The 55,427-nt window shown below is 40.0% G+C and carries 45 protein-coding genes and 1 pseudogene; 5 read left to right on the top strand and 41 right to left on the bottom strand.

Features of this window, described 5'->3' with window-relative positions:
* Positions 1-319: 319 nt before the first annotated feature.
* From B2V22_RS07470 to B2V22_RS07445, 6 genes are all read right to left on the bottom strand, one after another.
* Positions 320-970, bottom strand: coding sequence for a Crp/Fnr family transcriptional regulator (locus B2V22_RS07470; RefSeq protein ID WP_290491575.1), 651 nt, complete (start codon positions 968-970; stop codon positions 320-322).
* A 15-nt stretch (positions 971-985) separates the two neighbouring features.
* A complete protein-coding gene (locus tag B2V22_RS07465; RefSeq protein WP_290491573.1) occupies positions 986-1,978 on the bottom strand; it encodes an electron transfer flavoprotein subunit alpha/FixB family protein in 993 nt (330 codons plus the stop codon).
* 12 nt (positions 1,979-1,990) lie between these two features.
* Positions 1,991-2,785, bottom strand: coding sequence for an electron transfer flavoprotein subunit beta/FixA family protein (locus B2V22_RS07460; protein ID WP_290491571.1), 795 nt, complete (start codon positions 2,783-2,785; stop codon positions 1,991-1,993).
* On the bottom strand, positions 2,782-3,939 hold the full coding sequence (locus B2V22_RS07455) for an acyl-CoA dehydrogenase family protein (RefSeq protein ID WP_290491569.1): 1,158 nt from the start codon (positions 3,937-3,939) through the stop codon (positions 2,782-2,784). Before B2V22_RS07455 ends, B2V22_RS07460 begins: the two co-directional genes overlap by 4 nt.
* A 226-nt stretch (positions 3,940-4,165) precedes the next feature.
* Positions 4,166-4,897 (bottom strand): DUF3307 domain-containing protein, encoded by a 732-nt coding sequence (locus B2V22_RS07450; RefSeq protein ID WP_290491567.1) that lies wholly within the window; start codon positions 4,895-4,897, stop codon positions 4,166-4,168.
* Positions 4,881-5,546, bottom strand: a complete 666-nt coding sequence (locus B2V22_RS07445; protein WP_290491565.1) for a SatD family protein — start codon at positions 5,544-5,546, stop codon at positions 4,881-4,883. The genes B2V22_RS07450 and B2V22_RS07445 overlap by 17 nt, the downstream gene beginning before the upstream one ends.
* A gap of 349 nt (positions 5,547-5,895) precedes the next feature.
* On the opposite strand from B2V22_RS07445, the gene B2V22_RS07440 reads away from it, so the two are divergent.
* Both B2V22_RS07440 and B2V22_RS07435 read left to right on the top strand, forming a co-directional pair.
* Complete coding sequence (locus tag B2V22_RS07440; protein WP_290491576.1) at positions 5,896-6,444, top strand: dicarboxylate/amino acid:cation symporter; 549 nt, start codon at positions 5,896-5,898, stop codon at positions 6,442-6,444.
* Complete coding sequence (locus B2V22_RS07435; protein ID WP_290491564.1) at positions 6,441-7,373, top strand: ATP-grasp domain-containing protein; 933 nt, start codon at positions 6,441-6,443, stop codon at positions 7,371-7,373. The genes B2V22_RS07440 and B2V22_RS07435 overlap by 4 nt, the downstream gene beginning before the upstream one ends.
* Before the next feature lie 184 nt (positions 7,374-7,557).
* On the opposite strand, the gene B2V22_RS07430 is transcribed toward B2V22_RS07435, so the two are convergent.
* Positions 7,558-8,628 carry a tyrosine-type recombinase/integrase gene (locus B2V22_RS07430; RefSeq protein WP_290491563.1) on the bottom strand — a complete coding sequence of 357 codons (1,071 nt, stop codon included), beginning with the start codon at positions 8,626-8,628 and terminating at the stop codon, positions 7,558-7,560.
* A gap of 493 nt (positions 8,629-9,121) precedes the next feature.
* Here B2V22_RS07430 and B2V22_RS07425 point away from each other — a divergent pair, with 493 nt between their 5' ends.
* Positions 9,122-9,682, top strand: coding sequence for a GNAT family N-acetyltransferase (locus B2V22_RS07425; RefSeq protein ID WP_290491562.1), 561 nt, complete (start codon positions 9,122-9,124; stop codon positions 9,680-9,682).
* A 68-nt stretch (positions 9,683-9,750) separates the two neighbouring features.
* On the opposite strand, the gene B2V22_RS07420 is transcribed toward B2V22_RS07425, so the two are convergent.
* The 10 genes from B2V22_RS07420 to parE all read right to left on the bottom strand — a co-directional run bounded on the left by B2V22_RS07420 (position 9,751) and on the right by parE (position 25,059).
* Positions 9,751-10,455 carry an MIP/aquaporin family protein gene (locus B2V22_RS07420; RefSeq protein ID WP_290491560.1) on the bottom strand — a complete coding sequence of 235 codons (705 nt, stop codon included), beginning with the start codon at positions 10,453-10,455 and terminating at the stop codon, positions 9,751-9,753.
* Positions 10,456-10,529: 74 nt separating this feature from the next.
* On the bottom strand, positions 10,530-12,365 hold the full coding sequence (glpO, locus tag B2V22_RS07415) for a type 1 glycerol-3-phosphate oxidase (protein ID WP_290491558.1): 1,836 nt from the start codon (positions 12,363-12,365) through the stop codon (positions 10,530-10,532).
* 21 nt (positions 12,366-12,386) lie between these two features.
* On the bottom strand, positions 12,387-13,913 hold the full coding sequence (gene glpK, locus B2V22_RS07410) for a glycerol kinase GlpK (protein ID WP_003142641.1): 1,527 nt from the start codon (positions 13,911-13,913) through the stop codon (positions 12,387-12,389).
* Positions 13,914-14,153: 240 nt separating this feature from the next.
* A complete protein-coding gene (locus B2V22_RS07405) occupies positions 14,154-15,605 on the bottom strand; it encodes a TrkH family potassium uptake protein (RefSeq protein ID WP_290491554.1) in 1,452 nt (483 codons plus the stop codon).
* Entirely contained in the window at positions 15,602-16,981 is a 1,380-nt protein-coding gene (gene trkA, locus B2V22_RS07400; protein ID WP_290491552.1) for a Trk system potassium transporter TrkA, read from the bottom strand. Before trkA ends, B2V22_RS07405 begins: the two co-directional genes overlap by 4 nt.
* 102 nt (positions 16,982-17,083) lie before the next feature.
* Positions 17,084-18,013, bottom strand: a complete 930-nt coding sequence (locus B2V22_RS07395) for a manganese-dependent inorganic pyrophosphatase (RefSeq protein ID WP_290491550.1) — start codon at positions 18,011-18,013, stop codon at positions 17,084-17,086.
* 131 nt (positions 18,014-18,144) lie between these two features.
* Entirely contained in the window at positions 18,145-18,996 is an 852-nt protein-coding gene (locus B2V22_RS07390; protein WP_290491548.1) for an aldo/keto reductase, read from the bottom strand.
* A 120-nt stretch (positions 18,997-19,116) separates the two neighbouring features.
* Positions 19,117-20,298: an acetyl-CoA C-acetyltransferase gene (locus tag B2V22_RS07385; RefSeq protein WP_290491547.1), complete on the bottom strand. Its 1,182-nt coding sequence runs from the start codon at positions 20,296-20,298 to the stop codon at positions 19,117-19,119.
* A gap of 208 nt (positions 20,299-20,506) precedes the next feature.
* Entirely contained in the window at positions 20,507-22,969 is a 2,463-nt protein-coding gene (gene parC, locus B2V22_RS07380; protein ID WP_290491546.1) for a DNA topoisomerase IV subunit A, read from the bottom strand.
* Positions 22,969-25,059 (bottom strand): DNA topoisomerase IV subunit B, encoded by a 2,091-nt coding sequence (gene parE / locus B2V22_RS07375; RefSeq protein ID WP_396159482.1) that lies wholly within the window; start codon positions 25,057-25,059, stop codon positions 22,969-22,971. The genes parC and parE overlap by 1 nt, the downstream gene beginning before the upstream one ends.
* A 272-nt stretch (positions 25,060-25,331) precedes the next feature.
* On the opposite strand from parE, the gene plsY reads away from it, so the two are divergent.
* Positions 25,332-25,934, top strand: coding sequence for a glycerol-3-phosphate 1-O-acyltransferase PlsY (gene plsY / locus B2V22_RS07370; RefSeq protein WP_290491541.1), 603 nt, complete (start codon positions 25,332-25,334; stop codon positions 25,932-25,934).
* 53 nt (positions 25,935-25,987) lie between these two features.
* Here plsY and xerC read toward each other — a convergent pair whose 3' ends face one another.
* The 12 genes from xerC to B2V22_RS07310 form a co-directional block, all read right to left on the bottom strand.
* Positions 25,988-26,923, bottom strand: a complete 936-nt coding sequence (gene xerC / locus B2V22_RS07365) for a tyrosine recombinase XerC (protein WP_290491539.1) — start codon at positions 26,921-26,923, stop codon at positions 25,988-25,990.
* Between the two features lie 83 nt (positions 26,924-27,006).
* Positions 27,007-29,085 (bottom strand): type I DNA topoisomerase, encoded by a 2,079-nt coding sequence (gene topA / locus B2V22_RS07360; RefSeq protein ID WP_290491538.1) that lies wholly within the window; start codon positions 29,083-29,085, stop codon positions 27,007-27,009.
* Between the two features lie 196 nt (positions 29,086-29,281).
* Positions 29,282-30,202 carry a DNA-processing protein DprA gene (gene dprA, locus B2V22_RS07355; protein ID WP_290491537.1) on the bottom strand — a complete coding sequence of 307 codons (921 nt, stop codon included), beginning with the start codon at positions 30,200-30,202 and terminating at the stop codon, positions 29,282-29,284.
* A 67-nt stretch (positions 30,203-30,269) separates the two neighbouring features.
* Complete coding sequence (locus B2V22_RS07350; RefSeq protein ID WP_290491536.1) at positions 30,270-31,079, bottom strand: ribonuclease HII; 810 nt, start codon at positions 31,077-31,079, stop codon at positions 30,270-30,272.
* A complete protein-coding gene (gene ylqF / locus B2V22_RS07345; protein WP_290491534.1) occupies positions 31,080-31,955 on the bottom strand; it encodes a ribosome biogenesis GTPase YlqF in 876 nt (291 codons plus the stop codon). It lies immediately after the preceding gene.
* A gap of 86 nt (positions 31,956-32,041) precedes the next feature.
* Positions 32,042-32,602, bottom strand: a complete 561-nt coding sequence (gene lepB / locus B2V22_RS07340; RefSeq protein ID WP_290491532.1) for a signal peptidase I — start codon at positions 32,600-32,602, stop codon at positions 32,042-32,044.
* 94 nt (positions 32,603-32,696) lie between these two features.
* Positions 32,697-34,283 carry a S41 family peptidase gene (locus B2V22_RS07335; RefSeq protein WP_290491530.1) on the bottom strand — a complete coding sequence of 529 codons (1,587 nt, stop codon included), beginning with the start codon at positions 34,281-34,283 and terminating at the stop codon, positions 32,697-32,699.
* Positions 34,284-34,341: 58 nt separating this feature from the next.
* On the bottom strand, positions 34,342-34,575 hold the full coding sequence (locus B2V22_RS07330; RefSeq protein WP_003140866.1) for a YozE family protein: 234 nt from the start codon (positions 34,573-34,575) through the stop codon (positions 34,342-34,344).
* Between the two features lie 24 nt (positions 34,576-34,599).
* The gene (locus tag B2V22_RS07325) at positions 34,600-35,247 is read right to left on the bottom strand and encodes a YpmS family protein (RefSeq protein WP_290491527.1); all 648 of its coding nucleotides are present in this window, start codon (positions 35,245-35,247) and stop codon (positions 34,600-34,602) included.
* Between the two features lie 5 nt (positions 35,248-35,252).
* A complete protein-coding gene (locus B2V22_RS07320; protein WP_290491525.1) occupies positions 35,253-35,768 on the bottom strand; it encodes a dihydrofolate reductase in 516 nt (171 codons plus the stop codon).
* A gap of 55 nt (positions 35,769-35,823) precedes the next feature.
* Positions 35,824-36,777: a thymidylate synthase gene (locus tag B2V22_RS07315; protein ID WP_290491523.1), complete on the bottom strand. Its 954-nt coding sequence runs from the start codon at positions 36,775-36,777 to the stop codon at positions 35,824-35,826.
* 61 nt (positions 36,778-36,838) lie between these two features.
* Positions 36,839-38,752: an ABC-F family ATP-binding cassette domain-containing protein gene (locus tag B2V22_RS07310; RefSeq protein WP_290491521.1), complete on the bottom strand. Its 1,914-nt coding sequence runs from the start codon at positions 38,750-38,752 to the stop codon at positions 36,839-36,841.
* Between the two features lie 172 nt (positions 38,753-38,924).
* Here B2V22_RS07310 and B2V22_RS07305 point away from each other — a divergent pair, with 172 nt between their 5' ends.
* Positions 38,925-39,284: a hypothetical protein gene (locus B2V22_RS07305; RefSeq protein ID WP_290491519.1), complete on the top strand. Its 360-nt coding sequence runs from the start codon at positions 38,925-38,927 to the stop codon at positions 39,282-39,284.
* Between the two features lie 226 nt (positions 39,285-39,510).
* Here the strand turns inward: B2V22_RS07305 and ftsH are convergent, their stop codons facing one another.
* The 12 genes and pseudogenes from ftsH to truB all read right to left on the bottom strand — a co-directional run bounded on the left by ftsH (position 39,511) and on the right by truB (position 55,196).
* On the bottom strand, positions 39,511-41,397 hold the full coding sequence (ftsH, locus tag B2V22_RS07300; protein WP_290491518.1) for an ATP-dependent zinc metalloprotease FtsH: 1,887 nt from the start codon (positions 41,395-41,397) through the stop codon (positions 39,511-39,513).
* 195 nt (positions 41,398-41,592) lie between these two features.
* The gene (dcd, locus tag B2V22_RS07295; protein ID WP_290491516.1) at positions 41,593-42,114 is read right to left on the bottom strand and encodes a dCTP deaminase; all 522 of its coding nucleotides are present in this window, start codon (positions 42,112-42,114) and stop codon (positions 41,593-41,595) included.
* Between the two features lie 340 nt (positions 42,115-42,454).
* On the bottom strand, positions 42,455-43,489 hold the full coding sequence (locus B2V22_RS07290; RefSeq protein WP_290491514.1) for a zinc-binding dehydrogenase: 1,035 nt from the start codon (positions 43,487-43,489) through the stop codon (positions 42,455-42,457).
* Between the two features lie 67 nt (positions 43,490-43,556).
* Positions 43,557-44,329, bottom strand: a pseudogene (locus B2V22_RS07285) (SDR family oxidoreductase).
* A 382-nt stretch (positions 44,330-44,711) separates the two neighbouring features.
* The gene (gene lepA, locus B2V22_RS07280; RefSeq protein WP_290491512.1) at positions 44,712-46,535 is read right to left on the bottom strand and encodes a translation elongation factor 4; all 1,824 of its coding nucleotides are present in this window, start codon (positions 46,533-46,535) and stop codon (positions 44,712-44,714) included.
* A 371-nt stretch (positions 46,536-46,906) separates the two neighbouring features.
* Positions 46,907-48,073, bottom strand: coding sequence for a molecular chaperone DnaJ (dnaJ, locus tag B2V22_RS07275; RefSeq protein ID WP_290491510.1), 1,167 nt, complete (start codon positions 48,071-48,073; stop codon positions 46,907-46,909).
* A 90-nt stretch (positions 48,074-48,163) separates the two neighbouring features.
* A complete protein-coding gene (dnaK, locus tag B2V22_RS07270) occupies positions 48,164-49,990 on the bottom strand; it encodes a molecular chaperone DnaK (RefSeq protein ID WP_290491508.1) in 1,827 nt (608 codons plus the stop codon).
* Between the two features lie 76 nt (positions 49,991-50,066).
* Positions 50,067-50,618 carry a nucleotide exchange factor GrpE gene (grpE, locus tag B2V22_RS07265; RefSeq protein WP_290491506.1) on the bottom strand — a complete coding sequence of 184 codons (552 nt, stop codon included), beginning with the start codon at positions 50,616-50,618 and terminating at the stop codon, positions 50,067-50,069.
* 12 nt (positions 50,619-50,630) lie between these two features.
* The gene (hrcA, locus tag B2V22_RS07260) at positions 50,631-51,683 is read right to left on the bottom strand and encodes a heat-inducible transcriptional repressor HrcA (RefSeq protein ID WP_290491504.1); all 1,053 of its coding nucleotides are present in this window, start codon (positions 51,681-51,683) and stop codon (positions 50,631-50,633) included.
* 249 nt (positions 51,684-51,932) lie between these two features.
* Positions 51,933-53,120 (bottom strand): M20 metallopeptidase family protein, encoded by a 1,188-nt coding sequence (locus tag B2V22_RS07255; protein WP_290491502.1) that lies wholly within the window; start codon positions 53,118-53,120, stop codon positions 51,933-51,935.
* A gap of 199 nt (positions 53,121-53,319) precedes the next feature.
* Complete coding sequence (gene ribF, locus B2V22_RS07250; RefSeq protein ID WP_290491500.1) at positions 53,320-54,267, bottom strand: riboflavin biosynthesis protein RibF; 948 nt, start codon at positions 54,265-54,267, stop codon at positions 53,320-53,322.
* Positions 54,268-54,284: 17 nt separating this feature from the next.
* Positions 54,285-55,196, bottom strand: coding sequence for a tRNA pseudouridine(55) synthase TruB (gene truB / locus B2V22_RS07245; RefSeq protein WP_290491498.1), 912 nt, complete (start codon positions 55,194-55,196; stop codon positions 54,285-54,287).
* Positions 55,197-55,427: the final 231 nt, after the last annotated feature.

The raw sequence follows: 55,427 nt of genomic DNA, 5'->3' as shown, positions 1-55,427 counted from the left end.
CAGTTTAACGGTAGGGTTTCACACAGCTCACTTACTCTTTTTTTATTTTGCCCAATTTTTAGCAACAATTGCCACTGTAGTTATGACTTTAAGTGCCTTATTAATAGCATCATTTGTAAGTTCAATTACGAAAAAATTTGGCACAAAAAAGCTGGATCATTCGCACTAATCGGTGCAGGCTTCATCTATGTCATTGTTCTCGTATTAAGAATTCAAAATGCATCTTGGTACGTTTTGCAAAAAGCATCGAACCTTTCCAACTAAAGTGAAGGTTCGATGCTTATAGACGTTTATGAAGTTAAATTCAACTCAATATTTCTCAACAAAAGACTTCAATCTGATGGTTATGCCGTTCTTTAATCTTGCCTTCATCAGCTAATTGATGCAGGGATCGGCTAAGTGTTTCAGATGACATGCCTAAAAATCCTGCTAAAAACCGCTTCGTTTCCTCGTGATAGAAGATTCGGTGGCCATTCACCAACTCGGCTTCCTTACAAATGAAATTGAATAACCGGTCTTTTGCGGTACAAGTAGATAATAACATGGATTGCTCTTCTGAAGCGTGTAGCCGCTGAGACAAGGCTTCAATCATCTTAAGGGATAATTGCGGGTAGTCCATCAGCAGTTGTTTAAATTGTTGATTTTCAATCAGGTAAATTTCACTTTTTACCATAGCTACGGCATGCGCCTTGCGGATACCTTCAAATAGGGCTAGTTCACCAGTAAATTCCATCTGTGCAATCATCCGGATGATTTGTTCGTTTCCCAACTCTGATAATCTAAAGATCTTTACTTTACCAGTTAATACAAAGAGAAAATAGTGGGCTTCTGTATTGGTTGCGTAGACCACTTCATTTCGTTTGTACAAGCGTTTAGTAAAATAAGGGACAATTTGTTCTAGCGTTTGACAATCCAGCTCTTTGAATAGGTCAAATTGTCTTAGATCATTGATTTTATCCTGGGCTAACATATTTTCACCTCATTGTTATTTACTTTCTACTTGTTTAGCTAAAGCTTTGGCAAAAGCAACCGCATCGCCGACATACCCGACATCTGATTCTTTAAAGATAGCGGCTTTAGGGTCCTTATTTACAGAAAATACAAATTTTGCCTGATTCATCCCGACAGTATATTGGATGGCGCCTGCAATCCCGAAATTCAAGAGTAATTGCGGTTGGATAGTGACCCCACTTTGACCAATTTGCTCGTCATGTGTGTACCAGCCGTTCTCTGCTAGGGGACGGGTAGCACCAACTTTTGCGCCAAGTAGGTCGGCTACTTTTTCAGTATAGACTAAATTGTCTTGCATCTTCATCCCGCGGCCAACAGCAACAACCTTATCTGCCTCAGTGATTTGATTCGTTTGTGGTTGACCTGGAATTCGTTCCAAGACTTGGTAGGTATAAGGCCGTTCTAAGGCAATCGTTAGGTCTATAATAGCACCTTGACGGGTATTGTCAAAGGGGAGAGTGTTAAAGACATTTGGCCGGACTGTGGCCATTTGTGGACGACGGGTTGGTGTTAGAATTGTACACATCAAGTTGTCCCCGTATGAGGGTTTAATCTGTAGCAACTGCCCCTTATCATTGATAGATAGGTCGAGGCAGTCTGCGGTTAAACCAGTTTGCAGGGCACCTTGTAGTCTTGGCGCTAAAGCTCTCCCTTTAAGAGTGGCTGCGAATAAAATAATATTTGGTTGGTAGTCGTCAGCTAATTGCTTGATAGCTGTTTTTGATAATACAGGGTCAAAGTCAGCGAATAAGTCATTTTTCACAACTAACACCTGGTCAGCGCCGTGGCCAATAAGACTTGCTGCGTGATTAGTTTGACTTGTTTCTAAGAGGATGGCTGTTACACTATCTTGGCTATTTTGACTCATTTCATGGGCTTTACCCAATAATTCTAGCGTTGAAGGGTGGATGGTTTCTTCTGAAATTTCAGCAACCACCCATATACCTGATGATTTTCCTTGATTCATGGACTTACCTCCTTAGATGATATGTTTGTCTGACAAAATGGCTAACAATGCTTCGGCCGCTTCCGTCGGCGACCCTTCAAGCATGGTCATTTGACGGACTGATTCTTCCGGCACAAAGCTTTCAGTCACAATAGTAGGGGACCCTTTGATACCGATTCTATCGAGGTCACAATGTAGGTCACCCTCGTTCCATACCGTAATCTCTTTTTGCATAGATTGTTTAATCAAAAGAGGCGATTGATACCGCGGTTTATTGATTTCATCACCAACACTCATAACTAAGGGGTAAGAAACACGGATGATTTCTTGGTCCACTTCCAAATACCTTTTGACATCAATGGTTTGATTAACTGAATCAAGGTCGACTATACCAGATGCGTTGGTGATTTGTGGTAGATCCAACTCTTCAGCAATTAATGGGCCAACTTGTCCCGTATCCGCATCAATTGCCTTTAAACCTGTCAAAATAAGATCCACGTTCCCAATCTTGCGTACAGCTTGAGCTAGAGTATAAGCAGTTGCTAAGGTATCTGACCCAGCAAAGGCACGTGAAGATAGTAGATAAGCCTCGTCACAACCCATGGCTAGGGCTTCATGCAAGCTCAATTTAAAAGAATCAGGGCCCATGCTGACAACAGATACTGTACCACCAAATTTTTCTTTTAACTGAACAGCAGTCTCAATGGCATGTTCATCAAAGGGGTTAATACGGCCGCGAACACCACTCCGAATAAGGTTATTCGTTTCTGGGTCAATTTTAACGTGGTTAGTGATAGGGATTTCTTTTATAAATACGACGATTTTCATAGCGTAAATTCCTCTCTAGATTCAAATAAGACTGAATTTGCGATGTCTAATTGGAGTTTTTCATACGCACCTTCAGCATATTGTAAGGCCTTAGCGTCACGCCATAAGTGCTCAACTGGATATTCTTTGGAGTAACCATAAGCCCCAAAAATCTGCATAGCGTGGTTAGCTGCTTTCAAGGCTTGGTCTGAGCCAAATAATTTAGCGGTTGTTGTCTCCATCTTATGGTCAACTTCTTGATCTCTTAACCAGGCAGCTTGGTAGATGATTAGTTTTGTTGCATGTAAACCCATGGCAATATCAGAGATTCTAAATTTAATCCCATCAAGGTGAGACATCTTACCACCAAATAGTTCACGCTCTTGAATATAGTTGATAGAAGCTTTCAAGGCGGCATCTTGAATACCAGCCGCTAGTGCACCCATTAAAAACCGGGCTGTATAGTGGGCATTGTGTCCAATTTCCATCCCTTGGTCAATAGGACCTAAGCGGTCAATATCCGGTACAAGGGCATCTGATAAGTAAATATCACCGACTGGACATCCGCGCATCCCCACAAAGTCTTCAACACGACCGTTTTCAAAACCAGGATTTTGATTATCTAAGATAAAGACAGTCCGGCTATGTTCAGTATCTTTTTCAGGACTGGTAATGGCTAAAATAAGGTACATAGAAGCGGCTTTAACTCCGTTGGTTAAGAAAGCCTTATTCCCGTTCAACAACCAACCATCTGGAGTCTGAACAGCTGTTGTTTGTTGGGTAGAAGCATCAGATCCACTAGCTGGCTCAGTTTGTCCAAAGGTAAATAACTCCCGATTAGCCCTAGGTAACCAACGGGCCTTGATCTCTTCACTACCATAAACGACAAGCTGGTCGATTGCTTTCCAGTGGGCTTCAAGGGTAAAGGCAGCACCGGGGTTAACTTTTGCTAGTTCAGCAATCACCATAGTCTGCGTTACAAAGTCGTAGCCAGCGCCACCATAAGCCTCAGGGACAGCAATCCCTACAATCCCAACATCCGCCATTTTATCTGTTAGGTCTTGTTGGTAGCCTTCCTTTTCAATCTCTTCGTATCTTGGGGCAATTTCTTTTTCCGCAAACTTTTGAATCATCTTACGGAGTAGTTCTTGTTCATCAGTGAATTTAAAATCCATTTATTTTCACCACTTTCAGTATATTGTGTACTATTTCACCACCCAAGTATACGCTAGTCAGATTGTCGTTTTCCTTGACTAATATCAAACTTTTGACGAAAAAAGATTAAAATTAAAGTGCTTACATAGGTTTGTAGAACCGCAAATATATCTTATAAGTTTAAGTGAAGAGCGTCACAAAAAAATCTAACTTAACAATCGCCTAAATCGCTAAGTTAGATGTCTCTTAAAATATAAAAAAGTATGATACGACGACAAATAGAATGGAAAATAAGGTACCGATTAAATAGTATTCGGCGAATCCTTGGTTCTCCTCAATCAGTTTAAAGCGGGCAATAGACTTTGCAGTATAGATTAAGCCGATGGAAGATAGGGCATTTAATGACAGGAATATAGCTGATAAAATTCGTTCTAAATTCCCAATCATAGCGCCTGCACCAGGAACAGTGACTATTTCAGTTTGGTCAACTTTATCGTCGGTGTAATTTTGATATTGATTGAAAAGCACTTTAAAGGTAACGTTCGCGGGTTTGGTTATTAATACCGTCAGTAAGGTCCATTTCAAGACCAATGTAGGTAAGGATACGGAGACGTCACGGGATGCCGGAAAAACAACCTGACTTAAGACGACAATCAATGAAATGTGTAGCAATTGATCAACCAGATAAATATAAGGAATCGGTTCTGCCTGGAATATCCACTTCCGCTGTAGGGTCACCTTCAGTAAATCAATTATGATATGTCCTAGCCATACAGCTGAAAATAAGAGAATCATATCCGACTGCCAAGTGAGTATCCATGATATAAACAAAAGTAATCCATGGATAGCTAGGTGTCTAGCAAGAGCGGCGTGACTCTTTCTCTTGGCTTCTGACAGTTTCTCACTTTGAAAATGGTAATCACCTAGAAAGTGAGCAATTAATAATACGAGTGTGATGGCATTATGAATCAGTATCATCGACCTCCTGAATGAAACGTGCCAGCTGTTCTTTTCCAGCTAGATAGATTTTAATATTGGCTGAATTTAGTCGTTTACTTAAAGCTGAGGGAGATAATTCTAATTTTTTAGCAAGTGCTTTTTGATTAAACGATTGCTGGTAAATCCCCGTCTCTAAAAGTCCATTGAAGACATATAGCTGGGTTTTAGTCCAACTTGACCGGATAGTATCCGTCAGTAAGAGCAGGGTATTGATGGTGTCGTCTTTTCTCTCTAGACCAAAAAAGGCTTGACGTAAATTACCGCTGTAATCGTGTTGCTTGACTGATTCAATGGCGCTTCTAGCGTGCCAGTATGCGGGGCCATCTGCGCCTATACTGACTTCAGGATCAATCTCTGTGGCTATTGACCCGTAACCAATCCCAAAGCGAATGGGGTGGGGAATGAGTCGTTGGATGTCATCTATCATTTGAAACACTTGGTAATGAGGTTTAATCAACACTTGAAATTCATCACCTAAGGTTATCGTTAATTTTGACGCGATGATGTCACCGTAGTTTTGGTTAATTGTAGCAAAACTTTCTAATAAGTTTTCTTGTAAGTTTTCTCGGTCAGCTGATTTTTTTGAATCAATTAAGTCACCGATAATCGCTATATAGTTCTTAGACATGAGGCACCTCCTTGATGTCCATTATAACGGAAATTACCTTTAATTGCCACTATAACGGAAATTAAAATGGTTAAAAATATCCCTTATTTAGGAAATTTATAAAAATTGCCCTTATTTCCGGCATACTTCGCAATGTATAGACTACATCACGCCTGTTCGAAAATTGATGTGTTTCATTTTTAGACCACTAATGACCGATATTCGATCATTTATCATAAAATCCTGAGTGCTATACTACGAGACAAGCTATTAGAGACCTATTGTTAACAAATGAAAGCAAATCTTGATAAATGATTGGAGGAATATGTATGTTAAAAAAAACTAAGCATACCTAACAGCCGCCTTAGTAATCTATCCCATCATTGCTTACAGTTTTGGCGTATCCTATATTTCATTATTTAAATCCATCTCTGACTTGAGTTTTATCGCATTCATTACAGGCGGTTCAAGTGTTGTATTACCATCACTTATCGACTGTTTAGAAGAAAATAAAGTACCAAAAGTAATCTCATCAGGCGTAACGTGCCTAGGCTACACACTAAATCTAGGCGGTGCAGCTATCTATGTATCTTTAGCCATTTCCTTTATAATGAACATATATGATGCTTCATTAACGATTTCTGATTTTGTCGTTTTAGTAGTATTTCTTACTTTTATTACCAAAATAAACGCTACAGTACCATCAGGGGCCATTGTCGTGCTTCTTGCTACTGCGAATCAATGGATACCATCTGAAGCAGTTGCCTTACTGGTATCCATTGACTTCTTCGCTAATGCAAGTAGAACAGCCTTAAATGTGGTTGGAAATGCTTTAGCAGCGACTATTATTGCCAAAACAGAAGACGCACAATTGCCAGAATTCACTAAAATTAAAAAGAAAGAAGGCGCAACAATTTGACCGATAAGAAAGTATATATCATCCACGAAAACGATGATTGGACAAAACATTTAACTAAACGACTTGACCAACTGTCTATTCCTTATGACACTTGGTTTCTAGACACAGGGATAGTGGATATTCAAGAGACACCACCAGCAGGCGTTTTCTATAATCGGATTTCTGCTTCGTCACACACAAGAGACCACCGCTATGCACCTGAATTAACTAGTCAAGTTTTACCATGGTTAGAAAGCCATCAGGCCACTGTAGTAAACGGTAGTCGCGCAATTGAACTTGAAGTTAGCAAGATTAAGCAGTATTTAGCCTTACAAAAAGCAGATATCCAAACGCCTAAAACGATTGCTGCAGTTGGTAAAAAAGAAGTTATCCATGCTGCTAAAAAACTCGATACTTTCCCATTTATAATTAAACACAACCGGGCAGGTAAAGGACTTGGGGTAAACCTATTTGAGCGAATTGAAGACCTAGAAGACTATGTTAATAGTGATTTCTTTGAAGATTCAGTTGATGGGATTAGTTTACTTCAAGCCTACGTTAAACCAGTAAACGGTAGGGTGTACCGGTCAGAATTTATTGGTGGTAAATTTCATTATGTTGTCAGCATCGATTCTTCAGACGGTTTTGAATTGTGCCCGGCAGATAACTGCCAGATTCCAATTGAGGGGCAGGTCCAATCTACACCAGATAAATTCCAAATCGTTGACGGGGTATTAAGCAAAGAAGAAATTCATAAGATTGAAAACTTTTTAAAAGCTGAAAATATCCAAGTAGCAGCAGTGGAATTTATTGTAACGGCAGATGGACAGAAGTGGGCCTATGACGTTAACACCAATACAAATTACAATGCAGACGCTGAAGGGGTTGCACAAAAATTTGGCATGTTAGCACTAGCTGAATATCTTGGTGACTTATTAGCGAAAATATAAAAAAGAGATAGCAAATGTATTTACTGTCTATGTCTGCTAATTACCCTTAGCGGACATAGAAGGGAGTTTAAATAGCAAACAAATACCCTAGCTTTATCTGCGAAAGCAAACAGTTATTTATTCAACATTTCTAGTAACCGCCCCCAAATCCATGGTTGAGAGAGGGGGCCTTTGTCATTTATAATCAGGGTATTTGCAAATTATTATCTTTGCTTTTATCTTCTAAATCTTTGATAATTCTTGATTGGTCAATAAGATCTTCAATCAACTGACTAGAAGTATTCAAGTCTTCATTTAAATCTTGGGCGTAGATTTCCGTGGTTCGGACACTAGAATGCCGTAGCATCTTTTGCGTTTCCCTTAAGTTACCGCCGTTAATTAAACTTAAGGTTGCAGCGGTATGTCTCAGTGAATGTGGCGTAATTTTAGATGAATGAATCCCAACAGCTTCATAAGCATTCGCGATCACCCTAGAAATTGACCGAGCTGACATACGACCACTTTTATTACGATTACCGTGCGAAGCGAATAAAGGCGCTAAGTCAGTATTAATCATGATACCTTGGTCCTCACGGAAGCGTGTATAATCTCGCACAACTTCCTTGGTTTTACGGGGAATAATGACGAATTCATCTTTCTCACGGCGACCTTTACCTTGTACATAAATAACTGTGTTCAAACCACGTCGTTGAACGTCTTCAAAATTGGCTCTACTGAGTTCAATGGTCCTTAACCCAGTAGTGACAGCAAGTAATATAAGTGCATAATTACGTTTACCAATTAGCGTATCCGTGGTTGATTTAAGGTAATCTAGCAACTTTTCAACGTCCTCAATATCAAGTGCATCCTTTGCGTGGCCGTGTGGTATCGGGATATTATTATTAGCTCTAGCCACAATATTCTCATATAGATTTTCTCGTTCTAACCATTTAAAGAACTGGTTGAGCATGTTACGGTATGACTTAATGGTCCGGTCTTTGTAGCGAAACTGGTCCAATGCACGACGTTGCTCCTCAGAGACGTCATCATAGTCTATATCGTTGATTAGGATATACGTCTTACTCGGCTGATTGATTAAATCGTCAAAATAGCGTTCAATATCATGATAAGTTGGATGCGTGATCGCTTGTTTCTCCATATAAATAAAAAATGGTTTGATGTTCTTCAAATAGCTTTCCTTAGTGCTAGATTGCTTCTGTGATAGATAGTCGGCATATAGTTCGTAGAAAGATTCCTTATCAAAGTAATTGTCCATATGTAAAACTCCTTCAAATACTAAAATCAATTATACCAAACATACGTTCTTAATGATAGATTGGTATTTGAGAATAAATGAAGAAGCTGACTGGATTTGCTGAAATTTATTATAATAAGTCGATAAATCAATTAGCTGGAGAAACTTAACGATATAAAGTTTAGTCATTGAAGTGAGGAGCACACCAAATAAATATCTTAGTGAGAAAGATTATGGTAAATCTAAAACAGTCTTTGACAGTAATCCATATAAATGATACAGAAATGCGTCAAAAACCGTCTGTGTATCCATGAGTATCCCTATATATAGTTGTCTATATCTATTAGTTTACATAACATATATTATTTAAAGCAATGTGCATTTTAAATACCAAATCTCTATGTCCAATTTATGATGCCCTCTACCTATCATTCGTTGACAATATTTTGTATTAGCCTCTTTTAATTCCTAGTGATATGATGGTATTAAACTAAAAAGTTAGGAAGATTTTTTTATGACAGACCCTTTATCTTATACTGAAACGACTATAGATACTATAGAAAATGACCAAGTGATTATCCGTCCTGCTGAACTTGCTGATGCTGCTCAGTTAACGGCTATTTACAATTATTACATTCAAAATACCACCATTTCTTTTAGAATCGCCCTAACTGACGCTTCCTTAAAGGAAGAACAAATTACTGAACGTATTGGCATCAACCCCTTTCTAGTGGCTGATTATGACGGCCAAGTCATCGGTTTTGCTTACACCTCTGACGCTGGTGCCTATGAAGGCTATCGACCTTCTAAAGAGATTTCTATCTATCTAGATGCCAACGTTAAGGCTAAAGGCATTGGTAGTCGCTTATATCAAGCGCTAGAACAAGAAATCATCGACAATTACCCTCATATCTACAAACTCGTTTCACAAGTCACAGGAACCAACGAAACATCGTTAAAATTCCACAAAAAACATGGCTTTGAACAATTCGGTGTCTGTAAGAACATGGGTTACAAATTCGACCAGTGGCTAGACGTTGTCTACCTGGAAAAAGACATTCGCCCTCTTGTTTAAAATGTAAAAATAACCAAACAAAAAATCCAGAACAAACGTTCTGGATTTTTTCAATACTTGAAATTTTATTATAATACCAAGTTATATACTAAGGCTGCAATGATTGCACCAATGATAGGACCTACAATTGGAACCCAAGCGTAGCCCCAGTTTGAACTCCCCTTGCCTGAGATTGGTAAGAAGGCATGGGCAATACGAGGACCTAAGTCACGAGCTGGGTTGATGGCATATCCTGTAGGACCACCTAGTGAAAGACCAACTGAACCTACTATGATACCAACAATCATCGGGTTTAAACCGTCTGAAATTTGGTTTGCACCTAAAGCCATAACCCCAACAACTAATACAGCAGTACCAATAATTTCAGTCATTAAATTCCAAACTGGACTATCAACCTGTGGGCCTGTCGCAAAAGTTCCTAGAATTGAACCTTCCTCTTTAGTCGCTTCAAATTGCTCATGGTAAGCTAACCAAACTGTCACAGCACCTAAAATCGCCCCAATCATTTGACCAGCAATGTAAGGGATCACTTCAGCCCAAGCAAATGAACCGTTTACAGCGAAAGCTATAGTAACCGCTGGGTTTAAGTGGGCATCTGACAAGAAACCAGAGGCATATACACCAATAGTTACAGCTAAAGCCCAACCCATCGTGATAACAATCCATCCACCTTCTTTGGCATTTGATTTACTTAAGTTTACTCCAGCAACAACGCCACACCCTAATAAGACCAGTAAAAAAGTTCCAATTAATTCACCAATAAATCCATTCATATAAAAACCTCCCATGATTTTATTTATCATCTAATATTGGAGGTGCGACGAAAGCCGTACCTCCGAACAATGATTTATTTTAAGTATTGTAATTCTGCTTTGGCAATTTCTTCTTCTAAAGTTTTGTTCTGTTGATCAGCTGTAGCTTGGTCTAAACCAAAGTGGTCGACGATTGTTTGGCTTACAGCATCTTTTACTTCAAGCATCTTGTCGTGTTGGAATAACATTAATGTTGTACGACGTGCGAAGAAGTCTAATGGTGTGTATACTCCTTCTTCTTCTAATGCATAGATTAAGCTGACTGCAATATCCACTGGATAGTCATATTTAGCTGCATATTCCTTAGCTACTGGTAAGTAGGCTACTACACGATTCATGTTTGATCCGTATAATTTAGCCAATTTTAATGATTGACCGTAAGTTAAACCGCGGGCAACACCAACATTAGCAAATTTTTCCATAGCTGTTTCGTAGCTGTTTGGATCAAACTGACCACCAGACACTGGGTAAGTCGATGACTGTACTAAATCATAGTTTTTACCAGTAAGGTCCGTTACAGCAGGGATTACTTTTTCCATTGCCCCTTTAGCCATCTTACGGTAGTCAGTGATTTTACCACCAGCTAGAGTAAATAAACCTGAGTCAGAAACAGATAAGTCTGAACCACGTGACACGCTTGATGGGTTTCCATCACCACGTTCAGAAGTATTAGAACCTAAATCTTGTAATTTATCTTCAACCGCGCTACGTTCAACTTTATTTTGGCTGTAGTCATCGAATAACGTCACTAATTCGTCAAATGTACGTTCTGATAAACGACCAGCGTCACCACCATTGTAGTCAGAGGCGTTATTTGAATCGATTAAAGGTCGTAAACCTGCCCATGAAGCTTCAATATCATTGATCGATAAGTTGGCATTCGGGAAGCGGTGGTTAACAACACGTAATAGGTAATTAACGTCTTCTTGAGTCACTGTTGGGTGCTCAAAGTCACCTGTGTAGTCAGTATCTGTTGTACCGAAGTAGGTTTTATTTTCACGAGGTAAAACAAAGACCATACGGCCGTCTTGTTCGCCTGTGTCAAAGTAAATTGGTTGTGATACTGTCAATTTAGATTTATCTACGACAAAATGCACACCTTTTGTTGGACGCATTTGTGCTGGTTTCTCATCAGACCCATCTAATTGACGGATTGTATCTGACCAAGGACCAGTCGTGTTGATCACAACATGGGATTTCACTGTAAATGTTTCACCAGATAGTAAATCTTCAACTTTGACAGCAACTATTTTGTCATTTTCATATTCGAAACCAACAACCTTTGCGTGGCTTAATAAATCAGCGCCATCATCATTTGCTTGTTTGATATTTTCAATCACTAAACGTGAGTCATTGTTGTTGAAATCTAGGTATTTACCACCACCGATTAAACCTTCAGCCATTAAGTCTGGTTGACGGCTCAATACTTCATCTTTAGACAACATTTCGTTGGCGTATTGTGAATCTTTTACACCAGCTAGTGAGTCATAGATATCCATAGCGATTTGTAAGCGTAATGGATTGAAAGTCACTTTTGGTTCGTCATATAAAGGCATTAACATTGGATCTGGTTGCGGGATATGTGGTGCAATGTTATGTACAGTTGCACGCTCAGTTACTGTATCTGAAACCACTTCTAGGTCGAAGTTTTTCAAGTAACGGATACCACCGTGTACTAATTTAGTTGAACGACTTGAAGTTCCTTCAGAGAAGTCTTGCATGTCCACTAAGGCCGTTTTTAGGCCTGATGCAGCGGCTTGAATCGCTACACCTGCACCTGTGATACCGCCTCCAATAATGAATAAATCATATTGGTTTTCTTTTAATTGTTCGACTGTTTCTTTTCTATACTTAAATGATAATTTAGACATTTAAACTATACCTCCTATGTATTAGTCGTTTGCTTCTTCTTTAAAGTATTGTGAGTAAGCACGTGTTGCACGGACTGCGTTAGTCCAACCCGCATATAAATCTTCTTTATGTGAATTGTTCATCTTAGGTTCGAAAGTTTGTCCTGGTTGAGTAAACGATTTCAATTCATCAATGTCTTTCCAGTAACCAACAGCTAAACCAGCTAGATAAGCAGCACCTAAGGCTGTTGTCTCAAGGTTAGCAGCACGAGCAATCTCAATACCAGTAATGTCTGATTGGAACTGCATCAAGTAACCATTCATCGCTGCGCCACCATCAACTTTTAGTAATGGAATATCGATACCAGTATCCTTATTCATTGTATCAGTAATGTCGCGAACTTGGTATGCAATTGATTGTAAAGTCGCTTTTACAAAGTCAGCTTTTGTTGTCCCGCGTGTGATACCAAAGGCACCACCACGTGCATCAGAATCCCAGTATGGTGCACCTAAACCAGTAAAGGCTGGAACTAAGTATACCTCATCTTCATTTGTAGATTGGTTAGCTAAAGCTTCAGTTTCAGAAGCGTTATCAATTAACTCTAAACCATCGCGGATCCATTGAATAGCTGAACCAGCCACGAATACAGACCCTTCTAAGGCGTAAGTTACCTTGTCACCAATCACGAAACCTACTGTTGTTAAAAGGTTATTTTGAGATAATTTTAACTCACTACCAGCATTCATGACAATGAAGGCACCAGTACCGTAAGTTGATTTCACTGTACCCTCTTCAGTTGCTAATTGACCAAATAATGCCCCTTGTTGGTCCCCTACCATACCAGAAATTGGTACTTCGTAGCCATAGAAATGGAAGCCAACAGTATGTCCGTAAACCTCTGAGTTTGAGCGAATTTCTGGCATCATGGCTTTTGGAATGTCTAACATAGCTAACATTTCATCGTCCCACTCCAACTTTTCAATGTTCATTAGCATCGTACGAGAAGCATTTGAGTAGTCAGTAGCGTGAACTTCTCCATTAGTTAATTTCCAAAGCAACCAAGTATCGATCGTACCAAATAGCAATTCACCTTTTTCAGCACGCTCTTGGGCACCTTCAACGTGGTCTAAAATCCAACGAATCTTAGTAGCAGAGAAATAAGCGTCAACCACTAGACCAGTATGTTGTTGAATTTTGTCTTTTAACCCTTGCTCAATTAAGTTATCACTAATTGGCGCGGACTGACGAGACTGCCAAACAATTGCATTATATATTGGTCGACCGGTATCCTTTTCCCATACAACTGTGGTTTCACGTTGATTAGTGATACCAATACCAGCGATTTGATCAGGACGTAAACCACCATCAATAAATGCACCAGCGATTACTGCCTGTACTGAGTTCCAAATTTCAATCGCATTGTGTTCTACCCAACCAGATTTAGGGAAAATTTGCTCAAACTCTTTCTGACTTGAAGCAATAGGTTCGGCCTTATGGTTGTAGATTACTGCACGTGATGAAGTTGTCCCTTGGTCAATCGCCATGATATATTTTTCTTGTTCACTCATTATAATTCCTCCTACTTAATAAAAAATTGCTAAATAAGCGCTTTCATTACAAAGTGAGTATACGCTATGTAAATAAAAAATGCTAGAGATTGGTCAACAAAAATACAAATGTGCATTGCAAAATATTGGCGCCAAGTCCCAGAAGTGGCGATAAACCTATAAAAAAAAGGGTATGCGCTTTCGTAGCACAATTCCCTATTTCTAATCAGATTAAAACAAAATTGTATATACAAGTAGTGGTTAGAATTTTCGCCAAGTTGATCTGGATAATAATATGATCACTGGATAAATTTCTAGACGACCGATAATCATCCCTACTGACATGACGATTTTTGAAAAATCAGACAAGGACGCATAATCTTGTGACGGCCCTAGTAAATCAAGGGAGCCACCGATATTTGAAATAGTAGCGATGGTCGCTGAGAATGCGGATGAAAAATTCTGTGCATCAAATGACAGGACCACCAGGATTAAAACGAATACGGCTAGATAGGTCATCAGATAGTAAACAATTCCGTAGTGGACATTTTTCTCGATACGTTTGCCGTTATAGGTCATAGGAATCACCCTATTTGGTGCAAGTAAATGCTGGATTTCACGTTTAATAGACCGCAAATAAATGCCTATACGGATAACTTTAAGACCGGACGCTGTAGACCCTGACATGCCACCGACAAACATCAACAATAGAATGGTGGTATGGGCAGCTGTCGGCCATTGCAAGATATCTACGGTGGTATAAGCAGTAGTTGACATGATGGACACGATATTAAAGAGCACATCGTGTATCATACGGAAGAAGTTATCGTAATAAGGGATTAAGGCAAAGGAAATAATGGCTAAGGCCCCTAAAATGATATAAATATACCATTTCAACTCTTCGTCTTTAAGGATTTCCTTCCAACGCCTTTCGTAAGCAAGGTAGAAGAAGTTGAAATTTAAACCAAAGGTAAACATGGCGACCAACAAAATCGTTTCAACAGCCCTTGAATCGTAATGAGCGATGGAGCTAGGATAGATGTTAAAGCCCCCTGTTCCGGCCGTACCCATAGACAGTAGCATGGATTCAAACCATGGTACACCGGCCATCCAAAGTAAGACCGCGAATACGACCGTTAGAAATAGATAAATAAAGTATAAGATATAAATCGATGAAGAGACCCTAGATTCAAGCTTACCTGTCGTTGGTCCCGGTAACTCCGCTCGCATGACGTATACCCCTTTTGCTCCCATATTTGGTACGATATAAAGGAGGAAGATCAACATCCCCATACCACCTACCAGTAAGGTAAAGGAACGCCAGAACATCAAGGACTCGGGTAATACGTCAAGTGTGTCGACCAGGACGCTAGCCCCAGTGGTGGTAAAACCGGATACAGCTTCAAATAAGGCATCGACGTAGGAATTAACTGCGCCTGATAAATAGAATGGTAAGGCTCCAAACATGGAAATCAAAAACCAGGATAAAGAGACTAATACGAAACCCTCTCGAGCAAAGAATACGTCTTTCACTGGTTGTCTAAAGGACATGACTTTACCGACCACAAAAGTGATAATCATGGAAATGATGAAGGATAAGATGACCTTAACTCCGTTTTGGTAGATGACAGCTACTAATAGAGATGGCAGCATCAGTAGAGCCAAGACCATGAGTAACCGCCCAATTAAGTATTGGATGTAGGGCCAATTCATTCGCTATCTCTCCTATTTTTCTTCACCACGATGTCATTAAAGTTCCGAATTTTGTCCTCGGTATCGATAACTAGGACATGGTCGCCGGGAATAAAGGCATCATCCCCACTTGGAATGATCATTTCCTTGTCCCGGACAATTAAACCAATCATCAAACCTGGTTTAAAAACCATATCTTTGATTGGTGTGCCAAGAAGCTTACAATCTGGGCTCAATACGAATTCTAGGACGGCTGTTTTATTATCTGATAAACGCGCATAGTTTTCTAATTTGTCAGATTGACTAGATGCAATAGAGCGGACATGACGGGTTACCGCGTCTACAATGGCCTTTCTAGGTGATAAAATCACATCAAGTTTACTTTCATCAATCAAGCGGATTAATCCTGGTCGGTTGACCTTGGTAATGGTTTTACGAACGCCAGCATTTTTCCCGTATAAAGACACCATCAAGTTCTCCTCGTCTGAATTGGTTAAGGTCAGCAAGAGGTCAAAATTTTCAACTCGTTGTTCATTTAAGACATACTGGTCAGTCCCGTCATCATAAATAACTTCTGTATTAGTAAATTGGTTGGCCAATTCAGAAGCCCTATTCTTATCTAGCTCAATCAAACGGGTATGAATCCCCCTAGCATGTAAAACTGGAATCAGATAGTGGTTAATCCGGCTTCCCCCAACGATTAGGGCGGATCTATATCGTTTGACTTTCTTATGGCCGGTAGCAACGAAAAAGTCCTGCAAAGCTTCACTTTTGGTGAAAATCTCCACAAAGTCCCCTGCTAACAAGATTGAATTTCCGTTTGGAATAAGGGTCTCCCCGTTACGTTCAACTGCCACCACAATCACTTCTGGAATATTACGACGAATGTCTCGAATATATTGGTTGACGATCCGTGACTTCTCCATAATTCGTACTTTAATTAAATGCATTCGATTATGGTAAAAAGGCTCCACAAAGGTTGCTGAGGGGTAATCGATGACTTGAATAATGTCATTGGCTGCAGCCCTATCCTGGTTAATCAGGTAATCAATGCCAAGATTCGATTGGATAAAACCTTGTTGCACTGTAAAGGCCTGGTTACGAACGCGGACAATTAAAAACTCAGCCCCCAAAGTTTTGGCTATCATGGCAGAAATAATATTGACCTCATCATGAGGAGAAGCCGCAATAAAGACTTGGGCGTTTCGAACATCTGCTTCACGTTGTACTTCAACATCAACACCGTTACCCACTACCCCCTTGATATCCACCTCATCAATTAAATCATCAATAACCCGCGGATCGTTATCTATTAAGGTCAGGTTGTGACCTTCTTTAATTAACCCATGAAGGATGTCCTCTCCGAGTTTTCCCCCTCCTACAACGACAATGTCCATATGTCCTCCTAAAAACTGCGATAAAAGTTATGGTAAAAAGCAGAAAAGGCCCCCTAAACAGCTTGTTAGGAAGGCACTTCACATTTTTATCTAAATCATTCATTAAAATGTTGCTTGTAATGGTGGTACAACTTGTTTTTTACGTGATACAACGCCTGGTAAAGCAATTTGGTTGTCATTTACTTGACTACCATAAGCTTGTTCCACATGTTGCACAAAATCATCAGAACCTACCAATAAACCTTCTGAATCACTTGTTAAAATGTTTGTTACTACTAGTAAGAATGCGGCATATTCGTTTTCAGCTACTAAGTCTTTCATTGCTGTAATCACTTCGTCTTTACGTTTCAAGACATCGTCAACATCTACAACATTGATTTGACCAATTCGTACAGGTTTACCGTCCATTTCAAATGATTTAGCGTCGCCATCAGCAATTTCACTTGCAGATTTAGCGTCTACATTTGTACCTGATTTCAATAAAGCTAAACCGTAAGCTTCAACATCTACGCCAGCGATCTCAGCTAAAGCTAAGCCAACTTCTTTATCTTTTTCAGTTGTTGTTGGTGATTTGAATAGTAAAGTATCTGAGATGATAGCCGATAGCATTAAACCAGCGATTTCTTTAGGGATTTCAATACCTTTTTCTTGGAATAATTCGAAAATAATTGTTTGAGAACAACCGTATGGTTTAGCAATGAAAGTTAATGGTGCGGCACTTGTGAAATCACCAATTTTGTGGTGGTCAACAACTGAATGCACTTCAACTTCTGCTAAGTCAGCAACTGATTGTTGAGACTCGTTGTGGTCTACTAAAGCAACTGTATCTGTTTGCGTTCCAATAGATTCAATTACACGTGGTGCCTCTTGACCAAATTCATTCAAGGCATAGGCAGTTTCTTCGTTAACATGTCCTAAGGCAACCGCTTCTGCTTCAAGTCCTTGTTGGTTTAATAAGTAGGCATATGAGATAGCAGATGTAATGGCATCTGTATCTGGATTTTGATGTCCGAAAACTAAAATTTTATTCACGTTTATTGCTCCTTTTTGAATTCAATGATATTCACATTTTAACATAGATTAAATCGAAAAAAGGAACTTTTCGAAAAATCCGAAAAATTCCTTTTAAGTTGATTTTTGACTTTATTTCAAGTTATATTTGCCTAAAATTCTTGATACACCGCTGGATCTTGGTTGGCTGCGCGGCCATCTGGCTTATCTAGACGATCAAATACGGCCAAGTCTTCTTCATCCAGTTTGAAGTCAAAGAAGTTTAAGTTTTCAATTTGACGTGCTTTCTTGCTTGATTTAGGGATTGGCATAGCCCCTAGTTGGGTTTGCCAGCGTAAAATTGTTTGACCAGCAGACTTACCATATTTAGCAGCTACTGCCTTGATGTCTTCATTTTCTAAAACTGACTCATCAATTTTTTCATTTGCCCGAACAAAAGGTGACCAAGATTGAGTAATAATGCCCTTCTCCTCATGGTAAGCGCGTTGCGCTTTTTGTTGGAAGTAAGGGTGCATTTCTACTTGGTTAACAACCGGTAAGACACCAGTTTCACGCTCAATGCGGTCAATATGTTCTGGTAAGAAGTTGCTGACACCTAGATTTTTGATGTAGCCACGTCTTTGGGCTTCAATCAGTGCTTGCCAAGCTTCAACATAGTGGTCTTCTTTTGGATTTGGCCAGTGAATCAAGTAAAAGTCATAGTAGTCTAAGTTAGCCCGCATTAATGATTCTTGAATAGTCACTATGGCATCATCATATTTGTGGTAACGACCCGGTAATTTTGAAGCTACTTGAATCTCGTCTCTTGGAATACCAGATCGGCGAATAGCTTCACCTACTGTTGCTTCATTTTCATAGTTGTAGGCTGAATCTAGGTAACGGTAACCTACTTCTAAGGCTGACTGGATAGAATCTACCCCATCATATCCTTTAAGTTTATAGGTACCAAAGCCAATTTGTGGGGCTTGGGTTCCGTCATGCGCTGTATAAGTTGGTATTGTCATCGAAAAACTCCCTTCAAAATCAAAGTTCTACTCTTAGTTTACCATTAACTCATTTAAGACCAAATCATTTGCTTGTACGGGACTTTAAATATTGAAGCAAGGGCAAGCGCACCCTACTTGTTAAACTGCTTGTTTTACAATAACGGATACCCCTTGACCGCCACCTACACATAAGGTCGCTAAACCATAAACTGACTGACGTTTTTGCATTTCATGGATCAAGGTAACCAAAATACGGGCGCCTGAAGCACCAATCGGATGACCAAGGGCAATTGCACCACCATTCACGTTAACCTTGTCAGCTGGCAATTCTAGGCTTGTGGTTACACATAAAGCTTGAGATGCAAAGGCTTCATTAGCCTCAATTAAATCTAGTTCTTCTGCCGTAATATTGGCCTTTTCTAAGGCCTTGATTGTTGTTGGGATTGGGCCTGTCCCCATAATTGAAGGATCCACCCCGCCCGTTGCATAAGATGCAATGGATACCATGGGCTTAAGCCCTAGTTCATCGGCCTTACGCTTAGACATCAAGACAAGCATTGCTGCCCCATCGTTGATACCTGATGAGTTACCTGCTGTCACTGACCCCTCTTCTTTAAAGGCTGGTTGCAATTTACCTAAACGTTTTGCTGTAATACCCGAACGTGGCCCCTCATCTTCAGTCACTACTAGTGGGCCACTTTTTTGTTGGATGGTCACTGGGACGATTTCATCGGCAAAACGTTCAGCCTCTTTCGCTGCAACAGCCTTGATTTGGCTAGCGGCTGCAAATTCATCTTGTGCTTCACGGGAAATCCCGTATTGGTCTGCAATATTTTCTGCTGTAATCCCCATCGCTTCGTTTGAGAAGGCATCAGTTAGACCATCGTTTTGCATTGTGTCAATCATTTGACCGTTGCCCATACGCTGACCCCAACGAGCGGAATCAACCACGTAAGGTGCACGAGTCATATTTTCCGTACCACCTGCGACAACAATTTCAGCATCCCCAAGCATGATAGCTTGTGCGCCCATCATGACAGTACGCAATCCTGAACCACAAACCTGGTTAATGGTTACGGCAGTTGATTCGTTAGACAAACCTGATTTTAGGGCGACTTGGCGGGCAACGTTTTGGCCAAGTCCTGCACTTAATACATTCCCCAATATCACTTGCTCAACTTTTGTTGGGTCTAAATCAATTGAAGCGAGTGTTTCTTTTAATACTTCTACCCCTAAATCAACGGCTGAAATGCCTTTAAATTGGCCACCAAATTTTCCAATTGCAGAACGTTTCGCTGCAACAATGACTACTTCTTCCATAAAACTCTCCTTTATCATTTATTCATCTTCTAGAGTTAAATACGTGAATAAATGTTTATCTCTTTCATTATAGCGAAGACTGCTACTAATATCTAGTTATGAATACTAAGTTAAGTAATTATCGTTTTTTTCTCTAATCTTAGCCTATAACAAAACGTCTACCAAAACAATAAAATTTTGGCAGACGTACGGATTCTTAATTGAAAATTTATTTTTCAGGATTAAAAGACGTGAAGTCGATCAACGGCGTTACTAAACTAATTTGACCATGTTCTTTCTCGTCTACAAGCATAGATCCATTTGAGTAACGGTTTGCAATTGCCACGTCACCAGCTCTAAAGGTTTCCCGATGAGATTCGCTTGTAACAACTTCAAACATTTGATTAGTATCAATGACTTCAAAGGCAGCAACAAAACGATGTGGGTTTGATTTCAATTCTTTTAAGGCCACTAAACCACGCTTAGCACGACCAAGAACGTTAATTTCAGACCATTTCAATCGTTTCATATGCCCTCTTTGGGTCACCATCATCAATTGCGAGTTATCCTCTGGAACAGCTGCGTATGCCAATCCAACCACATAATCATCTTGTTTCAGGTTAATGGATTTAACCCCTTTAGCACGCGCACCAACAATTGAAATTTCATCAATACTGTATCTTAAGGTAAAACCAAAATGCGTCACTAAGATAACTTGAGCTTGGCTTTGGTCAGTTGTAACGTCAATACGGTAGACACCAATTACCTGGTCAGTGTCAGAAGATAAATTCATCGCTAAAGATGATTTGTTTTTATGACCGCGGAATTCTTTGAATTCTGACAAGGCCGTTTGTTTAATCATACCAGCAGCTGATGCAAGCAAGAGGTTATCTTTGCTATTTTCATCGTATCTAAAGACACCGATAATTGATTCATCACTTGCAAAGGCAATTCTTTGCGAAATATGCTCTCCTAAGTCTTTCCAACGGATGTCTTGTAATTCATAAACTGGTTGGAAGATGTAGTTCCCTTTATTGGTTATGAATACTAATTGATCCAAAGTAGACATTTTTTCAAGGAATTGGACATGATCCCCGTCCCGTAAACCAACTTCTTCAATACCAGAAGCTTTAAACGACCGCAGACTAGATCGTTTGATATAACCACCGCGGGTAACTACAACGACAACGTCTTCTTCAGGAATTAATAATTGTTTCTTCACGATGACTTCTTGGATTTCGTCTTGAATCTCAGTGCGACGTTCAGAAGCATAAGCTTTCTTAATCGCTTTGAGTTCAGACTTCATCCGGCCGTATAGGACTTTGTCGTCAGATAAGATCGCTTGGTAAGCAGCAATATCTTCGTTTAATTGCAGGCGTTCATTTTCCAAGGCAGTAACGTCTGTATTGGTTAAACGGTACAATTGTAGGCTTACGATGGCTTCTGCTTGGGCTTCTGAAAAATCAAAAGCTTCAATCAAGTTGTGTTTAGAGTCTGATTTATTCTTAGAATTTCTAATCGTCGCAATCACCTGGTCTAGAATAGACATGGCTTTGACCAATCCGTCTACGATATGTAAACGGCGTTGGGCCTTGTTTAAATCAAAGGTTGTCCGACGACGAATAATTTCATACCGGTGGCCGATATAAGCGTTTAAAGCTTCTCTAATCCCGACTAATTCAGGACGTTGGTCATTAATGGCCACCATGTTGAAGTTATAGTTAATTTGCAAATCAGAATTTTTGTAGAAGTAGTTTAGGATGGCCTCAGAACGCGCATCCTTTTTCAATTCAATCACGATTTGTAGGCCGTTACGGTCCGTTTCATCGCGGACTTCTTGAATACCGTCAATTGACCGGTTCAGTCGTAACTCATCCATCCGGCGCACTAGGTTAGCCTTATTCACTTCGTATGGAATTTCCGTGATCACGATTTTCTCTTTACCACTGCGGTCTGTTTCAATATGGTGTTTAGACCGAACAACGACTTTCCCGCGTCCAGAAGTATAAGCTTTCTTCAACTCTTCTTTCCCTTGGATAATAGCACCTGTTGGGAAATCTGGTCCGGGAACAAAGTCCATCAATTTATTGATTGTGGCATTTGGATGGTCGATTAAATAAGTTGTTGCATCAATAATTTCACCTAGATTATGAGGCGGAATTTCAGTGGCGTAACCTGCTGAAATACCAGTTGCCCCGTTAACCAATAGGTTTGGGAAACCTGCTGGTAAAACAGTTGGTTCTTCAGCCGTGTCATCAAAGTTTAGGATCATTTCGACCGTGTCTTTATCAAGATCACGCAATAATTCATCTGCAATCTTCGATAAACGGGCTTCTGTATACCGCATGGCAGCTGCAGAGTCACCGTCCATAGACCCGTTATTTCCGTGCATTTCTACTAAAACTTCACGATTCTTCCAGTCTTGAGACATCCGGACCATGGCTTCATAAACTGATGAATCACCATGTGGGTGGTAGTTACCAATTACATTACCGACTGTTTTGGCCGATTTACGGAAGTTTGAAGAAGAGGTATTCCCCTCTTGAAACATTGCGAACAAAATCCGGCGTTGTACTGGTTTTAATCCATCCCGAATATCAGGTAGCGCCCGGTCTTGGATGATGTATTTAGAATACCGTCCGAAACGGTCACCCATTACCTCTTCTAATGTTAATTTTTGAATTTCAACCATTAATAATCACCATCTTCATCAAATAAATTAATTTGCCCACCAGCCAAGTCATTTGCATCTTCGTTAGCAGTGACACTGGTTTGATTTTGGTTTTCTAAAATCTCGACAACTTCCTCCTTGTCGCCAGCATCATGATCTGAGGCATTTTCAAGTAGGGTATCTTCTTCATCCATGGTGAAGGCCACATTGTCTTCAATCCATTTCCGTCTGGGTTCAACCTTGTTCCCCATTAAAACAGATACCCGTTTTTCAGCTAGGGATAAATCGTCAATTGTTACCCGGACTAGGGTACGTGTTTCAGGATCCATAGTCGTTTCCCATAATTGGTCCGCATTCATCTCACCCAAACCTTTATACCGTTGTAAGGTGTAGCCTTTGCCGATTTTATCAGTCACAGCTTTTAACTCGTCATCCGTCCAAGCATATTCAGTGATCTCGTTTTTCCCTTTACCCTTAGATACCTTATACAATGGTGGCATAGCAAGATAGACTTTACCCGCCTCTACCAAAGGTTTCATATAGCGGAAGAAGAAGGTCAACAGTAGCACTTGGATATGGGCCCCATCGGTATCGGCATCGGTCATGATGATGACCTTATCATAATTGGCATCCTCAATTTCAAATTCAGCCCCAACACCTGCACCAATGGTATAGATGATGGTGTTCAACTCTTCATTTTTTAGAATATCTTGAATGCTGGCTTTTTCAGTATTTAATACCTTACCACGTAATGGCAATATAGCCTGGAATTTACGGTCCCGCCCTTGTTTAGCAGAACCACCGGCAGAATCCCCCTCCACTAGGAAAAGTTCATTCTTCTTGGCATTACGCCCTTGTGCAGGGGTTAATTTACCAGATAATAGGACTTCTTTACGTTTCCCCTTAGCGCCACGTGACGCTTCACGGGCTTTACGGGCTGCATCTCTGGCTTCACGGGCTTTTAGAGCTTTACGGACCAGCATTTGTGCTGTTTCCCCGTTTTCAATTAGGTAAACAGCTAAGTTTTCGGATACGATTTTATCAGAAGCTGAACGCGCTTGTGGTGTCCCTAATTTAGACTTGGTTTGCCCTTCAAACTGCAAGATTTCTTCAGGAACCCGTAGCGATAAGACCGCTGTATACCCTTCTCGTACGTCAGATCCTTCAAGGTTCTTTTCTTTAGTCTTCAACAAGTCCACCTTACGGGCATATTCATTGAAAGACTTAGTTAAACCTGTTCGCATCCCCGCTTCATGGGTCCCGCCGTCTGCAGTTCTTACATTATTGACGAATGATAAGACTGTTTCCGAATAGCCATCGTTATATTGGAAGGCCAATTCGATTTCAATCCCGTTTTCAACCCCTTGGAAGAAGACGACATCATGTAAAACGTCCTTGTCTTCATTTAAGTAATCGACAAAAGCCTTGATCCCTTCTGCATAATGAAAGGTTTCCTCAGTTTCGTTGATTTCATCAATAAAGTCGATACGTAAGTCTTTTAATAAAAAGGCTGATTCACGTAAATGTTCCCGAATAGTTGAGGGGTCAAATTTAATATTGCCAAAGATTTCAGCATCCGGATAAAATTGAATTTTAGTGCCGGTGTTTTTGCTTTTTATGGCTTTTGTTTTTGGTTTGCGTGGTTTACCACCATTGGTAAATTCTTGGTAGTATTCTTTGCTGTCCCGGTGAACTGTGGCAATAAATTTGCTGGACAAGGCATTTACTACGGATGAACCTACACCGTGTAGACCCCCTGAAGTTTTATAACCTGAACCACCGAATTTACCACCCGCATGAAGGACCGTTAAGATGACCTCAACAGTCGGTTTGCCACTAGTATGTTTACCAATTGGCATCCCACGTCCATTATCGGCAACAATTGCTGAACCATCTTTAGCAAGGGTTACTGTAATATGGTCAGCATACCCACTCAAGGCCTCGTCAATTGAGTTATCGACAATCTCATACACTAAATGGTGTAAACCACGTGCATCTGTTGACCCGATATACATACCAGGACGTTTTCTAACTGCTTCCAGGCCTTCTAATACCTGTATCGAACTTTCATCATAAGTTGATTTATTATTTTGGTTTGTTGGTTTGGCCAAATCGTTTACCCCACTTTCAATCTTTTTCATCATATATTAAAACCGCAGATTTGCCAAATAGAATCAATATTAATAAGCCCATTTATTTGCGGGCAACTCATACATTATAGCCTAAAAATATTCGAAAGATAGAAAATAATCTTAGGAAAATTTTGATTTTCATCACTTGCTAATTAGATTTGCAATATTTAAATTTATCTCATATAACTGTATTCTTTCCAATTAATGATATAATAAAAGGAGTCCATAGATTTATTGAAAGGAATTAAATCATGTTAACGATTCTATTACTAGTCGTCGCTTATCTATTGGGGTCTATTCCCTTTGGTTTAGTTGTCGGCAAACTCGTCTATAAAAAAGATATTCGCCAATTCGGCTCAGGAAATATTGGTACAACAAATGCCTTCCGAGCTTTTGGTACCACCGGAGGCGTCCTTGTTTTCATCTGTGATATGGTAAAGGGGGCTATCCCCGTCTTACTAGCCGTCTGGTTGAATCCTGGCTTACATCCCTTACTATTTGGTGGTATGGCCATCGTTGGTCATTCATTCCCACTATTCCTGAAATTTAATGGTGGTAAAGCAGTGGCAACTTCATTTGGTGTAGTTTTAGCCTATCATCCGGTATTTGCTTTGATTTCAATCGCATCATTCTTTGTATCCTTATTCATCACAAGTATGGTAAGCTTTTCTTCAATCTTTGCGGTGATTTTTGCAACGATTTTAAGCTTATTCTACCAAGACTTGGGCTTAACAATTGCGACTGTTTTAGTCTTAATTCTAGTTGTTGTCCGTCATACAGATAACATTAAACGGATTCGTCAAGGGACAGAATCAAAAGTGCCCTTTGGTTTAAACAAAGCCAAGAAAAAATAAATGAATCAAAATCGATAAAATAAAGAGCGATCCCAGATTAGCACTTCAACAAGCTAATCTTTGGGACGCTCTTTTTTCTGTTTGGCATGGGGATGAAACTGTAGATAGTTATCCCGTAATTTTTCTTTTGATAAATGGGTGTAAATTTGTGTAGTGGATAAGGAAGCATGGCCTAGTAGTTCTTGAACAGTTCTTATATCCGCCCCATTGTTGAGTAAATGAGTGGCAAATGAATGTCGCAATTTATGGGGATGGATGGACAAGGTGGTGGCTGACTTTTTGACCATTTGGTCTAAAATGTAAGCAATCCCCTGGCTAGTCAACTGTTCACCCTTATAATTCACAAATACGAACGCATGTTCTGCGCCCTCAAAATGGCCCTTAGCTATGAGTTGGCTTCTACCATTTTCCAGGTAATCTACTAAGGCATCGTGGCAAAATGACCCAATTGGTACATACCGGTCTTTGTTGCCTTTCCCACGCAAGAGGACCATGTCGGCTGTTAGGTCTACTTGATTGATGGCTAAGTCTCTAACTTCAGAAACCCGGGCTCCTGTTCCATACAAGAATTCTAACAAGGCGCGGTTTCTAAGGGCAATTGGATCGTTTCCTTGGACCGAATCAAATAATGACTGAACTTCTGATTCGTAGAAAAAATCAGGCAATTTAAGTCCTGTTTTAGCAGTTTTCACATAATTAAAAGGATTTTCCCTGACTAATTCACGGTCAAGCAGTAAATTGTAGGCAGAACGCAAACTGGATAGGTGGCGGGAAATAGATTTCCTTGACAGACCGTCCCGCTGCAGATTACCTAGGTAGATCCGAATATCCCTGTAAGCCACTTGATCTATTTGGTCTATACCCGCATCCTTCATAAATGCTTGAAAGTTGTCTAAATCAGCCATGTAGGCCTTGATGGTTTCTGGTGAATATTGTCTTTCATGGGTTAAATAGTCGCTGAATAAACTTTTAAAGTCATCTGTTGGCATTAAAAAACACCCTCTCTATTAGTGGCTAAAATATACCACAACGATAAGGATGTTTTCAAATTTTGACATTATTTTTAGAGGGCTTATGCTTCTACTGCTTCACCTTTTTGCACGTCTTCTTCGTAGTCACCGTTTGGACAAACGATTTGTTTACCACCACGGATTTTCTTCTCAACCAAGTAATGGTCACATTTTGGACATGCACGACCGATTGGTTTGTTCCAGTCAGTAAAGTCACAGTCTGGGTATCTAGAGCAACCGTAAAAGATACGATTTTTCTTCGATTTACGTTCAACTACTTGACCTTCATGGCATTTCGGACAAGTTACACCTATCTCTTTCACAATAGCTTCGGTGTGGCGACAGTCTGGGAAGTTGGCGCAGGCATAAAATTTACCGAAACGACCCATTTTAATGACCATTTCACCGCCATCAACTGGACATTTAAAGCCAGCTGGTTCATCTTTGATTTCAATTTTTTCCATTTCCACTTCCGCTTTTTCAAGCTCTTTATGGAATGGTTTAAAGAAGGCATCAATCACTTCAACCCATTCTTTTTGGTCTGTTTCAATTTCATCTAATTCTTTTTCAAGATCAGCTGTAAATGACGTATCCACGATTTCTGGGAAGAATTCAGTGATCATCTTATCGACAATTTCACCTAGTTCAGTTGGTTCAAATCGTTTGGCTTCTAATTTTACATAGTAGCGCTTAATCAGTGTTTCGATGGTTGGTGAGTATGTTGATGGACGGCCAACGCCATCTTCTTCTAGTTTCTTGATTAAAGAAGCCTCTGTATAGCGAGCTGGTGGTTGGGTGAAGTGTTGACTTGGTTCTAAGTCTTTAGACTTCACTGTTTCACCGTTAACTAATTCTGGTAAGATATTGTCTTTGTTGTTGGCTTCTGTATAAACTTTTTGGTAACCTTCAAACTTAATTTTAGAACCATTTGCTCTAAAAGTCGCTTGGTTTTGTACCAAATCAGCAGATACAGTGTCATAGATGGCTGGTGCCATTAGACTAGCCATAAAACGAGACCAAATCAATGAGTACAAACGGAATTGATCACGAGACAAGTAATCTTTAATAGCATCCGGTGTCCGGTCAGCTGATGAAGGACGAATCGCTTCATGGGCATCTTGTGACCCTTGGGCTTGCTTACTTGCTGCTTGGTAACCTAAGTATTCCTTACCATAAGTATTGGTAATATATGATTTTGCACCGGCTTTGGCTGAATCAGAGATACGAGTTGAATCGGTACGCATATAAGTAATCAAACCTACTGGTGCTCCGCTGCCTAGTTTGATCCCTTCATATAGTTGTTGGGCCACCATCATGGTTTTACGGGTCCGGAAGTTTAATTTTTTCGCCGCTTCTTGTTGCATAGACGAAGTGGTAAAAGGTTTTTGCGGGTTACGCTTACGTTCTTTTTCCGTCACGTTTTCAACGGTGAAGTCTTGCGTTTTAATTTCCGCCATAAAAGCTTTAACGTCCGCTTCGTTTTTCAAATTAAGTTTTTTACCCTTGAACTTTGAAGCATTAGCTTTAAAGGTCTTACGATCTTTAATAAATGACCCTTCAATTGTCCAGTACTCTTCAGGTTTGAAAGCACGGATTTCATTTTCCCGGTTGATAATCATATGTAAAGCAACGGATTGTACCCGACCAGCAGATAACCCTTTCTTTACTTTCTTCCATAGCATCGGGGATAAATTGTAACCTACTAAACGGTCTAACACACGGCGTGCTTGTTGAGCGTCTACAAGGTCCATATTAATTGGACGTGGGTTTGCGATTGCCTCTTTAACAGCTTCTTTGGTTACCTCATTATAGGTTACACGGATTGGGTCTTCAGGGTTTAAGCCTAAGATGTGGGCTAAATGGAAGGCAATTGCTTCCCCTTCACGGTCCGGGTCACTCGCAAGAAAGACTTTTTCAGCTTTCTTTGCATCTTTACGTAACTCTTTAATTAAAGGCCCTTTACCACGGATGTTAATATAGTCCGGTTCATAGTCATTCTCAATATCAATACCCATACGCGATTTTGGTAAATCACGTAAATGACCTTTGCTGGCTACAACTCTATAATTTCTACCTAAGTACTTATCTATAGTTTTGGCTTTCGTCGGAGATTCTACGATTACTAAATATTTATATGCCAACGACAAGCTCCTTTCTGATATCCATTTCTAAATCGCTTTACATATTATGCTAGAATAATAGCATTTGTCAAATATGAAAATTAATTGCTACAAATGAATATATAACCTAAAGTTAAAATAAGCAAGCAATATATGCCCATTTAATTATAGTAGAAAGTTATTCGTTGGCAAATTTACAGGCAAAATTTAAATTTTTCTATATACTGAAAAATAAGTCGCGCAGGATTTCTGAAGCCTGTAATGCCGGCGTTGCGCCGTAGTATATTAATTGGTTGGTCCCTGCAGAAAAAGGGTTCGAAATCGGACCTGGCACTGCAAAAACCAGCCTATTTTCTTGTAAGGCATAATTAGCCGTGATTAATGATCCAGATTTTTCAGCTGCCTCAATGACCATAGTTGCTTGACTGAGTCCTGCAATAGCTAGATTTCGGTAAGGGAAATGCCAGCGTTGAATTTTAGCGTGGTTGGGTAGTGGTGAAACGAGCAAATGATTTTGGGCAATTGCTGCCTGCAACTTTAAGTGGTCACTTGGGTATGAAGTCAACAAGCCTGTGCCAATAACGGCAATAGTATCACCATGTGCCATTGCACGTTTGTGGGTATAGGCGTCCACCCCTTTAGCTAAGCCAGAAACAATCACCACTGCTTCACTTAATTCAGGGATCAGTTGGTCAATAGCTGACTTACCGTAAGTAGTCATTTGTCTAGACCCCACAACAGCCATAGCAGGTTTTTGAAAAAAAGCTAGATTCCCCTGGCAAAATAAAACTAAATTAGGTTGGTAGGTTTGCAGTAAGGCTTTTGGATATGTTTGCGTATCGAGGATGGTCACCGGTTGAATATGATAACGTTTATACAATTTTCTAAAATAAGCAAGTGAGTACTTTTGCTTAAACCGTCCCCAAGCCTTTAATTTCTGTGTATCTTGAAGACCTTGTATATGCCTGTCTAAGTCTTTGACACTAGTCACTTGGGCTTGAATCATATCGGCCAATTCCCGGTAGGTAAATATACCAGATTCAAAGGCATAGACTAACATCGATTCCGTCATAGCTAAGACATCTTCCTCATTTTTAAGCATCATATCAATATACGGATTTTCAATTTCAAATAACAAAAAACCACCCCTTTACATGTATATACGTAGGAGGTGGTTGAATTTGACTAATTAGCATGATTTATTTTTACAAATAATTTTTCACCGGCGCAAACGTCTTGCGGTGAATGGGACTTGGACCGTATTTTTTTAAACCATCTAAATGTTGTTTAGTCCCGTACCCAGCATTGGCTTCAAAACCGTATCCTGGATATAGGTCTGCATATTCTGCCATCAAGTTATCCCGGTATTCTTTGGCATAAATGGACGCTGCTGCAATGGCATAAACCGTCGCATCGCCCTTAATAATAGCTTCTTGAGGCGCCTTCTTGTAGTCATTCAAATGGACCGCGTCGATTAAGACATAATCAGGTGCCGGATGCAATTGGTCTAAAGCAGATATCATAGCTTGCTTTGTGGCAATTAAAATATTTGTTTGGTCTATTTCTTCAGCTGTTTGGATCCCAATCGTTTTTGCGATGGCATATTTTTCAATATCTGCCACCAAGGCTTGGCGTTTTGCATGGGATAACTGTTTAGAATCATTAAAATATACCGGTGGCATGTCACTAGGCAAAATAACAGCACTAGTGACAACCGGACCTGCTAAGGGACCACGTCCAACTTCATCCACCCCAGCAATCAATTGATAGCCTTGCTGACGTAGTTCGTTTTCTCGCGTTTTTAGCTGTTCAATCTGGTCAAAAATCGCTCGCTGCTTAAGTAAGGCCTTGTCATAGCGTAACAAGGCATTTTGCACCCCTTTACGGCTATCTTCTCGTAAAGCTTGTACGTAGACTGGGTCAACCTCATTTGAGGCCAAGTAGGTTTGAATTTGGCCGATTTTTAAATTGCCTAAGTCAGCTAAGTCAAAGGCTGTCTTTTTCTCGTCAGTCATTTAATCACTTACCTCAATATTTTCTGAAATTTGGTATTCTTCAATCCGGTCTAGGGTCATGCGGCCCAGTTTACCGTCTCGATAGTCACGGATAATCTTGTCTGAAGCCCGGTCGTAGTCTTCTAACATGCCCATTCGCTTGGTTAAGGCCATCAATAGGTCGGGATACGGCGGGGGGGGGGCTTCAGCCTCGATTGGGTAGTAGTTGCTGATAGCATCCGGGTAATAATGTAGGAAGAATTCTAGGGCGAATAAAGCGACGTCATCCTTATAGAAATGGGTGTCTTTAATCCCACCAGTTAGGGCCAGTTTGTCGGCTACTTCCTGGTCTTCAAATTTCGGCCATAAGATACCTGGTGTGTCCAATAGTTCAAAATCTTTATCGATTTTAATCCATTGCTGTCCTTTTGTAACGCCTGGTTTATTCCCTACTTGGGCTTTCTTTTGCTTGGTAAACTGGTTGATAAAGGTTGATTTACCAACGTTTGGAATCCCAATAACCATTACCCGGATCGATTTGTGTAGAATCCCTTTGTTGCGCCACTTGTCTTGGATATCTTGGGTAAAGTCTTTTAAAGCTTGGCGGAAAATTTTCATGTCACCTAGTTTTTTAGAATCTAAAGCGATAGCTAATTTGTTTTCGCCACTAAGGGCTTTGACCCATTCTTTGGTTTGTTGGGGGTCGGCCAAATCTTGTTTATTTAAAACAATCATGTGGCGTTTATTTTTAATGATTTCGTCTAACATGGGGTTCATACTGGCTGTTGGAATACGGGCGTCCCTAATTTCAAGGACGATATCCACTGCACTAAGTTGACTTTGAACCTCTTTTTTTGCCTTAGCCATATGGCCAGGATACCATTGAATATGTGCCATGGTTAAGCTCCTTTCATTTAAAAAAGTTGGCTAAGTGCGCCAACTTTTTAATGCATATTTGTGACTGTTTTTATACCTATCTATTACTATTGTACACTACCGAAGTCGGAAAATGGCCAATACCTAAAGTGGGTTGTGCCTTCCACGCTATCAGCATCAATAAAACCGAAGTAACGGGAGTCATGGGATACTTCCCGGTTGTCTCCTAATACGAAGTACTTGCCTTCTGGAACAGTTGTTTCGCCGGTAATTTCTTCAAGGGTAAAGTCGTTGGTAAAAGTTGTATCATCTGGGAATCGCTCAAAGTAGTCTTCTTTGATAGAATCTAAATAAGGTTCGTCAATCGCTTCGCCATTGATATATAAAACATCATCTTTGTATTCAATTGTGTCTCCCGGTACCCCGATAATCCGTTTCACATACTCGTCGCCTGAGCCGTCTGGCGCTGGGAAAACGACAATATCAGACTGGTCAATTTCTTCTGTTAAACTTAGGACAAACCGGTCCCCATCTATCATCGTGTTGGCCATTGAATCGCCGTCAACTCTAAATGGATAGAAGAAATATGTTCTAACCACCCAGAAGATAACAAGCGCGATCACAACTGAAATCACAACTGAAAATACTTCATCAAAAAACTTTTTCATAAGGTCAATCCTTTTCACTGGGTTCTAATACCCATTCTTTTAGTATATTCATTTGTACCTATAGCACCCTACCATTTTAGCGCTTTTGTTTTTATTATTCCAGAACTTCTACTGCTTTATCTAGTTGGGTGTCATTAGAAGCGATTAATGATTGGATAGCCGAAATCATGGCACTCGCTGTTTCCGTATCAATCACACCTGTTTCAGGGAGTCCTTGGTCCGCTTGTAAAGCTAGCACAGCACTGGTTGTATCCTCTGCAAAAACAGCATCCGCTTCGCTATCTTGGTAACCTAAGGACACTAGAATCGCTTCGATATTTTTAATCGCTTCTGAAGCATCGCCCTCTTGGTAGGTTTGACTCGTATCAATTAAAGTTAAAGAAGCATAATCCGGTAAGTTGGCTTCAACATCCGGCGTTACACCTGTTTCATTGATCCAAGTACCATTTGGTGTCAACCATTTGGCAATCGTAATTTTCAGTTCAGAATCAGATTCAAGGGAGAATACATTTTGCACAGTCCCCTTACCAAAGGTTTGGCTACCAACAACTGGTATACCTGCAGACTCTTGTAGGGCTGCAGCTAAAATTTCTGAAGCTGAAGCAGACCCTTCATTTACTAATAAGACCACATCTTCATCAACTTGGAAGTCCCCGTAATCAGCGTCTGATGCTTCATATACATAAGGATCTGCATCTTTTTCTTGAACTTGCATGATGGTATCTCCATCATTTAAGAACATATTGGCGATTTGTAAGGCAGAAGTTAATAAACCTCCTGGGTTGCCGCGAACGTCTAAGACAAATTTCTTCGCCCCTTGTGATCTTAAGTCCTCAATAGCTGCAACCAATTCATCGTAAGTTGGGGTTGAAAAACTCGTAATTTGAACATAACCAGTGCTTTCTTGCCCTTCTAACATTTCGTAATAAACGGTTTGAATTGGCACAGTATCTCTTGTGACAGTCACGTCAAAAGTATCTTCACCACGTTGGATCGTTAAAACGACATCACTGCCCGCTTCACCGCGGATTAAAGCGACCGCTTCGGTTGCGGTATAGCCTTGGATAGACTCTCCGTCTACGGCTGTGATGATATCATTGGCCATTAAGCCGGCTTCTTCAGCAGGAGACCCCTTAATTGGGCTGACAATTTGAATGTAGTCGTCTTTTTCCAAGATTTCAGCCCCTATACCTTCAAATGACCCTTCGATGGTTTCATCCAATTGTTGGGCTGATTGGTCGGTTAAATACTGAGAATATGGGTCTTCTAGCACTTCTGTCATTCCAGATATAGCCCCGTCAACCACCGCATCTCGATCCACATCATCCACGTAGTCGCCCACAATGGTAGTGAAGGCAGCTTGAATTTTCTGGATTTCACTAGTGGTTAGAGTCGTACTTGAGGACCCTGTAATAACACTTTGACCAGGTAAACGGCCAGTTAAGACGTAAGATGTCCCAACAAAAGTTCCCCCACCAACGATAAGGATGGTCAGGATATAAACTAGCCAAGAAACACCGCGTTTTTTAGGTTTTTGGTCATTATCAGGCTCATGTCCTTCTAGACCACTTGCATCTGTGTGGCTTTGACCACTTGAATGGACTTCTTCCTCAGTAACTGCTTTTTTATCTAATTGTTCATTATTATTTTCTTTGTTTTTTAAATCTTCATCTTCTGACATATGATTCACTACTTTCTGATAGACATGTTGGTCTCAAATATTTACCCAATATTTCCTCCTACACCTGGTATTTATCGGCGTAGGATTGCCAAACTTCATCAAATGTCGATACGTAATCAGAATAGCGTTGGTTTAATTCAATATAATTGCTAATTGTTTCAAAATCGCTAGCTGATTTCGGAAAATCGCCATCTAAAAAGACCAGCTCAGCAAACTGCGCCTGCTGGTCACTCTCTAGTAAATCGGCATTTCTAAATATTTGTACATAATGATAAAAGGACTGCGTAATCATCACTCTTTCTAATAATAAACTATATTACTGGTTACCTTCCGCCTCTGTTCCGATTTGTTCCTCGATATAGGTCAATGGCACATCCAGTAAGATGTTGATTTCATCGTTAGCTAAGTCAATATCACTGGCCCGAATAGCAAAATCCATGTCTTCAGACACTTGATCCAATCGGATAATAATCTGCTCTTCACCGGATAAAACTTGTAGTGGTAAATCTGTAGGTAGGGTCAATTGGAAGATAGCTAGTACTGTTGAAGTTGGCAATTGTAAACCCGCTAATTCAATATTAGTCACGTCAATGGCAATATTCCCATCTTCCATGACAGACGGATGCCCTTGCATGGTATAAGCCACTTCAGTTCCCAACGCGTCTATTAGACCAGCAAATGACACTTCGTCATCAACCGTTAACTGATAAGGTACATCCTCCCCACCGATTACTGCTGATACCAGTCGGTTAAAGGAAATAGTCGACAGGTTGGCTTCTGCTGTGATTGTTTCATCACTTGCTTCTTCTGTCGTTACTGGTTCACTCAAGCTGGCAGTTTCCTGACTCGCTGTTTGGATATACAGATAAAAGCCAATGACAGGCACTAAAATAGCCAAAAGTAATAGCCAAAAGGCCCACTTCCAAGGATTGATTGTTTTTTTAGTATTCGTTTGCTTAGCCAATTAACTTACTCCTTTATCTGGTCCTCATCCACTTCTCGGTAGAATACGAATTTGTGTGGGTAGGCATTTTTCTCATCTACCACCCCTTCAATCACCTCGTAAGCTTCAAAGTCATCTAGGTTTGGGTCAAAATGGACATCCCCATCAAATTCATGGTTAATTGTTGTCACGCGTAATTCAGAAATATAAGGCCAAAATAGACGGTAAATAGAGTGTCCTCCCATAATAATCACATCTTCTTTTTCAGCTAGCGCCAAGATGTTATCGATAGAATCGGTTAATTCAACATCCGTTTGGTCATAGTCTGATTCAAAAGGGGATTTCTGGCGGGTAATGATAATATTGTGACGGTTTGGTAATGGCTTATAATCCAAACCTGCGTATGTCTTACGGCCCATCACAACAGTCTTACCAACTGTTTGGTCTTTAAAAAACTTCAAGTCATTGGGTAAGTACCAAGGTAGTTTGCCACCTTTTCCGATCAAATGGTTGATATCTTGTGCCCAGATTGCAATTAACATAGTAATTCCTCCTTATCAGCTTGTGACAGAAATAGGTCTTGATTGTTATCTATTATTATACCGCTACTGGTGCCTTAATTGCATCATGAGCTTTATAACCTTTAACTTTAATATCATCTTTTTCTAGATCAAAGATAGATTTACCTTCGCCACCAATTTCTAAAATCGGTAGGTCAAGTGGTTGACGGCTTAATTGCTCATATACTTGGTCAAAATGGTTGTTGTAAATATGCGCATCGCCAAAGGTATGAATATAATCACCAACCTCTAAACCTGCCTCACGTGCCAATAAATGTGTCAATAAAGCATAAGAGGCGATATTAAATGGTACACCTAGAAAGGCATCACCAGAACGTTGGTAGAGTTGGCAAGATAACTTCCCATCTTGAACGTAGAATTGACTCATTGTATGACAAGGTGGTAAAGCCATATTCGGCACATCTTCTGGATTCCAAGCTGAAAGCATTATGCGACGTGAATCTGGGTTATGTTTCAATTGGTCGATAATATTAACGATTTGGTCAATTGAATCACCCTCACGTGTTTCCCAATGACGCCATTGTTTACCATAAACATTACCTAATTCACCAAATTCTTTAGCGAAATCATCATCTTCTAGGACGCGTTGGCAAAATTCTTGTTTCACTTCTTGGTAGACCTTTTTAAATTCTGGGTCAGCATCAGCTCGTAAACCGAAGTCCGTCATATCTGGTCCTTGATAAGCATCTGATTCTATCCAACGTTTAAAGGCCCATTCATCCCAGATGTGATTGTTATTTTCTAATAAATAGCGAATATTGGTATCCCCTTTTAGGAACCACAACAATTCACTCTTGATTAAGCCAAAAGGTACTTTTTTAGTCGTTAATAAGGGAAATCCTTCGCTTAAATCGAAACGCATTTGGTAACCAAAAACTGATCTGGTACCTACACCCGTACGGTCGCTCTTATCTTGTCCATTATCTAAAATGTGTTGTAAAAAATCTAAGTATTGCTTTGCCAAAATCATTGCCCCCTAATTTAATTTGCATCAACTTCTTGTTTTTTATGTCATCGTAAAATATCTGATATTACATCTCTAATGTTGACAGGTATTCCCAGTAAGTCATTTTTTCAAGCAAATCATTTTCTTTGCTATCCTTCTCTAATTGCAATTCAGATAGTTTGCTGTAATCATTTCCGTTTTCGTTCATCGCCTGGTCAATGGCTTCAATATCCATTTCCAATTGCTCAATTTCACTCTCAATAACGGCCCAATCCTTCTTTTCTTGCCAAGACATCCGCTTCGCTTTTGGCGTTTCTTCTGTCACTGGCTCAGCAGCTTGTTTGTTTTGCTCACTTTGACTGGCCACTTTCTGCGATTGACTAGCTTGATTTTTTGCTTCTTTCATTGCGTCTCTATAGTCATGGTAGTTACCATAGAATAATTGTACTGTATTGTTCAAACTGTCCACAATAATAAGCTTTTCAACCACCTTGTCTAGGAAATACCGATCATGGGAAACGGTAATTACAGTCCCCTGGAAGGTCTCTAGGTAGTCTTCTAAGACAGATAGGGTATCAATATCTAAATCATTTGTTGGCTCGTCTAAAAGTAAGACATTGGGTCTAGTCATCAATATCTTCAATAGGTATAGTCGTTTTCTTTCCCCTCCTGATAGAGTGCCAATTAACATGCCATGCGATTCACGGGGAAACAAGAATTGCTCTAGCATTTGTGCTGCAGATGCTTGTGTTCCATCATCATAAACGTACTCAGAAGCGATTTCCTGCACGTAGTTGATCACCCGTTTGTCTTCTGGTAGATCGGTAGGAATTTGTTGGAAGTAGGCGATACGGACCGTTTCACCCGTTTTTACTTCACCTGAAAGTGGCGCTTGAATGCCAGCAATGGTATTTAGGAAGGTTGTTTTACCAGCCCCATTATCCCCAATTATCCCAATACGCTCTTTATTCTGTAATAATAGATTTATATTGGTAATTAAAGGCTTATTTGGGTAACCTACCGTTAAGTTATCGAATTCAAGGACTTTATTACCCAAACGTTGAGTATCTAAATCCACTGTTAATTCGCTATCGTCTGGTGTTTGACTAACTTTTTCTTTCAAGTTTTCAAAGCGGTGAATACGGGCTTGTTGTTTCGTGGTTCTAGCTTTTGCCCCTTTACGCATCCAAGCCAATTCACTCTTATACAATTTCTTCTGTTTCGCCATGGTTGCTGCTTCAATCTCATGCTCAGACTGTAATTTTTCCAAATAAATTTGGTAATTACCTTCATATTGTTTCAAGTCGCCCCGGTCCAAGGCGAAGATATGGGTTGTGATTTGGTCTAAGAAGTACCGGTCATGGGTTACCACTAAGACTGATTTCTTGTAGTTAGCAATGTAGTTTTCTAACCATTCTACCATTTCAAAATCCAAGTGGTTAGTAGGCTCGTCCATCAGTAACAAATCAGGTTCTTCAATCAAAACTTTGGCTAAACCGACACGTTTCCGTTGGCCCCCAGACAAGACTTTAACTTCTTGGGTTAGGTCATGAATACCTAATTTAGATAAGATCGTTTGGATTGTCGTATCCAAAGTCCAAGCGTTCTGCGCATTCATTTCTTGCTCAATTTGCTGAAATTTCTTTTGTAATTGGCTATTTTCTGAATCTAATTGCAAGTCCAAGGTAACTTCTTCATACCGACCAACTAATTGGACGATGGGACTTTCAGAGTGATAAACGGCCTCAAAAATCGTTTGGCTTTCATCTAGCTCTGGATCTTGAGTGACAATGCCCACTGTAAAATCTTTTGGATGTTCGATCTGCCCTTGATCGAGGCTAGATTTCCCCGCAATAATATTTAATAAGGTGGTCTTACCTGAACCATTGGCCCCAACCAACCCAACGTGCTGCCCTTCTCTAATTAAAAAGGAAACATCATTCAATAGTTGTTTCATACCATATGTTTTCGACCAATTTAACGCTTTATAATCTTTCATATATAACCTAGTCCTCTCCGTTCATTCTCTTTTATTTTACCATAGAACAAGGTCTATTCAGAACGCTTTAGCAATTCTTATCTTTAACCCTGACAAACAGTGACTTTCATTTTCTAAAATTGCAATAATTCGGTATAATAAACTAACAAGTTCCCATTGGAGGTAACCATTCATGAATAACAAACGTCGTGTCTATGTATACAACGGGTCGTCAGGTTTAGGCTGTCTCAGTCTGATTATGGTCTTAGCCCTAGTCATTTTCCTATTCATATTCTTCACAAAATTATTTATCCAAATATTCCCGGCCTTATTATTGATCTTGTCAATCATCTTATTAGTCCGCAGTATTTATAACTTATGGCAATGGTGGAAAAAGGACAAGCACGCCCAAGCTGGCGGCTTTATCGAAGTTGATGGCGTCATCGAACCGATTGAAGCGCCAGACAATCAAGCGAAAGACTACCATACACAAAGAATTTTCACATCAATTGTCGGCATCATTTTGGCCTTATTACTGATGAAATACCTATAGTATGAAGGCATCAGAACGCAACACAAAGCTATAACCACTGACACTGAAGAAAACTAGTCCCAAATACAAGCGGTCAATTTTTAGAAACCATCCAAAAGATTACTGATGTGTTCATTGCCCTTCTAGCCTTTGTTTTATTCGCTGGCTACCGGCTAGGGGTTTTGACTCTGCATAACCACATAAAAAACGTTCGTGAAAATTTCACGAACGTTTTTTATATTACTTGTTATTTATTTAAAATTTGCATGAATTGTTGACCGGTAATGGTTTCTTCCTGAATTAGGTATTCAGACAGCTCATCCAATTTTTCGCGGTTATTCATCAAGATTTCGCCGGCTTCTTGGTGGGCACGTTTAATCAATTCAATGACTTCTTGATCTGCTTTTTCAGCGGTACCACCAGATATCTGACTCTGTGTATTGTCAGACAGGTATCGATTAGTACGACTTTCCAATTGCATCATGCCGAAAGTATCCGACATTCCGTATTGTGTGACCATAGAACGGGCAATTTTCGTCATTTTTTCAATATCATTTGAAGCTCCGGTAGTGATTTCACCAAAGACCACTTCTTCAGCGGCGCGTCCACCAGCAAGGGTCATCAATTGATTGTACAACTCTTGTTTGGTGTAAAGTGATTTCTCACCAGTTTCAACCTGCATAGTATACCCAAGGGCACCTGACGTACGCGGTATAATCGTAATTTTCTCAACTGGCGCTGAACCAGATTGTTGGGCCGCAACAAGGGCATGACCAATTTCGTGGTAAGAAACGACGCGACGTTCTTCTGGCGATAAGATATCGTTCTTCTTGATTTGACCAGCTAAGACAACATCTACTGATTCATCCAAGTCAATTTGGCTAATTTCCTTGTGCTTGTTACGAACGGCACGTAGCCCAGCTTCGTTAATGATGTTGGCAAGATCAGCACCGGATGCCCCAGCCGTTGCACGGGCAATGTAACGGTAGTCGATATTTTGACCCATCTTATATTCTTTAGCGTGGACACGAAGAATTTCTTCACGTCCTTTTAAATCAGGTAATTCCATAGACACTTGACGGTCAAAACGGCCAGGACGTAACAAGGCTTTATCTAAAGATTCTGGACGGTTAGTTGCAGCTAGAATGATTACACCCTTGTCGCCTTCAAACCCATCCATTTCAGTAAGCAATTGGTTTAAAGTTTGCTCACGTTCGTCATTGGTCGAATAGGAATTGTCACGAGATTTACCAATCGTATCAATCTCATCAATGAAGACGATACATGGTGCTTTATCGTTGGCTTGTTTAAAGAGGTCTCGCACTTTAGCTGCCCCTCGGCCAACAAACATCTCAACGAATTCAGAACCTGCGATAGAGAAGAATGGGACACCGGCTTCACCAGCAACGGCTTTAGCCATCAAAGTTTTACCTGTCCCTGGAGGTCCTACTAATAGGACACCACGCGGGGCTTGGGCACCAATTTCTTGGTATTTCTTTGGTTCCTTCAAGTAATCTACCACTTCAACTAAAGACTCTTTGGCTTCATCTTGACCAGCTACATCTTTAAAGTTTCGTGAATTATCTGATTTTACATACATTTTGGCATCTGATTTACCAAAGTTCATACCTCCAAATCCGCCACCAGATAGGTCGATTTTAGAATCGGAACCACCTGTCATCTTCTGTATTAATTTACGCATTAACCAGTAGATCACGGCAAATGGTAAAATAAAGGTCAGTAAGAATGAGATAATCGGCGAAGTTGGTTGATGGATTTCCGTTTGGTAAGTTACATTATTCGATTCCAAACGGTTGACTAAATCAGGATCATCCACCTTACCAGTGGTATAAACTTGCGTTTCACCATCTTTTTCAGCGGTCCAAGTTAAATCATATTGATTGATTTCAACACTTTCCACCTGGCCAGCCTCTACTTGGCTAACAAATGAAGAATACGGAACTTCTTCTACCTGCATCCCAGTAATGGCTGGGAATAGTAAATTCAACCCAAGAATCACCAATATAATCCACCAGAATGCGTTCATAAAGTTAAAATAACCACCACCATTAGGAGAGTTACCAAATTTAAACCCTTTCTTCCGGTTTTTCTTCTGTTTTTTATTTTTGCTCATATATTCACTCCTGCTCATTTTGTCAAAAATATATAAGTTATTTAGACCTGACATCCTTGTCATAGTCTACACTTCTTAACTACAAATATATTATAACGCATACAAAGTCAGATTTGGTCAAAGCATACTTGCTTTCACAAAAAAAGCCATATTCATGGCTTTTCTTCACAAAATATTCATAATTGGACTGGCACTTTATTTGATAAAGTCTTGGTATAAACGGGATTCTTGAATCCCTTGGTTGTTAGCATATTTTCCAGAAGAATATAAATCATATTCACCGTTAATTGTATGATAGTAGATCTGACAAATTTCAACATTGGGATAGATACGGATTGGTTGTAAGCAGTGCATTTCTAAGGTCCAGTAACCTGAGAAACCAACATCTCCGAAACCAGCGGTTACATGGATATATAAACCTAATCGACCAATTGAAGAACGCCCTTCTAACATAGGCACATATTTATCTGTTTCAGTATATTCCACTGTCCGGCCTAAGTACAATTTGCCTGGTTCTAATAAATAACCTTCTTCAGGAATTTGAATCGATTTCAAGGTTGGTTTTTTCTTCATATCCAACACGTCATCTTCATAATAAGCCAATTCATTTGAAAGTCTCAAATTATAAGAATTGGGATTAACCTGACTTTCATTAAATGGCGTTATTTCAATGCCAGTTCCTTGCTCTTCAGCAATTTTCTTACCTGATAAAATCATACACTCACCCTTTGTTCACTATTTTATTTCATTATACCCTTAATTTGGCAAAAAGAAAGATGGTTTCTAGCTGGTGCTTTCTAGAAATAAGACCCATGCAAGGAAAAACCGGAAGCTATTCACTTCCGGCTAACAACATTTATTATGTTAAATAGGCTTTAATCACGTTTTTGACCAAATCAATTTTACTTAAGTAATCTTCAGCAGATACATACTCGTTTTATTAATGTGGTAATTTATCTTCACCTGGCCCAAATATAACAAGATCAGAGTCTTTGTCCATACTTGCGAAAGCTTCCGCATCTGTCACTGGTGAATCATTGGGGGAATGGTCATTTAGTTAGTCAGAAATAACTAGTAATGATTTAATGGCACGGCGTTCGTCCATTGCTGTATAAGCTTCTTGCACATCATCTAAGTCAAAGGACATGTTAAAGACCTTACCTGGATTGATCCGCCCATCTAGAACGGCATCTAATAAGACTGCACGGTCATGGGTTGTCACTGCGGCACGACCGCCACGCAGGCCGATGTTTTTCCAGAATAATTTATTAGTATCTAATTCATCGATATGGGGCACACCAACCCGGCCAACAACGGCACCTGGACGTGCCAATTGGACAGCAGTTTCAACAGCTAATTGTGAACCGACACACTCTAAAACGGCGTCAGCACCTTCGCCTGTCAATTCCATGATACGATTGATTCCTTCGTCTCCACGCTCAGCAACAATGTCAGTTGCCCCAAATTCAAGGGCTAAATCTTGGCGGTCTTTGTGACGACTCATGATAATAATGCGTTCAGCCCCTAATAATTTAGCCCCGATAACACCACACAAACCAACTGCCCCGTCACCCACAACGACTACTGTATCGCCGGCTTTCACTTCAGCGGTGACAGCAGCATGGTAACCGGTAGCCATAACGTCTGCCAAGGTGGTAAATGACTTCAACATATCTGCAGAATAGTCACTAGGTTGGCCAGGAATTTTCACAAGACCCCAATCTCCGGATACATAACGTAAATATTCAGCTTGAAAACCTAATGCACCGCCTGTGAAAGTAGTGCAATCCCCGTCAAATCCTGCCTTACATGCAGCACAGTGGCCACAACCATGGGTAAATGGCACGATGACAAAGTCACCTACTTGTACATTTTTAACTGCTGACCCAACTTCTTCGACAATTCCAATCGCTTCATGCCCTGTTTGCGAGCCTGAAACCTTATCATTAATACCGCGGAACCACCATAAGTCAGACCCACAAACACATGCACGAACAACGCGGATAATGGCATCGTGTGGTGCTTGAATTTGCGGACGGTCCAAGTTAGTGACGGTCATATTTCCTGGTTCCTTAAAAATTGCTGCTTTCATATTATTACGCCCTTTCTGATTTTAAAATGTTCTTTATCAAAATGATTTGGTTTGATAATTCGCTGTATCAATCGCCATAATAAAAAGTTGCTGTTGCCCCGCCGTCAATCAAGTAATCTGATCCGGTAATAAAGGCACCATCACTGCTCATTAAGATTGACGCTAAGTTAGCCACTTCATCCGCCGTTCCTGGACGACCCGCTGGACTCTTCGTGAACATATCCTTATAGAAATCGCCACGTGGGCCGTTAAATTCGTCCAGTGCTAAGGGTGTGACAATTATACCAGGTGAAATTGCATTGATACGGGCACCCTATTTGCCCCATTTAACGGCTTCAGCAATGACCCGTTTCCCATTCCCTCGTTTAGCCAATTGGTAGGCGTGGAGCGAGTCCTTGACATTGTCAGTTTGTAGCAAGTCTAAAGCCAACAATTGGTCTACTGGTGTTGTCGCTAGTAACCGGTCCTCTTCGGCGGTTAAGGCTGGCATCCTGTAGCCTGACTGACTAGAAATAGTGACGCCACTGCCACCTGATTTGATGACTTTACCTACTTCTTCCAACAATACGGCCGTCCCATACAAATCTACCTTGAGGATAGTTTCAATGGATGCTTGACTTGGGGACACCCCTGCTGCATTAATCAACAGGTCAATCTCACCGTAGGATTGCCCTTTTTCAATGAAAGTCACGATTGAATTCTTATCAGCAATATCAATTTCAGTGGCTACAGTATCAAATCCGGCTCCCTCCAAATTATCCGCAATCAAGATGGCATTGTCAAAGTTTTTGTCACCAATTAGAATCTTATGGTTAATGCCGACACGACGGCAATGGCCATCCCTATCTGACCAGCACCTACTAACAATAGTACATCTTTCACTTTAACCCCCCTAGCAAAACCGAGACCATTGCAACATGAGATGAGGAACTTTGATGCTTTCCTCATGTCTAGGACAACTATACACCTTAGAGTGCACTCTAAGGCAAGAGGTTATTAAAGTGATTTGAAAATAAAAAAGCTTGATATTTGATCAAAGCGCTTTCAATAATTAGTTGTTTAAAAATGGAATGAGGAATAAGTAAAAGAAACAGATTAGCTATCCAAGGCGCATTCAACAAATGATACTATAAAAATCAAAAATGATAAAAAAAGAGACTAATGACATTTATAGTCATTAGTCCCAAAGTGATTGGTATCGATAAATATATCGTTTTAAATTTTATTCTTCGCCCATATCTAAGATGGCTAAGAAGGCTTCTTGCGGTACTTCGACTGAACCGATAGCCTTCATACGTTTCTTACCTTCTTTTTGTTTCTTCAATAGTTTTTGCCGACGGGTAACGTCACCACCGTACAACTTAGCCGTAACGTCTTTACGTAAGGCTTTAATATTAGTACGGGCGATAATTTTATGGCCAATTGCTGCTTGAATTGGTACCTCAAATTGTTGTCTTGGGATAACGTCTTTCAACTTGCTCACTAAAGTACGACCGCGACTTTCAGCGAAGTCTCTATGTACAATAATTGACAAGGCATCGACAACGTCACCGTTTAATAAGACATCTAATTTCACTAAGTTAGATTTTTGGTAGCCGCCCAATTCATAATCTAAGGAAGCGTAACCTTTAGTATTTGATTTCAATTGGTCAAAGAAGTCAAATACAATCTCAGATAATGGCAATTCGTATTTAACATCAACACGAATGTCATCTAAGTAGTCCATAGTGATGAAGTTTCCTCGTTTACGTTGAGCTAATTCCATTACGGCACCAACATATTCTTGCGGAACCATGATATTTGCTTTTACAATAGGTTCTTCAATAGATTCAACATAAGTTGGATCTGGCATTTCAGATGGGTTAGCCACCTCAACCATTGTACCGTCTGTTTTATACACATGGTAAATTACCGATGGTGTTGTCGCAATCAAGTCAATATTGAATTCACGTTCAATACGCTCTTGGATAACATCCATATGTAACATTCCTAAGAAACCACAGCGGTAACCAAACCCTAAAGCTTGAGAAGATTCTGCTTCGAATTCTAAAGAAGCATCGTTTAATTGTAATTTTTCCAATGCTTCACGCAAGTCAACATAGTCTGAAGAATCCACTGGATATAAACCACAATAGACCATTGGGTTCATTTGTTTGTATTCAGCTAATGGTTGGGTTGCAGGATTTGTCGCTAAAGTGACCGTATCCCCAACTCGTGTATCTTGAATAGTCTTAATAGAGGCAGTAATATAACCAACGTCCCCGGCCATCAAGTAGTCACGCGGAATTGGTTTTGGCGACATAATCCCAACTTCAGTAACATCAAACGTTTTCCCATTTGACATGATTTGAATTCGGTCACCATTACGGATAACACCATTTTCCACACGGACACTTAAAACAACCCCACGGTATGCATCGTATACAGAGTCAAAAATCAAAGCTTGTACAGGTGCTTCAATTTCACCAGTTGGTGCAGGTACTTTCTCAACAATTTGTTCCAGTAACTCATCAATACCGATATTAGCTTTAGCCGAAGCTAATACTGCATCAGAAGCGTCTAAACCAATCACGTCTTCGATTTCTTGTTTCACTTTTTCTGGATCAGCTGCTGGTAAGTCAATCTTATTGATTACTGGAACAATTTCTAAATCATTTTCAACAGCTAGATATACGTTAGCAAGTGTTTGGGCTTCAATCCCTTGTGCTGCATCCACAACCAATACGGCCCCTTCACAGGCTGCCAGAGAACGTGAAACTTCGTATGAAAAGTCTACGTGTCCTGGTGTATCAATTAAATGGAAAATATAAGTTTCCCCATCGTTCGCTTTATATTCTAACTCGATGGCATTCAACTTAATCGTGATACCACGTTCTTGTTCAAGATCCATAGAATCTAACATTTGGTCATGCATCTCGCGATCAGAAACCGTCCCTGTATTTTGTAGGATGCGGTCTGCTAAAGTAGATTTACCATGATCAATGTGCGCGATGATGGAAAAATTTCTGATTTTTTCTTGTCTGTCTTTCATTTCTTGGATATTCATTTTCCATCCCCCTCTTATTTTCAGCAATTATCATTATAGCAAAATTACCCCACTACCACAACATTTTGCCCGCTTTAAGATCAACAAGTCCATCTGTAGTAATAAGTATATGCTAGATTGAATTTGTCAGCTCTATCTTCCTATAAAACATTTCTGAAACATTTTTATACCCTCTTAAATGATATTGATGAATTTCCGATGATCAATTGAAAGTAGCCATGAAATCCCTTACTATTGGTGGCGATAGTTTCTATGCACTAGGCAATGGGTGCCTCTTTCAGATTTTAAGCCCCAAAATTAAGACCTCCTAAACGAATAACGCAAAAAAAAGTAGCACCAGTCAGATTGACTAGTGCTACTTTTTTCATTTATTAAGAAAATGCATCTTTCAATTTATCAAAGAAACCTCTTTCTTCTTCACTCACTTCGTCATTCGACGCTTTAGCGAAGGCTCTCAATGAAGCCCTTTGTTCTTCATTCAGATTCGTAGGTGTAACCACTTTAACAGTTACTGTTTGGTCACCGTTTGAATTACCATTCAATTTAGGTGCACCCTTACCGCGTAGACGGAATTTCGTACCTGTTTGGGTACCAGCTGGCACTTTCATCGATACTTTACCGTGAACAGTTGGGACTTCAATTTCATCACCTAACGCCGCTTGGGCGAAGTTAATTGGTAATACATAGCGGATTTCTGCCCCTTCACGCTCAAAGGTTTCAGAACGTTTCACACGGAAAACGACATACAAGCTTCCTGCTGGTCCCTTGTTTTTACCAGCATTCCCTTGGCCGTTAAGACGCATGCTTTGGCCATCTTCCACACCGGCTGGTACGTTTACTTTCACTTTATGTGTTACAGTTTCACGTCCAGCACCGTGGCAGTGGTGGCAAGCTTGGTCGAATACTTTCCCTTTACCTGAACATTCATGACATACAGATTGAGAAACCACACGACCTAATGGTGTTTGTTGGTAAACTTTTTCAACACCAGAACCAGAACATGTTGGACAGGTATGCACTGCTGTACCTGGTTCAGCACCAGATCCTTCACATACTGTACAGTCTACTTCACGACGGTAAGAAATCGTTTCTTCCGTCCCGAAAATAGCTTCTTCAAATTCTAGGTCCATATTGTATTGTAAGTCATCACCTTGTTGCGGTGCATTAGGGTTAACCGTACGGCCGCCTCCACCGAAACCGCTGAAGCCTCCGCCTCCGCCACCAAAGAATTGCTCAAAGATGTCTTCAAAGCCAGAGCCACCGTAAGATTGGTAACTACCACTACCAAATCCGCCGCCTCCACCGAAGCCACCATCAGTAGCTGCGTGACCGTATTGGTCGTAGGCTGCACGTTTTTGGTCATCACTTAAGACTTCGTATGCGTCAGAAATTTCTTTAAATTTGTCTTCAGCATCTGCTTCTTTGTTGATATCTGGATGATATTTTTTTGATAATTTTCGATAGGCTTTCTTTATTTCATCCTTGCTTGCGGTCTTTGACACGCCAAGGACTTCATAGTAGTCTCTTTTTTCAGCCATACTGTACTCCCCCTTGAATCATGCGAAATGTAGTCCATCATAACATAAGAAACCCCGCCCTCATAGAAGACAGGGTTTAAAACTTATGGATTATTTATCGTCGTTAACTTCCTCGAAGTCAGCGTCTACATCGCCATCATTGTCTGAAGAGTCGGCTGCGCCTTCTTGACCTTCAGCTTCTTGCGCTGCTTGTTCATACAATTTAACAGTTAAAGCTTGAATTTTTTCGTTTAATTCATCTTTCTTAGCTGTCATTGCTTCAATATCGTCAGCTTCTTGTGCTGCTTTCAATTCATCTTTAAGCGCGTTAGCTTCGTCAAGTTCAGCTTGATCTACTTTACCTTCTAATTCACCTGTTGTTTTTTCAACTTGGAAAATTAATTGGTCAACTTCGTTTTTAAGATCTGCTGCTTCTTTACGTTTTTTATCTTCTTCAGCATTCGCTTCAGCATCTTTCATCATACGATCGATTTCGTCGTCTGATAAACCTGAGTTAGATTGGATGGTAATTTGTTGCTCTTTACCAGTACCTTTATCAGTCGCTTTAACATTTACGATACCATTTTTGTCGATATCAAATGTTACTTCGATTTGAGGCACACCACGTGGTGCTGCAGGAATATCTGTTAATTGGAAACGACCTAATGTCTTGTTGTCTGCAGCCATTGGACGTTCACCTTGTAATACGTGTACATCTACAGCAGGTTGGTTATCCGCAGCAGTTGAGAATACTTGTGATTTAGATGTTGGGATTGTTGTATTACGTTCGATTAATTTAGTGAACACGCCACCCATAGTTTCGATACCTAATGATAATGGTGTTACGTCAAGTAAAACAACATCTTTAACATCACCTGAGATAACCCCACCTTGAATTGCAGCACCCATAGCTACTACTTCATCAGGGTTAACTGAACGGTTAGGATCTTTACCAGTTTCAGCTTTAACCATTTCGATAACAGCTGGGATACGAGTAGAACCACCAACTAAGATAACTTGATCAATATCTGATTGAGATAAACCAGCATCAGATAAGGCGTTTTTAACTGGTTGTTTTGTACGTTGTACTAAGTCGTAAGTTAATTCGTCAAATTTCGCACGAGATAAAGTAACTTCCAAGTGAAGTGGACCTTCAGCACCAGCCGTAATGAATGGTAATGAAATTTGTGTTGACGTTACACCAGATAAGTCTTTTTTCGCTTTTTCAGCAGCATCTTTTAGACGTTGCATAGCCATTTTGTCAGAAGTAAGGTCAATACCGTTTTCTGCTTTAAATTCAGCAATTAGGTGTTTAACGATGGCGTTATCAAAGTCGTCCCCACCTAAGTTGTTGTCACCTGAAGTAGATAATACTTCAAAGACACCGTCACCTAATTCAAGGATTGAAACGTCGAAAGTACCACCACCAAGGTCAAATACTAAGACTTTTTCGTCTGCGTCAACTTTGTCTAAACCGTAAGCTAGTGCGGCTGCCGTTGGTTCGTTAACGATACGGTCAACTTCTAAACCAGCGATTTTACCAGCATCTTTAGTTGCTTGACGTTGTGCATCGTTAAAGTAAGCTGGAACAGTAATAACTGCGTTTGTTACTGTTTCTCCTAAGTAGTCTTCAGCGTAACCTTTTAAGTATTGTAAGATCATTGCTGAAACTTCTTGAGGTGTATATTTTTTGCCTTCAACTTCTACAGTGTAGTTGTCTTCACCAATGTGACGTTTAATTGAAGCAATCGCGTTAGGGTTTGTTACCATTGAACGTTTTGCTACCTCACCAACTTGGCGTTCGCCATTCTTGAATGAAACAACTGAAGGTGTTGTACGGTTACCTTCTGGGTTAGGGATAATTTTAGGTTCCCCACCTTCTAATACAGCAACTGCAGAGTTAGTAGTACCTAAGTCAATTCCGATAATTTTTGCCATAATAAACACGTCTCCTTTTTTATTAATCTATCAATTTAAATGAATTTATCTGTGGTTAAAATTTATGTTAAATGAATTATTGTGCAATAGAAACCATCGCAGGTCGTAGTACACGATCTTTTAATACATACCCTTTTTGGAAAACAGCCACTACTTCTTCAGCTTGCTGTCCTTCTTCAGCCGGTACTGCACTTACAGATTGGTGGAAGTTTGGATCGAAGAGTTCACCTTTAGGGTCAATGACTTCAACACCTTCCTCTGATAAAGCTTGCAATAAGCTTGCGTGTACCATTTCGATACCTTTCACTAATTGCTGAGATGACTCATCATCCTTAGCTAATTCTAAAGCACGTTCCAAGTTATCGATAGCTGGTAAAATACTCTTAGCTAAATTCTGTGACCGATACTTTGAAGCAGCTTCACGTTCAGTTTGGTTACGACGGTGCATGTTTTGAATTTCAGCAGATAGACGCATAATTTGGTCATCTTTAGCTACTAATTCAGCTTGAAGAGAAGCTAATTCGCTATCTTCTTCAGTTACTGTCTCAACTTGCTCGTCTAGAACGTCAGTTTCATTGATTTCTTCATCAACATTTAAATCTTGTTGATTGTCGTCCATTTTTGTCAATTGATAGACCTCCTAAGATTTATAATAATTGTCCAGGTATCTAACCATTTCTTTTGAAATACTTTGGAAAAGCTGTGCCATACGAATGTAGGACATACTTTCCGGACCAAGTACCGCAAAAGTGATTAACTTACCTGATTTTACAGTACCCATTCTAGCAGACATTAAACTCATATTCTCCAATGTCGGATCTTTAAGTTCCTTACCCACCCTCACTTGGATACCTTGGTCTGTGGTATTAATCAATGAAGTAATCACTGATTGGTCCTCTAGTAATTGACTTAATTGTGCAATACTAGTCCCACTAGCTGAATCAGCTAATGAAGAAAATAAATAATTTTGACCATTTACCATCATACCATCACTATTGAATTGATTCATAAACCGGTGAATCAAAAGATTACTGTCTTCATTAGACCGATTCATTTGCTCAATATCTTTTAAATAGTATGTTTGCAGTCTTTCAATCACTGTTGCAAGCTCAAGGCCCACAAGTTCTTGATTCATAATCTCTGCAATACCCTCAATCAATTGCGGTGTAACCACCTCGTTGAATGACACAATTTGATTGCGAATGACACCTTTATCTGTCACCAATATGACCATTGCTTGGTCAGCGGTTAAAGACAATACTTGAAAATTGGCCAATCGTTGCTTTGCAATATCTGGCCCCATCGAAATAACGACGCTTTCTGAAAGCGAGGCTAAAGTCGCAGCCGTTTTTCGAATCACTTGACTCAAATCGTTATAAGGATCGTGGAATATCTCTCTAAGTAAAGCATCTTCCTCTTCCTCGAGCTCTAAATCAATCAATCCGCCATAATATGGCATGATGTGATTAATATAGTAACGATAACCCGCCTCAGCTGGCACTCGTCCAGATGATGAATGGGTTTTGGAAATCAATGATAAATCTTCAAGTCTGGCTAATTCATTACGTATTGTAGCAGAACTTGCGTTTATTTCTTGATGTTGAGATAAAGTTTTCGAACCGACTGGTAATTGATGTTTTGAATAATGATCAATTACCGCCTGTAAAATTAAACTTTGTCGTTTTGTTAACATCTTATCACCTCATTAGCACTTAACAACTCTGACTGCTAACATGTCTATAATATAGCACCTATCATTTCTTTTGTCAAGAATAGTCAAACTTTTTTTTGACTTTTTTTGACTTTTAAATCTTCATTCAGGATTTCAAGCTTTTGGAACTGATAAGGTTGGCTATTTTACACACTAATTCTATAGAAAAAAGACACCAAACTATTTGTAATAGTGCGGTGCCCTTTCGATTTGCATAATTTTTCGATACGCTTATTTGTTATCACGCAACCAGTTAGTTGCTGATGTTGCTAGGGTAGCAGATCCAATAATTAATGCTTCTTCATTGAATTGAACCAATGGGTGGTGAACAGGGTATACTTCGCCCTTGTCATTTGGTAATGGACAACCAATAAAGAAGTATGTTGATTCTGGCAATTTGCTAGCAATGTGTGCGTAGTCTTCTGAAGCTAAGTATGGGGGTACGTTCACCACGTCATATTTATCATCTAAAGCCTCTTTAGCAGAGACCATCACTTGTTCAGCCATTTCTTCAGAGTTGATTAATGAAGGACAGTCAGCCAATACTTCATATTCAGTTTCAGCACGGAATGCTTTACCAATATGTTCAACGATTTCTGGTAAACGTTCTGAAACATGTTCTGCTGATTCTGGGAATAATGAACGAGAAGTCCCTTCTAAAACTACTTGTTCAGGAATCACGTTGTTGGCACCACCTGGCGCAGTGATGTAACCCATAGATAATGACGCACCCTTGTTAGATGGTAATTCACGAGCTAGAATGCCGTTCGCACCATTAATGATTTGGCTAGCCACAAATACTGGATCGATACCGTTGTTTGGCATTGCACCATGAGCACCTACACCTTTAATAGTGATACGAAAGTTTAAAGCAGATGCTAAAGCTTCTTTTTGGTGGATCTCAACATCGACTTTGTCACCATTTGGCCACATATGTAAAGCCATACCAGCGTCTGGTGCTGGGTTTTCTAAAATACCTTCTTCAACCACTACACGCCCACCGTTTAAAGTTTCTTCTGCTGGTTGAAATAAGAATTTGATTTGACCTTCTAATTGGTCTTCATTTTCTTTCAACATTTTTAAGACCATTAATAAAATAGTGGTGTGCATGTCATGACCACATAAGTGTCCATTCTTATTTTTAGATGTACATGCTGATTGAGATTTTTCAGTGATGGGTAATGCATCCATGTCTGCACGTAACAATAAAGTTTTACCCTTAGCAGAATCACCCAATGTTCCAGTAATGCCGTATAAATCACCTACGTCTTCGTATACAATGCCAAACTCATCAAGCTTTGATTTCACAAGTTTAGTTGTTTCTGGTAATTCAAAACCAACTTCAGGGTTTTCGTGTAATTGGCGACGAACCTTTACTGCATCATCAAAAATTTCTTTAGCAAGATCTAAATATGCCATTTTGACATTCCTCCAATATTTATTATTTTCCTATTCTAGAATTAATCTAATCAAATCTATAAAAACAATCAACTACAAGTTTTTATGTCAATGTTTCTCTTTTCATCGATTTTATTTACCTACTTTTTGTCAAAAAAACGCCGAAGAGCTTTCCTCAGCGTTTATTTCAAACTCAAATTTCAAATATTTTACAACAGTGCTATTTTTGCAAACTTTCTAAATAATTTTCAGCATCAATGGCATCTTGGTCCATTTGTTTGATCAAGGCTTCAATGCCATCGAATTTAAGTTCCGGTCTAAGGTATTTATGCCAATAAACCGTCACGTATTCCCCGTAAATCTCCCCTTTAAAATCTAGAAGATGGATTTCTACAGTTCGTTTACGATTTTCTCCAAAGGTAATATTAGTCCCAATGGATGCAACACCAGGATAAACTTGGCCATTCAACAGCATTTCAACCACATAGACCCCTTCGACTGGGATCAACGACTCAGTAGGCACCATTAAATTAGCCGTTGGATAGCCGAGCTGACGTCCGCGTTTCTCTCCGTGAACAACAATCCCATCAATTGAATAGATATAGCCCAATTGTTGGTTAGCTTTGTCAATTTGACCGGTATTCAAATCATGGCGAATTTCAGTTGACCCCACCTTGCTGGTATCTTCCGATAATTTATTGACTTCAATAATGTTAAAACGACCAGCCGCATGGGTCGCTAAGGTCTGCATGTTGGCGATATCCTTTTTCCCGTAGGTATAATCAAAGCCAGCAACAACAGTTTTCGCATGCAAACCAACCATATATTGATCGACAAACTCTTGTGGTTTCAAGGCTGCGAATGATGACGTTAATTGCGCAACATAAAGGTAATCTACCCCAAGTTGTCTCATTAATCGTTCTTTCTCGGCTAAAGTAGTTAAATAAGTTACCTCTTCAGGATGGATTTGTTGGTACATGATCCTTGGTGCCATATTGAAAGTCATTACAGCCAGTGGTAATTTCAAACGGTCAGCATCATCACGGGCCGCTTGAATAACCGCCTGGTGACCCCTGTGAACCCCATCAAAAAAGCCCAAAGCCAGGACGACATCGCCCGCATAGACCGTTGATTGTTTAAAAGGATGGTGTAAATTTATCGTTTTCATTCAGTATCGTCCAATCTTTAAAACATTTTACTTGGTTTTATTTTACCATCTTTACTTGGATGGACATCATAAAGCGCCTTTAACTTGCTGTCGATATATGCCGTCACCGGTAATTGGTTTCTTAAATCAGCCGGTAACGTCGCCAATTCTAGGACTGACCCATTTTCCACCAATTTCACTAAGTGGCTATCCTCAGATGGAACCTGCCAAACGGGATAGGCAGATAAGGCCGATTCAACTGGCACCAACCAAGTATAATCCTCTGCTTCAACCGCCTCTGCTAATTGTGATAGTGTCAGACAATCTTTCCTTGAAAAAGGGGTTGATCCGTCCCGAGTTAGGCTAGTCATCGTCGCTGGCACCCCTAGTTTTCGCCCTAAGTCGCTGGCTAAAGTGCGGACATAGGTCCCCTTGCCACAAACCACTTCAAAGGCAAAAACTTGCTTGCCGTCCTCAAAACGAGATGGACCCACTAACTTGAAGTCGTGCACAAATACCGGGTGTTCAGGTCGTTCAACATCAAGTCCTTCACGGGCATACTCATACAGGCGTTTCCCTTTGACTTTAATCGCCGAATACATGGGCGGAATTTGGATGATATGCCCTGTTAATTCATGCATCAATGCTTGAATCTGATCATCTTTAAAAGGAATGGCTAATGATTCTTCAGCAATCACTTCACCATCTAGGTCTTCAGTTGTCGTTGCAAATCCTAGGGTAATTTCGCCAGTATAGACTTTGGTTTTGTCCATCAACAATTCAACCAACTTAGTCCCCTTACCTAAACAAATAGGCAAAACCCCGTCAACATTAGGGTCTAAGGTCCCTGTGTGCCCAACTTTCTTCATTTTTAAAATTTTTCTTACTTTAAATACACAATCGTGACTAGTCATGCCACGTTCTTTCCATAAAGGCAAAATGCCATCCATAAACTCACCTCATATCTAACATATTGTAACATATGAGCCACTGAAAAACTGATTCGAATTGTGGTTACCCATTATTTGAACCTGAAAAATTCTAGTCTAAAAATATGACAATCTTGATAACAGACCTCGACAATCATCATTTGGCACGAAACTAATGGTAAATTGCTGGTCAGCTTGACCCGCCACTTGTCATTTTTAAATCATAAAAAGGCTCTACAATATATAGGACTG

This window comes from Aerococcus sp. UBA6277 (assembly GCF_002440555.1).
GTDB lineage: Bacteria > Bacillota > Bacilli > Lactobacillales > Aerococcaceae > Aerococcus.
Note: the sequence above shows the minus strand (reverse complement) of the source record. Positions and strands in the feature narration are given on the sequence as shown.

Excerpts from the sequence above, each read along its gene's own strand:
- B2V22_RS07470 (WP_290491575.1), bottom strand. The coding sequence starts at position 970 with ATGTTAGCCCAGGATAAAATCAATGATCTAAGACAATTTGACCTATTC.
- B2V22_RS07465 (WP_290491573.1), bottom strand. The coding sequence starts at position 1,978 with ATGAATCAAGGAAAATCATCAGGTATATGGGTGGTTGCTGAAATTTCA.
- B2V22_RS07460 (WP_290491571.1), bottom strand. The coding sequence starts at position 2,785 with ATGAAAATCGTCGTATTTATAAAAGAAATCCCTATCACTAACCACGTT.
- B2V22_RS07455 (WP_290491569.1), bottom strand. The coding sequence starts at position 3,939 with ATGGATTTTAAATTCACTGATGAACAAGAACTACTCCGTAAGATGATT.
- B2V22_RS07450 (WP_290491567.1), bottom strand. The coding sequence starts at position 4,897 with ATGATACTGATTCATAATGCCATCACACTCGTATTATTAATTGCTCAC.
- B2V22_RS07445 (WP_290491565.1), bottom strand. The coding sequence starts at position 5,546 with ATGTCTAAGAACTATATAGCGATTATCGGTGACTTAATTGATTCAAAA.
- B2V22_RS07430 (WP_290491563.1), bottom strand. The coding sequence starts at position 8,628 with ATGGACAATTACTTTGATAAGGAATCTTTCTACGAACTATATGCCGAC.
- B2V22_RS07425 (WP_290491562.1), top strand. The coding sequence starts at position 9,122 with ATGACAGACCCTTTATCTTATACTGAAACGACTATAGATACTATAGAA.
- B2V22_RS07420 (WP_290491560.1), bottom strand. The coding sequence starts at position 10,455 with ATGAATGGATTTATTGGTGAATTAATTGGAACTTTTTTACTGGTCTTA.
- glpO (WP_290491558.1), bottom strand. The coding sequence starts at position 12,365 with ATGTCTAAATTATCATTTAAGTATAGAAAAGAAACAGTCGAACAATTA.
- glpK (WP_003142641.1), bottom strand. The coding sequence starts at position 13,913 with ATGAGTGAACAAGAAAAATATATCATGGCGATTGACCAAGGGACAACT.
- B2V22_RS07405 (WP_290491554.1), bottom strand. The coding sequence starts at position 15,605 with ATGAATTGGCCCTACATCCAATACTTAATTGGGCGGTTACTCATGGTC.
- trkA (WP_290491552.1), bottom strand. The coding sequence starts at position 16,981 with ATGGACATTGTCGTTGTAGGAGGGGGAAAACTCGGAGAGGACATCCTT.
- B2V22_RS07390 (WP_290491548.1), bottom strand. The coding sequence starts at position 18,996 with ATGACAATACCAACTTATACAGCGCATGACGGAACCCAAGCCCCACAA.
- B2V22_RS07385 (WP_290491547.1), bottom strand. The coding sequence starts at position 20,298 with ATGGAAGAAGTAGTCATTGTTGCAGCGAAACGTTCTGCAATTGGAAAA.
- parC (WP_290491546.1), bottom strand. The coding sequence starts at position 22,969 with ATGGTTGAAATTCAAAAATTAACATTAGAAGAGGTAATGGGTGACCGT.
- plsY (WP_290491541.1), top strand. The coding sequence starts at position 25,332 with ATGTTAACGATTCTATTACTAGTCGTCGCTTATCTATTGGGGTCTATT.
- xerC (WP_290491539.1), bottom strand. The coding sequence starts at position 26,923 with ATGCCAACAGATGACTTTAAAAGTTTATTCAGCGACTATTTAACCCAT.
- B2V22_RS07350 (WP_290491536.1), bottom strand. The coding sequence starts at position 31,079 with ATGACTGACGAGAAAAAGACAGCCTTTGACTTAGCTGACTTAGGCAAT.
- ylqF (WP_290491534.1), bottom strand. The coding sequence starts at position 31,955 with ATGGCACATATTCAATGGTATCCTGGCCATATGGCTAAGGCAAAAAAA.
- lepB (WP_290491532.1), bottom strand. The coding sequence starts at position 32,602 with ATGAAAAAGTTTTTTGATGAAGTATTTTCAGTTGTGATTTCAGTTGTG.
- B2V22_RS07335 (WP_290491530.1), bottom strand. The coding sequence starts at position 34,283 with ATGTCAGAAGATGAAGATTTAAAAAACAAAGAAAATAATAATGAACAA.
- B2V22_RS07330 (WP_003140866.1), bottom strand. The coding sequence starts at position 34,575 with ATGATTACGCAGTCCTTTTATCATTATGTACAAATATTTAGAAATGCC.
- B2V22_RS07320 (WP_290491525.1), bottom strand. The coding sequence starts at position 35,768 with ATGTTAATTGCAATCTGGGCACAAGATATCAACCATTTGATCGGAAAA.
- B2V22_RS07315 (WP_290491523.1), bottom strand. The coding sequence starts at position 36,777 with ATGATTTTGGCAAAGCAATACTTAGATTTTTTACAACACATTTTAGAT.
- B2V22_RS07310 (WP_290491521.1), bottom strand. The coding sequence starts at position 38,752 with ATGAAAGATTATAAAGCGTTAAATTGGTCGAAAACATATGGTATGAAA.
- B2V22_RS07305 (WP_290491519.1), top strand. The coding sequence starts at position 38,925 with ATGAATAACAAACGTCGTGTCTATGTATACAACGGGTCGTCAGGTTTA.
- ftsH (WP_290491518.1), bottom strand. The coding sequence starts at position 41,397 with ATGAGCAAAAATAAAAAACAGAAGAAAAACCGGAAGAAAGGGTTTAAA.
- dcd (WP_290491516.1), bottom strand. The coding sequence starts at position 42,114 with ATGATTTTATCAGGTAAGAAAATTGCTGAAGAGCAAGGAACTGGCATT.
- B2V22_RS07290 (WP_290491514.1), bottom strand. The coding sequence starts at position 43,489 with ATGAAAGCAGCAATTTTTAAGGAACCAGGAAATATGACCGTCACTAAC.
- lepA (WP_290491512.1), bottom strand. The coding sequence starts at position 46,535 with ATGAATATCCAAGAAATGAAAGACAGACAAGAAAAAATCAGAAATTTT.
- dnaJ (WP_290491510.1), bottom strand. The coding sequence starts at position 48,073 with ATGGCTGAAAAAAGAGACTACTATGAAGTCCTTGGCGTGTCAAAGACC.
- dnaK (WP_290491508.1), bottom strand. The coding sequence starts at position 49,990 with ATGGCAAAAATTATCGGAATTGACTTAGGTACTACTAACTCTGCAGTT.
- hrcA (WP_290491504.1), bottom strand. The coding sequence starts at position 51,683 with ATGTTAACAAAACGACAAAGTTTAATTTTACAGGCGGTAATTGATCAT.
- B2V22_RS07255 (WP_290491502.1), bottom strand. The coding sequence starts at position 53,120 with ATGGCATATTTAGATCTTGCTAAAGAAATTTTTGATGATGCAGTAAAG.
- ribF (WP_290491500.1), bottom strand. The coding sequence starts at position 54,267 with ATGAAAACGATAAATTTACACCATCCTTTTAAACAATCAACGGTCTAT.
- truB (WP_290491498.1), bottom strand. The coding sequence starts at position 55,196 with ATGGATGGCATTTTGCCTTTATGGAAAGAACGTGGCATGACTAGTCAC.